Here is a 57671-nt window from a genome sequence, read left to right as displayed (position 1 = left end):
CCGGCATAGGAGAATGCATCTTACCTATGCTATAGGATAAAGCCTCACTCAACACGATTTTTCTGTTCTCCTCACGAAAGCAAGAAGGTCCGGGAAATTGCGCATACCCGTGAAGCTAACATACGAGTAATGCTAAGGAAGAGTTATTACTAATAAGAGTTTCAATATTTTTACAGTAATGAACGTAACTTCACCATTCGAAGTCAATAGTTCCAGGCTTAAGAGAATAACATTATATCACGGGTGGTATCTTTATCACTTTGAGTTTCTGTATGCATGTTAGAAGTCGGTACGTAGCTATTGATATAACAGCATGTTTATCCTCTGTTTTCTTTATGGAGGAAAGCCCCCCCTATTCGGGCCCTCCCAAACTCCATACGGCAAACGGATTTTCTTATTATTAAACAATCTGGGGCTTTCAGTTTAATAAGAAAAGTATAAAACTATCCAAGCCGTTGTCTTCACCAATTGTAATGTTATTTAGTGTGTTATATCAGTTCGATAATTCTGTTGCTGTTTTGCCTTCTAAATATGTTTTGGTACTCGAGAACCGAACCTGTTACGAAAAAAGCATCCGGCTTCTTTTTAAAAGGAGGTCGGATGTTTTTCGTTTAGACTTATAGTGATATAAACACTCTTGCCCAGTTTATTTTCCGAAAGATGATAAAAACTTTACTCGATCACCCATCGGAGGGGTGTGATCGTCGACGAGAGCAATCTCTAAAATAGCTGGGCCTTCTTCATTAAGTAAGGTTTCAATGGATTCAGCTTTTAATTCTTCCATACGGTCAACATGTATACTAGGAACCCCAAGAGTTTTAGCTAATGCTGCAATATCAACAGGTTCTTGAGCAAATCGTTCATGGACACGCTGGTATTGTAACGAATGCCCATGGTGTACCATGCCTAAACGAGCATTATTCATAACGATAAATAAAACAGGGATATTATACTCTTTCGCCGTCAATAATTCCATCCCATGCATAAAGAAACAACCATCCCCAGTTATGCTAACAGACGGTCGATTATCATCCGCTAATTTAGAACCTATTGCACTGCCAATTCCACTTCCCATTGCACCGAAGTGTACATTTATATCAAAGCTGTCCGACTCTAATACGTTCATGTAGTGAATTACATAAGCCATGAATTCTCCGATATCTATGCTGTAGCGCGTATCTTTTGGCAATAATTTTTGTAACCTCAGAAGAACATTTTTGGTGCTGTATTCATCGTTGATCGCATCTAATTGACGGTTAGCATAGGTTGGAAGGGTTTGTTCATACCCTAAGCGTTGTAATCCGTCATTGAGTGAGGAAAGAGTAATTTGTGTGTCTCCTAGTATCGGGAGGTTAACCGCGTATTTGCGATTAAATACGTTTTGATCAAAATCAATTTGGATCATCATTTTGTTTTTACTAATGTTTGGATTATAGTTATTTGTCGCTGTTTCACCAAGACTTGATCCAACAACGAGTACGGTGTCAAAATCGCCTTCATTAATCAAGTTAGAAGCAGAGTCATGTCCAGCAAAACCAAACACTCCCTTCAAAAGTGGATGATGATCAGGGACAAGTCCTTTGGCTTGAGGGGATGTAACAATCGGCCATTGCAACCGCTCGGCTAATTCCAGCAAATTTGGCACCGAATCCCGAATCCCCTGTCCTGCAAATATGTATCCCTTTTTCGTTGCTGATAGTGCTTCCACGGTTTCTTTAATTACAGTGTCCTCTGGAAGGAGGGGGGTATACTGAGGAAATGATGGCAAAGATTTTTCTTTGATTTCTGCTAATTGTATATCAATAGGCATGGCGATATGCACAGGTCCAGGAACTCCAGTTAAGGCATTCTCAACGGCTTTGTGAATCTCATCTAATAAATCTTCCGCATGATCAACCCTTTTACTATATTTAGTAACCGATTTATACATAGGGTGTGCATCAAGTTCTTGGGAAGCATTTAGTCCTACAGTATCTACTGGAACAGCTCCCGTTAAAAAAAGGATCGGTAGGTGCTCGCGCATCGCATTTGCCGCTCCTGTTAAAAGATTCGCACCCCCAGGGCCGCTACTGCCTATACAAACAGATAACTCTTTGGAATATTTAGTATAAGCAGCGGCCATATAAGCAGCTGCCCCTTCGTGTTTTGTTACAATAGGGGTGATTTCAGGAGTGTCATACAGTTCGTCAAAGAACGCGTTTACCGATCCTGCAGGTATGCCAAAGACATAGGATACGTTACCACTTTTTAAATAATCAACGACAGCTTTTACAGATTTCATTGTTTTCCCCATTTCATTTTATATTTATGATGTGTGCACTCTTTCAATCACATCTTCAGGTTTCAATGGACGGCAATAGTAAAAACCTTGGATTAAATGACAACCATGATCTGTTAAATAATTTAACTGCTCTTCCTTTTCCACACCTTCTGCAATCACTTCTAGTTGTAAACTATTGGCTAATGTAATAACCGTATTAGTTATCGCTGCATTGTTTGGATTATCAGGTAAGCCATCAATAAACGTTTTATCAATTTTTAACGTATCAACAGGAAAGTTCTTTAAATAAGCTAAGGAAGAATAACCTGTACCAAAGTCATCAATTGAGATTTTTACACCTAACTCTTTAAGATTATGAATAACAGCTAAGGTCTTTTCGGTGTTATGAATAATTAAGTTTTCTGTTAGCTCTAGTTCAAGGGATGCAGCGGGCAACTGTGTTTCGGTCAAGATCAATTGAACTTTGTTTACGAGATCTTCCTGATTAAACTGTTGTGGGGATAAATTCACAGAAACAGATAGATGTGGAAATCCCTGGTTATGCCAGAACTTCGTTTGTTCACAAGATTTCCTTAGTATCCATTCTCCTATTGGAATGATTAACCCAGTCTCTTCTGCTAAGGGGATAAATTCTTGTGGTCTTACTACTCCTTTGTTAGGGCGGTTCCATCGGAGGAGAGCTTCCAAACCTATGATCATGTTAGTTTTAGAGTTAAATTTTGGTTGGTAGACCACGTTCAGTTCATCATTTCTCAAAGCCTTATAGAGATCATTCTCAAGCTCAACATTTTCTATCCCTCGTTCTTCTTGACTAGGGCTATATAATTGAAAGCGATTTCCGGAAAGTTGTTTCGCTTTATACATAGCTGCATCTGCATGCTTTATGAGCTGTTCTGGATTCATTCCATTTTCCGGGAAAATACTAACTCCCAAACTTGTTTTTACAGCTACTTCTTGTTGATTAATATGAAAAGGATCTGCAAATACTTGTAATACCTCACGGGCCCAATCTGTTGCCTCTTGTTTAGACTGAATGCTAGGAAGAAGAATAATGAATTCATCCCCGCCTTGACGAGAAACTGTTGTTTCTTTTGGCAATTTGCGAATTAAGCGATCGGATATTTTTCTCAGAACCTGGTCGCCAAAAGTATGTCCGAATGTATCGTTAATTTTCTTGAATCGATCCAAGTCTAGAAAAAGTACACCTAGAGAACTACCGTAAGATTCGGAATAATTTAAGGCTTGGTGTAAACGGTCTTGGAAAAGCACCCGGTTAGGAAGGTTTGTTACGCTATCATAATAGGCATGATACTTTATTTTTTCTTCCATTTGTTTTCGAGTGGTAATATCTTTAAAGGTGACTACATATCCTATTGTTTCCCTGTTCTCAATTTGAGGAGTAATCACAAATTCGACAGGAAAACGACTACGATCTTTTTTATGAAAATACTCATCTTCTGCACCTTTGTCTTTTCCATCACGAAGGTTCGGCGAAAATAACCCAGATTGATCGGACAAGCAATCTTCAAAAATATTTTGACATGAATAACCGATGAGTTCACTTTCGTGTTCGTAGCCCAAAATATGGGTGGCCGAAGGATTGCAAAAGGTAATGGTTCCCTCAAGATCTAACCCAAATATTCCTTCTCCGGCTGAATTAAGAATAAGCTCCCTTTCATGTCCAATTTGTTTCACTTCTTTAATTACATGTTCAAGTTCACTGTTTTTTTCGGTGAGTTCAGACGTTCTTTCAGAAATGATTAATTCTTGTTTTTCAATAAATAGTAAATTGGATAAAACAGGTGCTGTAGCATCTGCAATTGATTCAGCTAATTGCATGGCTGACTTTGGATATTTTTGATCTCTTTCGTTCAAGTTGACAATGGCAATGGTTCCTAGCACATTACCAGTAGCAATCATCGGAATTATGTACATACCTTTAATGCCAAATCTACGGCAGGCTTCGTGATTTGGGCGTGGATCACTTAAAGTATCGGCGATAAAAATGGATTGTTTGGTCGAAATTACTTCTTGAAATACTAAATCCTTATTAAAATCCACGGCAAGGTGGCTATGTGTATTTTTCCACTCTTCCTCTGACCAATCACTATCCTTACTAAGGCTTGTAGGGTTAAAGTGGCGTTGTGCCACGGGATCAATAATGTGGGAACCAATATTTGGGTTATCTAGTACCTCTCCAATATACTGGAAACATTTATCCATCACTTCTTGTAGCGTAGAGCACATAGACAATTCCCTTGTGACATTAAGTAAAAGTTGCTTATCAGCAATTAGCGATTCTTTTCTCGTTAAATTTTTAGAATTACGGACAGCGACGGCGGCCATGTTCACGTAAGCTTTAATTGATTCGATTTCAGATTTTGTAAGATTCATAGGCTGACCATAATCAAATAAAAATACGAGACCGTACATTTCCTTCTCATATTCCATCGGGAGTACAAGTAATGACTTTATTCCAAAGGCTTCGATTGCCCTTGGGTCCGGCCTATTGTCCCTTGATGTATCGGGGATATAAATGGCTTTTTTCGATTCAATGACTTCCTTAGCTAAATGGTCATACTCTGTATCTACTACATGCATATCTAAAGACAAACCATTGATGAGTTCTGGTTTACCTACAAATCCTCGATAAGTGCCATCCTCTTGCGGGAGGTAGATACCGACAGAGTCACAACGTACAATTTCTTCGGATATTGCAGTGACTACATGCTCTAGAACTTCTTTTAACTCTAATTTCGTATTAATTAGCTTAGTTATCTGTGCTAACCGAGAGTATCGAGTTTGTTCGTTTGCGATATTCATTCACCCCAATAAACGTTATTTGTAAAGGTATAATGCTTATTTTCCTAAATTCCCGTATTGATATCTTCCTATTTCGGAAAAAATGAGAGTGAGCATGAAAGAATTTCCATGTTCACTCTCTAATTATAACTCTATCATATCAAATTTAAAATAAATCCTGCACCAACACCTATTAAAACGACAGCCCAAGCGGGGATTTTAAAGAAATGAAGGCAAGCAAAAAGAACTGTAGCTAGTGCAAAGTCTGCATTGCTTGTTATGGCACTAGTAATAACAGGATCATAGAAAGCCGCCAAAAGAATTCCTACAACACTCGCATTAACTCCCATTAATACTCCTTGGAATTTTGAACGTTTCCTCAACTCATTTAAGAAAGGGAGAGCGGCAATAAGAAATAGGAACGAAGGAAGGAAAATGCCTATAGTTGCGACGACTGCTCCAGTAACTCCTTCAATCATAGTTCCTAAATAACTGGCAAATGTAAATAATGGTCCAGGTACGGCTTGTGCCATACCATAACCTGCCAAAAATTCTCCTGAATCAATCCATCCAGTAGGCACGACTTCTCGTTCAATCATCGGTAATACCACATGACCTCCACCAAACACGAGCGAGCCTACTCGAAAGAAAGTATCAAATAGTTGAACGAGCATATGGTCTGTTGTTCTTGCGATTAATGGTAAGAAAGCAAGAAGACTTGCAAGGATTGCGAGCGAAGCAGCCCCTGCCTTTTTCGAAAATGTTACGGGGAAGGGCTCAACTTTTGTATTAGCAATCTTTGCGAATAGCTTTGATCCCAATAGTCCTGCGACCAAAATAATAGCTACCTGCATCCATGCGGAGGGAAATAGGAGCATTATAAATGCCGCAGCTAAGGCCAGTCCTATTCTGGTTAGGTCTGGGGTTAGTTTTTTACCTAGACCGATGAGTGCGTGTAAGACTACAGCGGCAGCTACAACTTTCAGACTTTGTATAAACCCGGCATCACTGAGGTCATACGTTTGATAAATTAATGCGAAAAAAATAAGAACAAGAATCGATGGAACCGTAAATCCTAAAAATGAAACAATTCCACCTAATAATCCTCCACGTAACATACCAATTGCAATTCCAACTTGGCTACTCGCGGGACCAGGTAAAAATTGACACAATGCAATAATATCAGCATAGGTCTTTTCATCAAGCCACTTCCGTCGATCAATATATTCGTCTTTAAAGTAAGCAAGATGGGCTACGGGGCCACCGAAAGAAGTAAACCCTAGCTTTGTTGAAGCTAATAGAATTTCCTTTAGTGTTCCTTTTGATTTGTTCATAGTCTAATCCCCCTTAGTTCAGTCATCATGTAACACTTCTTTAGCGAGTTCACGAACTTGTCGTTTCCCTTCCTCAAGCACACGCTTCCCGTCTTCTGTAATGGTGTAATATTTTCGAACCTTACCATTCACTAACTCCTCGTATTTATAGAGAAGTCCTCGTTCATGAAGCGATTTGAGTGTAGGGTAAAGGGTGCCTGGGCTAATATCATAGCCGTGTGAGGCAAGCTCCTGGATGAGAAATGCTCCGTAAATCGGTTCTACTTCAGCGTGAAATAATATATGAATTTTAATCGATCCTAGAAAAAAATCCCTCAACATAAGAATGCGCCTCCTATATCGTGATCCGATATCAATTTACAATATCAATCATAAAAAGGCAATAAAAAATACGTAAACTTTACAAAAGTTTACGTATTCTTAAAAATCTTTCTTATTTAGTTAACTCATCTGTTACGGCATCCAAAGTCATTTCATGAGCGATAACGCCATCAATTGTCCAGTGACTTGGATTGTTCATCGTATAAACTTGATCATTTTTAGCAGCTGGAGTACTCTGCCATACCGAACTGTTTTCAAGGATTTCAAATCCAGTTTCATTTTCTTCGCCTACGACAAACACGTGATCAGCATCAAGCTCTCCTAGTTTTTCTAAAGCAATAGGGTTCCACTGTTCTTCTTGCTCTAAATTTTGAATGAATTCAGGCTGAGTTAATCCTACTTCATTATATAAAACTTCAGCTCCATAACGTGACGATTCAAAAACGTAAAATTCTTCACCTAGCGTCCATATGAACGCAACGGATTCATCACCTATTGCTTCTTCTAGGCTTTCTTTCGTTTTTTCTACTTTTTCATCAAATTCAGCTAATACTTCATCTGCCACATCTTGTTTATTTAAAATTTCTCCCATTCTAGTAAGACGCTCTCGCCAAGAAGAATTGACCTCATCTTTATATATGTAAGTAGGAGCAATTTGCTCATATTCTTCATATGTCCCATTTTGCAATGATGATGGAGAGTTGAAAATGATCAAGTCAGGCTCTTGGCTTAACGTTTGTTCAAGTGGTAGATCCCAGCTAATTGTAGGCACGTCTCCTAACTGTGGTTGCAAGTAATCTAGCACGTCTTCTCCTATTGACCACTGAGCGACGGGTTCAACCCCCAAGGCAACTAAAGAATCTTCTAAGTAGGGAGCAAGGATTCGTTCAGGATTTCCAGGGATAGTTACCTCTCCTGAAGCATGTTCAAGTGTACGTCCTTCGTTAGTATTCTCTTGTTCAGTATTCCCAGAATTAGCGGATTCTTCTTCACTGTTGCTACAGGCAAACAATGTAAGCGTGAAAAGTAAACTAAGTATAGATAAAATGCTCTTTTTCATGACAATTTTCCTCCTGTGTTTGAATAATTAAAGACCTTCCTCTCGATAATGATAATCATTTTCACTAAACAAGTCAATCCTTTATTTTGTTTAATAGGTGTTTCTTGAACATTTAAAAAATCTACCATATACTTAATGGGTGATAATGATTATCAATTTTAATATTTTACATAAAAATTGTTGAATGGCAAAGGGAGGGTTGAGATAGAGTGGGGCAATTAAAACAAACTGAGAACGAGGGGGTTCCAAGACATCTAGGAAGAGCCTCTTTTATTTTTATAATGGCAACTCTTGCTCTAGTGGTTTCGCTGGGCTGGTCGATAGTCCTTGGAGCAGCGGATATTAATGTAGCTACCGTTTGGCAAGCGGTTTTTGCGTTTGATGCTAACGAGACGAAACATCAAGTAATCCAAGAGCTACGCTTACCACGGGCGATAGGAGCAGCGTTAGTTGGAGGATTTCTAGCTGTTTCTGGAGCTGTTATGCAAGGATTAACTAGAAACCCACTTGCTTCCCCTTCCATAATGGGAGTAACACATGGGGCCGCTTTTGCCCTTATCATAGCTCTCGTGTTTTTCCCTTCACTTACCAATGTAGGAATGACTGTTGCTTCCTTTTTAGGGGCTGGGTTAGCGGTGATACTTGTATTTGCAGTAGGTGCTTTTTCAACTAGTGGCTTAACACCAGTCAAGTTGGCACTGGCGGGAGTTGCAATCGGTGGTATGCTCAGTTCCCTTTCTACAGCAATTTCCTTGCACTTTCAAGTAGCCAAGCAGATGAGTTTTTGGTACGCAGGAGGACTGGCAAATACAGACTGGACATCTGTGCAAATTCTTCTTATTGCAGGGGTGATAGGGCTAGTTATTGCAATTGCTATTTCAAAAGCAATGACCGTGCTTAGTTTGGGTGAAGACGTATCAAAGGGTCTAGGGCAAAATACGTGGCTTGTGAAGACATTGGGAGTAATAGTCGTTTTCCTTTTATCAGGAGCAGCAGTTTCGGTAGCGGGGACGATTGGTTTTGTGGGTTTAGTCATTCCACACATTACACGTTTCTTGGTCGGAGCGGACTATCGATTAATCATTCCAGTATCGGCAGTGCTTGGTGGATTATTACTAGTAGTAGCTGATACGGGAGCACGTCTCGTTAATGCTCCTTACGAAACTCCTGTGGGGGCCATCACGGCATTCATTGGCGTCCCTTTCTTTCTATATTTAGCACGCGGTGATAGGAGGGGAATGTAGTGGAACGAGATAACAAACGTTTTATAGGATGGTTGATCAGTTTACCTATCCTTATTCTTGTCATATTACTTATTAGTTTGAATTTGGGACCTATACAAATTAGCCCAAGCGAAGTCTTTCACACGCTGCTAGGAGAAGGGGACAATAGACAAGAACTCGTGTTATTTAGCTATAGGTTACCGGGAATTGTTATTGCTTTGTTTGTTGGAATGGCTCTAAGTGTTTCCGGAGCTATTTTTCAGGGAGTCACTCAAAATGATTTAGCAGAGCCTGGAATATTAGGAATTAACACAGGAGCAGGGTTCGTTGTTGTACTTTATATCTTCTTTTTTCAGTCTTCGATGAGTGCTGTAAGTGGTTGGGGGGTATATCTTTTACCTCTCTTTGCTTTAATTGGAGCATTTATAGCTGCAATGATTGTGTATGCTTTGGCTTGGAAAAAAGGAGTCAATCCAATCCGGCTTATTCTCGTTGGAATTGGCGTAAATGCTGGCTTTAGTGCAGCTCTTATTCTGTTTCAAGTTCAGATGAATCCACAAGATTTCATGCAAGCTATGGTTTGGCTCTCGGGAGATATATGGAGTGCAAATTGGAGCTTTGTATGGGCTATCGTTCCATGGATTGTAGTCTTGGTCGCTTATGCTCTTTATAAAACTCCTGCACTTAATGTCCTGAATTTAGGCGAGGATCTGGCAATGGGGTTAGGGGCTCCTGTAGAAAGAGACAGAAGAATATTATTATTCATAGCTGTTGCTCTTGCTGGCCTCTCTGTTGCCGCGGCCGGCGGGATTGCCTTCTTAGGATTAGTCGCCCCCCATATTGCAAAACGCGTGGTTGGTCCAAAACATCAAAGGTTACTGCCTGTATCAGCTTTAATAGGTGCTGTGATTTTATTAACAGCTGATGCAATCGGAAGCAATATCATTGCGCCAGCTGAAATCCCTGTAGGCATTGTTGTGACAATTGTCAGTACCCCTTATTTTATCTATTTATTAATGAAAACGAATTAAGGAGAGACATTCAAATGAGCGATCTATACGACGTGACTATTATTGGTGGAGGAACAACCGGACTTTATACTGCTTTTTACAGTGGCATGCGTGGTCTCAAGACAAAAGTTATCGAGTACCAACCAGGACTTGGGGGGAAGGTCTCATTTTTCTATCCTGAAAAAGAAATTTATGATGTAGGTGGATTTCCGGGTGTGTCGGGCGACGACTTAGTGGCTAAAGTAGGGGAGCAAGCATTAAGCGTTGACCCAACAATTGTAATGGAAGAAAAAATTCAAGCGATTGAAAAGCTTGAAGATGGTAGTTTTGAATTAACCTCAACTAAGGGGGCAAAACATTATTCTAAAACGGTTATCATTGCTTCAGGGTTAGGAACTTTTGATATGCAGCCTTTGAACTTGAAAGGAAAAGAGAAGTACGAAGGGAAACAAATCCATTATACCATTCAACATTTAAAACAGTATGCTGGAAAGAAGACAGTTGTTATTTCTGATAGCCGTGTAGGGGTCGATTGGGCTTTAGCGCTTGAAAACATAGCATCAGAGGTTCATATCATTAATCGTGGCAGTGAATTTAAGTCAGTTTATGAACATGATGTGGAGAAATTAGAGCTGTCGAGTGTTCAGATTCATCGGGAGACGAAAGTTGCAGAGCTAACGGGAACTGCAAATGAATTAAAAGAGGTTGTCTTAGATAATGGTTTAAGTCTATCTATAGACGATGTTTTAGTTTATGAAGGGCTTAAAATTGAAAAAAGCTTGTATGACCAATGGGGGTTAACTACAGAAAAAGGCCGTATTCCTGTGGGTTCAAATATGAGTACAAATGTCGAAGGAATCTTTGCTGCCGGCGATGCAGCTATATATCCCCATAAAACGATGTTGATTGGATCCGGTTTCTCAGAAGCAATGAATGCTGTAAATGGGGCCAAATCTTGGATCGATCCAAAGGCGAAATCTCAGGTGTATAGTACGGTCATTTATAAGCATTCATAGAAAAAATGGGCATCTTCTTTAGCTGGATGGTTGTTAAACTAAAACATCCAATTTTTCAACAAACAGATGGTTCGCTTGCTTTATGTTGGGTTGGCAGGAAAAGTGTGTTTTCCTGGGCAGCCCTTCTTTATTGTGTGAAAGTACCAGAACATGAAGTATCAACATTCATGAAGAAGAGGCAACAAATAAAGTTATATGACGGATTACGAAGCATTTTCTGTTCTTCTGCTTGTTGAGTCTCTGATTCTTAAGGAAAGGAGCGCACGAAAATGGCGACGTTCATATAATCTCTCCACGTTTATTGCTGTTTTAAATAGCGCTGATCCTTTAGAAAGAGCTTCCAAAATAGAATGAAAGCAGGAATGAGAATGGAGAAACCAACTGCATAGACGATTAATAAGTGATAGAAAACGGTCGGATTCGTGAATCCATCGGCAACTGTTAGATCAGGATAGATCAAATATGGAAGATGAGCAGATCCATAGGCATAGATGGCAATGGCATATTGAATGATTATAAATATAACGGCCAGTCTTGCGAGTCCATGTCGGCCACTGCTTCTTTTAAAATAAAGGGAAGCATAGCCAAGTAGGAAAAAAAGAATTGATAAGCCAAACCAAAGAGGATTTGCCTCAATATTACTAACCAACCAGGAAGCTTCCTCAGGCATAGTGCCAATTGTTAGCATAGCAATAATAATGGAAACCGGCCCGAGCCATTTTGCATGTAGACGATAAGTATGATAAGCAGACCAATCTTCAGCTTCCTTAGCATAATCCATTAGAAATACAGCGGAAATAAAAAGCTCAGTAGAGAGTCCAAAAGCGATATGCATGTATAAAGTGGGATGTGTAAGTAGCTCTCCATATTGCAACTGCGGATAGTCATCGACAATCTTTATAAATCCACCGAGCGTAATTGGGAGTATACTAACGAGTAAAGCAGGTATGATCAATCCCGTGACTCCTGATGTAATGACTAAAACTCTTTTATATTTGTTTGCATGTTTAGCAAAAACCATAAATGTCGTTCGAATCGTAAGCAGTACGAGACCGAGTCCAACAGGTATCAAAAGTACACTGCCAAGCATTGTGGTTGCAAAAGGAAAGAAGCTGACTAGAGCGACAACAAAAATGACGAAAAAAACATTTGTTACCTCCCATGCAGGGGAAAGAAACCGATTGGCAATTTGTGATGCCCCGGTTTTGTTACTCTGTCCATAAATCATCCCCCAAAACCCTGCTCCAAAGTCTAAGGAGCCAAGTATGGAATAGATAAATAGTAAACTCCATAAAAGCGTAATGGCTATGATTGATGGTTCCAATTTGTTTCTCTCCTTTTATTGAACGGGTTTCACGGATATATCTATATTTGCGGATAAAACTAAAATTGTTATCTTTCAGCTAAATCTTTCTCAACAGGATTACGCTTAAAGTAGTACCTCATTATAAAGCCTGTAACAAATAGTAAAATCACATAAAGCGATAAGAACAATACAAACAAAACGCTGACACTGCTTGATTTCGTGGCGGCATCACTTGTGGGTAATACATCGGTGATTGTCCAAGGCTGCCTTCCTATACAGCTAAAACACCAGCCTGCCTCTATAGCAATTAGAGCTAATGGCCCGCTTACCACTAGGAGGGCAAGCATCCAATCAGGAAATTCCCGCTTTAGAACATGCCGCCAGAAAAGGGCGATAAACGATAGTGCAATCAAAAGTGTGCCAATCCCCACCATGACATTAAATAAAATATGAACGTAAAGAGGGGGCCATAGTTCTTCGGGGTACTCATTCAGTCCGATGACTTCTGTATCAAAACGATCGCCTGCTAAAAAACTAAGTGCATAGGGTATTTCAATGGCATATTTTACTTCCCGATCTTCTAATGATGTATATCCGCCAATCGAAAGTGGCGCATAACTAGTTGTTTCAAAAAGCCCTTCAGCTGCAGCTAATTTCCGTGGGTTGTAATCATGGAGCATTTGAGCTGCTTCGTGACCGTTAATGGCTGTAGCTAGTGACATAAAAGCACCGAAGTATAATGAAATCATTAGTGCTTTTTTATGATAAGCTCTTTCTGTGCTTGATATGTGCTTCTTCATTAAGCGAATCGCAGCAATTGACGCAATTAAAAAAGCAATCGTCATATAGGCGGAGAGCGTCACATGAATGGCTGTTACGCCAAAGCTCGGATTAAAAAAAGCCTCCCAAACATTTACATTAGTAATGACCCCAGACTCCGACATTTCAAAGCCAGCAGGGGTGTTCATCCAAGCATGTACATCTGTAATTAAGATTGCGGATGCCGTGGCTCCTATGGCTACAGACGTAATGCTCACTATTCTTAGCGCGCGCGGTAAGCGATCGGCCGCATATAAATAAATTGACATAAAGACAGCCTCGATTAGAAACGCAAAGATTTCTAATTGGAAAGGGAGGGAGATAACTTGTCCGACAATTTCCATGAAATTTGGAAAAAGCAAAGAAAGCAGGACGGCCACAATCGTTCCAGAAGCAATCGAGACAGCCAATAAGATAGCAAACCCCTTCGTCCAACGTTTTGCCATCAAGGAATAATCCTCATCTTTCTTTAACCAATACATAACTTCAGCTAAGATAATCATAATCGGTAGGCCAACACCTATTGTTGCGTATATAATATGGAAACCCATTGATGAGCCAAATAAAGTACGGGCCATGACTACTATATCCATTTTTTCACCTCATAGATTTAATCCCGTATTACGACGAGCAGTGAGGCCTTACCATCAAAAGATGGAAAGTTCACCTTATACAGTTAAACAGCCTATCCTTATAAGTGTGGAAATAAACATAAAAAAAGTCACTACCATAAAGGTAAGCAGATCGGTTTTGGAGTACAAAATAGCAATTTGTGCCCTTAATTGAACTGCTTTTTAATATGAAATTGCAGGCTAATTGCAATTGAAATCACACAACTAATTGTTGAAGTTAAAGGTTGCAGGTATTTTTAAGGTGAAATGAGTAAAAAAACTTTATTTAACTAACACAGCAGGATTGTTGAAGACTCGATTCCGAGATGATTGTGTGGAGAAAGGGGCGGTGGGGAAGGAGTCGCTTTCCGTGGGCGTGCGCTGAGCCTCCTCAGGCTGGCGCCTTCCGGGGTCTCATCTAACCCGCGTATCCCACTGGAGTTTCCCCCTTCCCCACCGCCCCTTGCCGTATGTTTTTATCGAAATCATGCTGTTCTACCGTTACTGTTAAAGTATGATGTATCTGCCTTTACTCCAAAACCATGAATTTCCGGATAGTCGGCATAATCATTCGGGAGACGAAAGGATCGAATCCATAAATCCTATGCGTGAAAATAATGGATTTCGTTCTCAATAAGATGAAATTCCTGCCTGTCTACTAGCTAGTTGACCCTACCCTTGTTTTAAAAAGGAAACAGCGTTGACATTGAAACGTTCATGCAGAGTTTGTTTGAAGATCGAGGTCTTGAATTGAAAGAATATAGCGCTCCATAAATGATGTAAGCTGTTTCTTTTAACAGTGTACAGAGACTCAAGAATTTCAGGCTGCAAATGGGGTTACATTTCTGTGTGCAAAAAACCACCCTAAACACCCATGAATATGGATTTATCAATGAAAAAGAGCATCAAATTGTGTTACAATTCAATGCTCAATTTATATTGCATTTTTAAAGTTTGTACTCCAAAACTGAACTACTTACCATAAAGGTAGTGACGGGAATTATTTTGTACATAGAACCATCCATTCATCAATTGAGAATTCTAGAACTTGCTCAGCTTCTAGTTTGATATGAAAGTATTTTGACTGTTCTTCTGAACTTTGTTTAAAATAGTTTTCTACTTTAGTGACACCTTTTGAATCTAGCGTTCGGTTTGCCCAATCGTCAAAGGGGAGCGTTTTCTTTCGAGTGAGTTCTCTTCGTAGTGAGAAGTGACTTTCATGTAATAAGTTTTTCCACTCCGAGATCTTTAATGCTCTACTGTGGCTAGTGTCTCGCATTTTCTCAAACGAATTATAAAAATGATCAAGTCCTTCATCTTGGGGTGCCACATTATCAATCATTAAAAAATAGCTTCCAGTTTTTAATACCCGATGGACTTCATTTACAAACTGCTTGGGGTTTGGAAAATGGTGTGGTGCAATTCGGCAAGTGACTGCATCGAATGATTGTTCAAGAAATGGAAGATCTTCCGCATCAGCTACTACATAATGAAGGTTCTGAAGGTTTTGCATATGTTTGGCTGTGTTTCCAAGCATATCTTTCGTCAGATCGTTCGCAAATACATTGTTAACATAAGGACTGAGTTGCTTGGCCACATGTCCTCCCCCTGTAGCTATATCGAGTATTGTCCATGAAGATTGAGGGCGTAACCAATCTGTTAAGGTGTCTAAGTCACTTTGATTACTGTGAGTGGAGCTCGTTACGTACGCTTCTTTACTTTTAGAAAAATTTTCTTGAACCACACGTTTAATGGAATCTGACATCAAATCGCCTGCTTTCATTTTTTAGGTTACTTATTAGTATAATCCGGTTCATGGGATTAGGGGAGTATCGGATTTCAATCGTTAGTGATAAGTTTAGGTTATATTCGAATGATGATTAGGTAATAGGCTAAACAATAAATGAATCATTCTATGTAAAAAGGCCGTTTCTCTACAGTAGAGAAACGGCCTTTCAGGTATATTAACAATGTTTTGTGTAAGCTCCTGTTAAATTTTCTGTGATTTCTTCTACCTCAAAGTCTTCTATTTCTTCACGAGGAATAAAGTGAACAACTTGTCCATCTTTTAGCAGGGCCATTGATGGAGAGGAGGGCTCATACCCTTCCAAATGATCTCGCATACGGCTGGTTGCTTCACGGTCTTGTCCTGCAAACACAGTAACGAGCTGATCTGGTTTTTTATCAAAAGCTAATGATTCACGTGCAGAGGGGCGTGCCAGTCCGGCAGCACATCCGCATACAGAGTTCACGAAAACAAGAGCTGTACCTTTTGTATTACTGATGAACTTATCCACCTCTTCGGATGTAGTAAGTTCGGAAAATCCTGCATTCGTTAATTCATCACGCATAGGTTGGGATATTTCTTTCATATAGGCTTCATATGGATTCATTGGAAAGACCTCCTGTTATTTTTGTTTAGTCGCCTGGGTCATCTGGTGCCAGACAGAACCTTTGGCTTCTTCTCCGCCTTCAATTCTTTCGATGGCCATATTAACTTGCAAGCGTACTTCAAATTCAGCATCACTCTTAGCTTCCTTTAAAGCTGGTAATGATGTTTCGTCTCCTAATTCATAAAGGAACATGGCAGCACGCCAGCGAACGAGACGATTAGAATCCTTAAGCGAATCAATAATTTTAGGCATGGCTTCTTTATAACCAAGGTCTGATAAACAATCACCTGCTGTTCTTCTAACGGTAACTGTTTTATCATCTAATGCTTTATACAAGTATGGTAATACTTCGGGCTCTTCAATCATACCGAGGTACGCGGTAGCTAATCGGCGTATGGATGCTTTTTGGTCGCTTAATGCTTTATCCAAAACAGGTAAGTCTTCCTGTGTTGGGTTCATACGGTCGAGGGAAGCGTACCGTATTTTCCAATCCGGATTATCTAAAGTTTCTAGTGAAACCTTGGAAGAGTCTGTCTTTTCTGGTTCTGGGCTATCTTGGTCAAACGCTTGTTTAACTAATCCCCCCAGCCTTTTCTCGTCATAGCTAGCGGATAATTCTTCTTTCACTTGTTCACCAATCTCTTCCGTATCTCCGTAGCGAGGGTTCTGTTCAACCCACTTTCGCTCCATAATCATGTTAGGAGAAGCGGGTGCAGCTTCCATGGCAGCTTCCATAAACCGATCAGGAAGACCTACACGTTTTTCTTCGTCCCCTTCTTCCAATTTGATTTGCATAGGAAGTCCTCGGAACATTTGAACGAAAACCTTCACTTCGCCAAATGCATCATCTGCGTTGACCTTTTCTTTTGATTCGGAAGACTCGACAACTTCTTCTGAACCGAAAACGGAACGAACTTGGGGTAGAATGTCTTCCCAAGGCACTTTAGCACTACGCTCCAATGCTATAAAATTAGTTACTTGATATAGTCCTTTTACTCCTTCAATATTAAAAAGGTTGGTAACGAAGTCAGGAGCTTCATCTAAATTGTCTCCTTGTTTATAATTACGGCTTTCTCCACTTGGGAGTTCTTCGTTTACATTAATTTTCATCGAGTTAGGGCTTGGTGTCGGTTCAATCGACACTATCTTCATTGGATGGTCCCCCTATATATTGACTTATGTTAATTTTACCAAAGAAAGCAGTTCACTTCCATTGATAGGCAAGTGCAAGTGATATGGAAAATAAAGGTTGTAAATCAATTTATACCTGTGTAATGTTACACGTAAAGTGTTTACATGATTGAAAGAATGGGGAGTGTTCTAATGAGTGAGCGATCTAATAGGGAGAGAGAGGAAAGTTTTCATAGAGAATTAGAGAATTTAAAAAACAATAAATACATAACCGAACAAGACTATATACGTTTATTTGAGGCTCATAAGAATTATCTAAATAACCAGCAGGAATCTGTAAATGTGAATAACCGTAACAGAAAGATATTGAATTCTAACGACGAGGTCATTAAAGATGATGACATACGGGAAAAACCTCAAAAAACCCCTGAATCTAAAAAAATGAAACCAAAAAAACAAGTTAGTAAGGAACAAGTGCGAGAGCGGAATATTACCTGGTCACTTATCCTCGGAGTTGTTCTTTTGCTTATTAGTGGTTTGTTTGTAGCAACAAGTCAATGGGATCAGATGGAATCAGGTTTAAAGGTGTTTTCTATATTCTTTGTTTCTTTATTCTTTTTAGGACTTAGTTTTCTTTCAAGAAAATATTTAAAGATCAACCAAACTTCCTTTGCGTTCTTGACTTTAGGTAGCTTATTGATACCAATAGCTATATTTGCTATCGGTTATTTTGAATTATGGGGTAGTTACTTATCCATCATAGGAGAAGGTAGGTATGTATTAGGATTAATGGGTGCTCTTATTCCCTTGCCGTTATATGTTAGAAATGCATTTCAGCATAAATCTAGGCTGTTTGTTTGGATTTCTTTCATCTTTTTATCTTTGTCGTTTGCTTTTGTACTAGGGTCGTTAAAGTTATCGGTTGATACAGACTATTTATTCCTTATGCTATATAATGCGGTTTTACTGTTCTTGTATGTTCGACTGAAGGAACATAAAAAGTTGATGCTATTTACGAAAGAAATGCCTTTATACGTCCAAGCTAATCTTATTTTATCAACATTGATGATGATGTTTTTATTTGAGGTAGAGATTTTTTATAGTTTCAATTTACTTTTGACAGCAAGTTTATATATGGCGATGGTGTTTGTCTATAAAACTAAAGAATATCAATTTGTCTTTTCTGCTTTATTCGCTTATAGCGTGTATCAATTGGTAGAACACACGACATTACAGTCTATTGATACGATTATATATGCGAGTGTAGGGATCATCTATTTAGGATTTGCATATGCAGGACGACAGCATGATTTTATAAAAACATCTTTCCTATACACAAGTGGAGTGATTTCGTTTTTTGCTTTTATTTATGTGAGTTATCAAGGAATTCTCATTCAATCAGAAGAGGGAAGTGTTCTTCTGATGTTAGCTTATCTTGTAGTAGCTTTGAATTATGGTGTGCTTGCCTTTCTTGTAAGACAACTGATATTTCAATATTTAACACCAGCTTTTATTTACGCAGCTTTTTGGCAGCTATGGCTAATGACTGAAATCCCTAATTTGCACCTGGAGATGTTTATGTTTGGTGTGGGAACAGGAATGCTGCTTTTTATAGGGGTTTTCTCAACCCACATTTGGCTTAAACCTATTAAGGATAGCAGTTTTTACACAGCAGTTATAGTTATGGTGCTATGTGTCTGGTTTGGAGCATATGTGTATAGATACGGTGAGACATCCTTAATGTTATTTGTGGTTGGAGTCTTAGCTTATATTGTAGCTAGACAGGCAGATAGAAAAGAAGTAATTGTATCATCTATTTGGCTTCAGCCTGTAAGTTGGTTTCTTGCTCATATTCTGTTATATGAGTTATTGGTTAGCAATGTACAAAATATGCAAATGTATTATGGTTCATCTCTTCACTTCGCTACTGGAGCCTTGATCTTAATTGGTGTTAGTGTTGGTTATCAAAAAATAAAGCAGCAAGATTTTTCAAATTCTAACTTTTACGTGGGACAGGGTGTTTATCTTTTTGCAATACTCCTCCTTCTAGACGGTGGAGTAGGAGGTGTTGACTCTTTACGGTCGCTTCTATTGTTTATAGGGGCGGGGCTGTTCACATGGCTCGTTCTTCGTACAAAGATTAAGCATTTATGGATGCTTCCATCCCTTACCATTTTAGCTTTATATATGTCCTTAATACCGGTTTTATCGCTCGACCTCTTTTCACATGTAGTCACTTTTATGATGTTTGCGCCAGTATTGCTAATAGTAATAAGTACGTACGGATCTAGGAAATGGCCAGAATTAAAATCGTACTTTTTCTGGACAGCCCATGTCACTCTTATTCCGTTAATTGGATTAATTCTAGTAAACCAAATTTATCAGCCTACTATATCTCCGATCATATTAATTGTACCAATGGCTGTATATGTTTATAGTACTATCTTCAGCGAGATAGAATGGAAAGTTAAATCTTTTTTATATTTAGGATTAGCAGTATTATTTGGTTTCGTGAAGACAGTTTCTCCGTTCTATAATTGGTTTACAACCATACCTACAGTTTATTCTTGGCTGGTTGCTAGTATTATTTTTAGTGTAATATGGTTTATCGTTCCCAGTGCTTGGAAAAAGCGAATTGAGTGGTTCATTATTCCCTTTTCAATTCTAGGATTATTTACGGTTATTTATCAGGGTGGACTATCTTACAATGAAATGTTCCTGGTGATTGGTTACCTTGTAATCAACTGTTTTTTTATAGAACGAAGAAAGTGGTCTATTGTGAACTTCATTCCTTTATCAGCGACACTCTTTATGTGGGATCAATATCGGGAATCGGTAACTTCAGGAATGCTCCTTCTTCTCCTTGTCCTGTCATTTGTTATATTAGTAGGGGTAGGACGTATTTTGTATGACCGTATAGTTATATATAGAGAAAAGCGCTTGGATATTGATAGTTATTCTTGGGTTGCCCTCACGTATACTGTTTTTATGGCAACGTTTATAGAATGGGGAGATCCTGTTTGGATTAAAATCACTCCTTTATTACTTTTAGGATTTTGGTTTATTTTAAATCGTCTCCGATGGGGTAATCTCAAAATGGAGCGTGTATTTGAAACGTTAGGGGTTGTAAGTTTTTACTCCACTTATCTGCTTATCGTTCATGAATATAAAGAGAATCTGCCAGATTTAATAATTGCTGAGCTACAATCATTGCCGCTAATAGGTGTATTGATTTTTATTCGTAATCATACGTGGAAGGATTACAGGGGAGTATTGAGTCATGTACAGCTTGGTCTTCTGTTATTTATCTCTGCCTATCTAGTGGTTGATGCTATTCAAAATCATACGATATGGGATGCATGGATCATTGGTGGTTTGTCATTACTTTCTATGATTGTAGGTATGCAGCTCCGCATTAAATCCTATTTTTTCGTAGGAATGGGTGTGCTTATATTTAATGTTATCTATCAAACTAAACCCTACTGGGGTAATATGCCGTGGTGGGCTTATCTTCTAATAACTGGTTTTCTATTGATTGGAATAGCGAGTTATAATGAATGGCAAAAGCAACAAAACCATAAGCCCATAGATACAAGATTGAAAAAAATATGGAATGCCTTAAAGAGATGGAATTGAGTAACGGGTTAGGTGCATGTATTTTTGAAAAGCCAATAATTAGTGAAACGTGTGACGCATTTAATCGTAGAATAGTTGATATGAAAAAAAGGAGGGGTTTCTGAAATGGCAGAACCCGTGATGCAGTTAAAGGGCTTGAAAAAGAATATAAAGGGTAAACCTATTATTAAAGGGTTGGATTTTTCTATTTACAGTGGAGAAGTATTTGGTTTTCTTGGTCCTAATGGAGCTGGAAAAACGACAACCATTCGGATGATGGTTGGTTTAATGAGCATGACTGAAGGAGATGTGCTGATAAAAGGACATAGTATAAAAAAGGATTATAAGCAAGCCATTCAATATGTAGGTGCTATTGTGGAGAATCCCGAAATGTATCCTTTTATGAGCGGTCGTAAGAACTTGATTCATTACTCACGAATGGTTCCAGGTGTAACAAAGGAACGAATAGAAGAAGTAGTTAAGCTAGTAGGCCTTGAAAAAAGGGTCGATGATAAAGTTTCTAAGTACTCACTTGGGATGAGGCAGCGATTAGGAATTGCTCAAGCTTTATTACATAATCCTTCCATTCTCATTTTGGATGAGCCTACAAACGGTTTGGATCCTTCTGGAATTCGTGAAATTCGTTCTTATATTCGACGGCTAGCTGCTGAAGAAGGAGTAGCTGTTATTGTATCCAGTCATATTCTATCGGAAATGGAAATGATGTGTGATCGAATCGGTATTATTAAAAATGGAGAATTGGTGTCAATCCAATCCGTAAGTGATGCTCTTCAGCAGTCTGATAAAAAAGAAATAAGTATTGAAGCTCAATCCACTAGTGAAGCGCAAGCTGTTTTAGAGGAGTTAGTTGAAGGAAGTATTAAACAACAACAAGGCGAGTTGATTTTCACGGCTAAACGGGAAGATATACCTGTTATCATCAATAAATTAGTAGAAAAAAACATCGATGTTTACAGTGTAACAGTGACTCGCTCGACTCTTGAAGATAAATTTTTGGATTTGATTGGAGAGGGAGCCATTGAGTAACTTTATTCAGTTAATTAAGAATGAACAGATGAAAATGTATTCACAAATAGCTACTTGGGTCATGCTTATTATTTTAGCTGTATTTGTAATCGGGTTTGGTGCTATTATGAAAGTAGATGGGGGAATGTCAGATAATAGTCAGCCAGCTGGGAGCGACTGGCGAGAAGAACTGCAGGCAGATAATGAGCGAATGGAAAATGAAATGGCGGAAGAGTCGGGATTTACGAGTATGAACGAAGAACAAATGACAATGAACGAATATCGGTTGGACAATGACATTGCTCCAGGTGGTTACGATGCATGGAACTTCGTCCAAGAAAACCGTTCGAACATACCTATTATTAGCTTGTTAACAATCATTGTTGCGGCAAGCATTATTGCAAATGAATATAGATGGGGTACAATTAAATTATTATTAATACGTCCGATTTCTCGTACAAAAATATTAGCAGCTAAATTTGTGTCAGTCTTAATTTATTCCGCAACCATGTTGTTATTGCTATACGTTTTGTCTTTTATTACGGGAGCTGCTTTATTTGGTTTTGCAAGCTTAGATCAACCTTACTTATTTATGCAAAATGGGGAAGTCCATCAAGCGCCGATTTTTCAGCATACTGTTTCTCAGTATTTGCTGAGCTCTGTGAATCTCTTGATGATGACTACATTTGCGTTCATGATATCAACGGTATTTAAAAATAGTGCATTAGCTATTGGTGTGGCTATTTTCCTTATGATGTCTGGGAACATGATTGTTGGTTTCTTTTCAGACAAGGAATGGGCAAAATTTATTTTATTTGCCAATACAGATTTGAATCAATTTTTTACAGGAACGCCCCTTATCCCTGATTTAACACTAGGATTCTCAATAACTGTACTTATCGTTTATCTCATTTTATTTCTTGGGCTGTCTTGGGTTTTCTTCACGAAGCGTGATGTAACGAATGCTTAATTTGAAAGGAAGTGTGTACAGTGAAACGAACACTTGAGATCGTTCTATCGGTCATTGGAGCAGTTATTTATGGCTTAGCTCTTGGTATTGGGGCAGTTTTTGTTAATTTTAAAGATAACCCCGAGGCCCGAGCAGAGTTAGAAAGTATTCTAAATCAAGACCCGAACGTTGATCCAAGTCAAATCTCCGTAGATCAGATTATGAATGGAATGGCAGCAGGCGCATGGACAGTAGTTGTTGCAGCTTTAATTGCCATTGCAATAGGCATATTGTCTATAGTATTCCTTAAAGGAAATAAAAGACCTAAAGCTGCGGGTATCATTCTTATTGTCGGGGGTGTACTAACCACGTTCGGTACGTTTGGATTAGGCTTATTTGGTGGAATAGCCTATCTAATTGGAGGGATTGTTGCCCTTGTGCGAAGACCGAAACAGCCGACAGCAGAAGAATCTCAGGAAACTTATTAGAAAAAAGCACGAGCTATTACTTAATAGCTCGTGCTTTTTTCATGTTACAATGTGCCTATATGTAACAAACAGAATACGGAGGGGAGAGCTTGGAGGATTTTAAACGATTTGAAAAACAAATACTATTGAACTACATCATTGGTTCATTAATTGCTGTCTTTGGTGTTGGAAGCACTTTTATTTTTCATACTCTCACCCTGACATTATCGGAAGTTTTCTACTTATTAGCTATAATGGTTCTGTCAGGTATCGTTATGTTAATTTGTGAATTCCTTGTATATCAGAAACACATTCAACCTATAAAGCTTATTTTTCACAAAGAGAAACCATCCCGAGGAGAGTTAGAGAAAGCTTATATTCGCTTGCACCGTTTCCCATTGCTTACTATAAAAAGAATTTTAGGACCTCATTTGTTTGGTCTAGCAATCCCTGCTTCCATTCTATCTATAGTTGGGATTACAAACGGTTGGATAGGTTTACCTACCTATTACATAGCACTCGCTTGGGCTGGCTCTATATTAATTGCGGTTATGCACGCTTTAATTGAATTTTTTTTAACCTACAGATCTATTCAATTTTTGTTAAGAAAGTTCTTGGGCAAGGCAAGGGCCTTTCAGCATGTTTTATCTTTAGAAGATAAGTATGCGGTTAGTCTTAAAAGTAAATTATTGATTAGCTCTTTATTCACAGCAGTTTTTCCTTTGCTACTATTTATCTTAGCATTACAAATTCGATTCTCAGAAAATGCGACGTCCGGTATTCAAAATTATTGGAATTGGGCTTCTCTGATTGTGGGGGTTATCCTTGTGATGGCCTTGCTTGGTACTCTTCTTCTTTATAAGAGTATAGAAGAGCCAATCGATCAACTTCTTACTAATTTTGATAAAGTGAGGGAAGGTCATTTTCACTCAATAGAAAATATTTACTCTGATGAGTTTGCTAACCTAGTTACAGGTTTTAACCATATGGTGTCGAGTATAAAAGCACGCGACGAAAAAAATCAGAAGTTATTAGAGAGCTTTTTCACCGTTTTTGCAGCAACGCTAGACGCACGTGATCCATATACAGCTGGTCATTCGAAACGAGTAGCAGAATATAGTGTAAGAATCGCTAGAAGAGCTAATTTTTCAAATGAAGAAGTTGATTTAATAAGAAAGTCAGCGCTTCTTCATGATATCGGGAAAATTGGAGTAAGAGACGACGTGCTTCTTAAAGATGGGAAGTTAACCGAAGAAGAGTTTGTCCAAATAAAGCAACATCCTGTTATTGGGTATTCTATATTAAAGCAGGTTCAGTTACCTGAAGAATTGATTCCGGTCCTATCTGGGGTGCGGCACCATCACGAACGGTACGATGGAAAGGGTTATCCTGACCAGCTAGCCGGGGATGAAATTCCAGTTTTTGGTCGATTGATGGCTGTGGCTGATGCATATGATGCCATGACTTCTGACCGACCTTATCGTGAGGGGATGTCAGATCAAAGGGCTCTTGCCATTATAGAATCTGGGAAAGGCAATCAATGGGATAGATACTTTGCGGATTTATTTTTAGAAGAAATGGATTATGCAAAAATTCAAAAAACAATTTGACTGGGTATGGACTAGTCTTTATGATAAATGCTGATCAGCTAGTGAAATAATAAAACATCTTATCAAGAGAGATGGAGGGATTGATCTGCGATATCTCGACAACCAGCGTACCAATTCATTATTTAAATAGCGCAGTTTAAATACTTATTTTGCGTGAATAAACAAAGAAAATCACCCATATTTATTACTCCTGACCAACATGGATGATCCTTTTCATTCAACATGAGGCTTGACCAAGGTAGAAAAACAGCGCTGGTTTATTCCAGCGCTGTTTTTTAGTCCAAAATGCGGTTAGTTTCATCCATGTTGGCTAATTGACGATTAGCTACACTTGCATGCTGCGGCATAAAACCATCACCGTTACAAATTTTGCATGTGTACTGCCACTCTTCATCATCCATTAAAAGTCCTCGTCCATCACAAGCTAAACAAGCTTTTTCTCTGCTAGCCATATCTTCACCCCTTTGAATCGGTTCATATTATGTAATTTCGCCTGATTTTGAAAAAATATACGCATGGTAGGACATATTAGATTATAGCTAGAGGAAAACGGGAATATGCCAAAATTGGAGGGATGTAAATGAGGAAGCAGGAAGAAACGGTTGAAGAAAACGAAGACAATGAAAATAAAGAGATAGATAATACTTCAAATTATAGTCAATTAGATCGGCCTGACCGGCAATTTTATATCCCCTCTCAAATAATAGATGAGTTTGGAGAAAAAGGACGTGACCACTTAAACCAAGCCATAGGTGGTCGTTTATTATTAGCTTTGACAGCAGGGTCTTTTATGACGTTTGGGGCGATTTTTTCTGTGCTTCTTGCTGAGGGAGTCGAAACGATGGGGGTTTATCATTTACTATCTGGCTTAGGATTTGCAGCTGGATATGCGATGGTTTTTATATCAGGAGCTCTGTTGTTTACTGAAATTAACGTGTTGCTCCCTTCTTATTTATTTAACAAGGCCAATTTGATGAAGGTAAACATTTATAAATTTTGGGCTTCAGCCTATATAGGGAATATTCTAGGTGCTTTTATGGTAGCTGTGCTTATCCAAATGTCAGGGTCACTGTCACCAGAATTCTATACTGAGTTTTCTTCTTATTTAGATAAAAAAATGAAATTCATGGATCATGGTGTGACAGGATGGTTTGAGGTCCTTGTATCAGGTATTTTAGCCAATTGGCTTATTGGTATGGCAGCCTTTCTTACAACTGCAGCACGTGACATTACAGGGAAAATTCTCGGGACAACTCTCCCTGTCATCTTATTTGTTGCAGGAAATTTTCAACATAGTGCTGCCAACATGGGTTATTTTAGTTTAGGTGTTTTAGCCTCTGACAAATATACGTGGTATGAGTATATTCTATTCAATCTTATCCCGGCTAGTATTGGTAACTTAATTGGTGGAGGTATTTTAGTATCCTTGCTTTTTTCCTATGCTTATAAAGAAGAAATTCAAACCTCTTTAGGACAAAATAATAATAAAAAATAAATAATATTGGGAAGGTCATCTATAATAAAAGGGTGACCTTTTCAATTTCAAAATCCATCCTTAATAGAAGGGAGAATGCTGTATGAAACAGATTATTGCCATGGGTGGAGGAGGTTTTTCCATGGAGCCTGACAATCACTTATTAGATACATATGTACTTGAACAAGCGTCTGTTCATATACCGAAAATTTGTTTTTTACCTACAGCTAGTGGTGACGCAGAAGGTTATATTGAAAGATTTTATAACTTTTTTGAAGATCAACCATGTGTTCCAAATCACTTTTCTTTGTTCAAACCAGCAACGCGTGATGTAAGAGGTTTTTTATTAGAGCAAGACATTATATACGTAGGTGGAGGAAATACAAAGAACATGCTTGCTCTTTGGAGGGAGTGGGGATTGGATAACATTCTTCGTGAAGCCTGGGAGCGAGACATTATTCTAGCCGGATTAAGTGCTGGGGCAATTTGTTGGTTTGAGCAAGGGTTGACTGACTCCTATGGTGGTGTCTTTGAACCGATAGATTGCTTAGGATTACTAAAAGGAAGCGGATGTCCTCACTATGACGGGGAAACGAAGCGGAGGCGAGATTACCATAAACTTATAGAATCTGGTCAACTGTTAGAAGGGTATGCTTTAGATGATGGGGCTGCTATTCATTTCGTAGGGAATTCTATAAAACAGGTTATAAGTTCGAGACCACATGCTAATGCTCGCTACGTTCACATGCAAAGGGGACAAATATCTGAAAAGACATTATCCATGGAATTCTTAGGTGAATAAGATATAAACCCCTTAGCCGCTTTTTTGATAAAGGCTAAGGGGTTTATAATGCTTATAATACTTTTTCGGGAACTTTTAATCCTAGACCATCTGCTACACGTTGACCATATTCAGGGTCAGCTTTATAGAAATGCTCGATTTGACGCAGTTTAATTTCATCCTTCTCTACAGGATTCATAGAACCTACGATGTTTTTAATTAGACGGGATTGTTCCTCTTCATTTAGCATGCGGTACAAATCCCCCGCTTGAGTATAGTGATCGTGCTCGTTATAACTTACACTATCCGCCATACCGGATACTTCAAAGGAGGCTTGTTTACTATTCTCATCCTCAACAGGTCCCTCGTAACTATTTGGTTCATAGTTCGGTTGTCCCCCACCGTTATCATCAAAACGCATAAAACCGTCACGCTGATAATTATTGACTTGAGCTCTAGGGCGATTAATCGGTAATGCCTCATGATTGGCCCCTACACGGTAGCGGTGAGCATCAGAGTAGGCGAATAGACGCCCTTGTAGCATTTTGTCTGGTGAAGTATCAATACCAGGAACGAGTGTACCTGGTGAGAATGTCGCTTGTTCGACTTCAGCAAAGTAATTTTTTGGATTTTGATCAAGAACCATACGTCCTACTTCGATGAGAGGGTAGTCTTTGTGTGACCAAATCTTTGTTACATCAAACGGGTCGAAGCGATACGTATTTGCATCTTCAATCGGCATAATTTGAACATATACTTTCCAAGCCGGGTAGTCACCTTTTTCAATAGATTCAAATAGATCACCTGTTTTGTAATCAGGGCTTTCTCCTGCAATTCGGTTTCCTGTTTCCTCATCAAGGTTCTTAATGCCTTGCTCTGTTCGGAAGTGATATTTAATCCAAACAGATTCTCCATCAGCATTGGTCCATTTAAATGTATGGCTTCCATACCCGTGCATGTGTCGATATGTTGCTGGAATACCACGATCAGTGTGAAGAATCGTTACTTGGTGAAGGGATTCAGGTGATAATGAAAAGAAATCCCATACGGCATTTGGATCCTTCATGTTTGTAGCAGGATTACGTTTTTGTGTATGAATAAAGTCAGGGAATTTAATTGCATCTTTTAGGAAGAAGACAGGAGTATTATTGCCTACTAAGTCATAATTTCCCTCTTCTGTATAAAATTTAAGAGCAAATCCACGTGGATCACGAACGGTATCTGCTGAACCTTTTTCTCCAGCTACTGTAGAAAAACGGGCAAACAACGGAGTACGTTTACCAACTTCGTCTAAGAATTTAGCTTTGGTATATTTTGTTATATCATTGGTGACTTCAAAATAACCATGAGCACCGGCTCCCTTAGCGTGGACTACTCGTTCAGGTACTCGTTCACGATTAAAGTGTGCAAGTTTTTCTAGCAAATGAACATCTTGTAAAAGAGTAGGTCCTCTTGAACCTGCTGTCATGGAATTTTGGTTATCGCCGACAGGTACTCCGGCATTGTTTGTTAGATGAGATTTAGATTGATATTCTGACATGATAGATTCACCTCTTCAAAATTTTATCTGCAATATTCATTATAATGTAAGTTTTATAAAAAACAATATCTATTTAAAATTATTATAAATAAATAGTAGTTATTTTTCAGGGTGTGTTCACTCTGTTAGGTGCTATTACAGATTTTGAAATGTTAGGCTATGTGAAATGTTGAAAGAGTTGAGGAAGAAGTTTATTCCACCATAAGAAGCCTAATATCATTTGATGTGCCATTTTATCAATTGTTAGGTGTGAAGGTTTAATTTACATAAAAAACACGACGGACAAGTCGTGTTTAAATTAAAAAGACGGGACTCCTTGTTACTCAAATAACATAATTTCAGGGTCACGATTATACGTATGAACAAGCATAGCGTGAAGTTGACCTCTGTGGTGATACATGTGGGCTACAATTTCTAACAACCATTCGTAGCGACTATAGGTAACATTCCACCAAGAGGTGATTTCGGTAAACAAATGATCCTCACTATAGTGTTCATATTGAAATTTAAGTTGGGCAAAATGTTCAAAAAGTGTTGTTGATATGTCATGTACGGTAGTTAAAGACACTGAATCATAAAAACTTTGCATTTCCTCCTCAGTAGCACCTGCAGCTACTTTTCCATCCGCTGCAGGGATGGTTGCTAAATGCTCTAATATTTCTCCAACTGAAAATTTATCTGAAGTCGGCCGATATTTTAAATCTTCATCATTTAACTGACCGAGTATTTCAGATAGAGAAGCAACTACTATTTCTAACTGGTGGAATGCGCTTTGGCAGTACATATTCATAAGATATACCCTCATTTATAAGAAGTGTTATAAATACATTCTTCATAAGATTATAAATCCCTTTAAGAAATGAAATTCTCTAAAAAAACGACAATATTCCCCGGGAAATACGATTAACTATTACGGCGTTGCTGGTATTCTCATCAAGAAAGCAGAAAATGGGTCATGATAATTTAGTGATATTGATTTCATTGTACGCCAACTATTACTATTTTTTAAGGAAATGGACTTCAAATACGAAAGAATTAAAAAATTTACAGGACACGAACTTTAATCATAGTGATTACTTTAATAGAAGAAGATACTATTGGATGAAAAATCAGGGTGACGATAAATCATTGATATTTTGAAATGAAATATTGAAATGTATCAAGAGAAGAATGAGAAAGAAGTAGAAGAGGAGGAAGTATTCAAAAGAGGAAGGAATGAAAAAAAATTCTTATTCAAACGCAGAATGGAACAATGTGCTATCTAGGAGGTTTGTAAGAACGTTGTCCACCTAACCACCTTTTGCAAAATATAATTCGCGATGCTACGAACTCCATTTAATAATTAAAAGTTTTCCATACATTCTTTACCCATTTTTAGAGTCGGGTTAAGAATGTATGCAATTAGCCTGTTTCCAACTAGCACGCAGATTGTTTGAGTTAACTATAAGCGATTTCTTTTTGAATGTTTACAAAAGGAACAAATTGTTCAACTACATTATCAATAAAGTCAATGGTTTGTTTATCCGTTAATTTGCCGTTTTCATTCATTTTTGATTGAATGGCTCCAATTAGAATTTCATTTCCAGGTAGTATGTTTGCCCCCATACCAGGAGCATTTAGAATTTGACGAAGCTGCATTTGAGCGCGGACGGTTCCAAGGGCCCCCATCGTAGCTCCAGCGATAAAGGTTGCTTTATTTGCCATTTCTCGATCGCCACGAGATAACCAGTCCAATGCGTTTTTAAGTACTCCAGGAATCGAATGGTTAAACTCAGGAGTTACAATTAAAAATGCGTCAGCATCGGCTACTTCGGCCTTGAAGTGCTGGACGGAAGCGGGTGCATCATTTTCGATATCTTGATCATAGAAAGCTAAATCACGAATGGTTACTACGTTGATATCCAATTCGTCTCTATATCTTTCTTTCATAAAGTTGGTTAATTTCATGTTATATGAATCTTTGCGGATGCTCCCAACGAGAGCAGCTACCTTAATCATAAAAACCCTCCTTTAATTCACTTATTATATTTATTATAAAGACCACCATACTAAGATTCGAGTGATCTGCTTAGTGATTCAAAAGATTCAGTAAAAAAAGCACCGAATTTTGTCAAAATAATTGTCAAAAAAACTATTGCGTTACACCCTATATAGGGAGTAAAATTTCCTTACATTCCTCAGTTTCACTAATCGGTGCATCGGGAATTGTTTTATATACTATTAGAAAGGAGGTCACCACGATGACAATGCTGTATTCCAAGGCTCGCGAGCTTTTTGACCAGGATTACAAAAATAGCTCAGAAGCTAAGGAATCCCATGTGGCCGCTTCCACTAAAGTGAAGCGAACTCGAAGCGGTAAACTTCTCATGCCTTTCCGTAAGCAAAAACGGAAGTAAAGACACAAAGAAGTGGTGACTAAAGCTATGCGAACTTATAAAAAGCTAATAACGGGGAACGTTCCAAAAGACGTTCCATGGATCAACGTCTTAATGACTAGCTAAGTCAGAAGTCGTTGATTTTTTTATGGTTGATTATATTAAATGTAAATGATCTGTAATATTAGAGATATTATAAAGCATTGGGGTAATACATGTGTAAGTAAGATGATTGTAGATAGCCTCCTGTTATCAACAGAATGACCAAGCGGCATGGCACTATTCACACAGGACCCGATTTTCATTAAAGGGCCCATCCTTCATTCGCATTTTTTAAAATAGAGAATCATGGTGGGAGATTCAATACTCTCCACCGCCTGGACGAGGTCGTCTCACTAGAAAGTAAGCGATTGTTTAATAAGAGTTAACTCTTTCTAATTACGAGAAGTCTGGGTAATTGATGTACATACTATTAAAGAGTCCATGAAACCTCTAGAAAGCCCAGTGGGGTAGTTTCATGATAAAATTGGAATACGATGATTTATAGGGAAGATTGGAGGATCTATCTATGTCTCAAGACCGCTATTCACGGCAACGGCTTTTTGTACCCATAGGAAAAGAAGGACAAAATAAAATAAAACAAAAGCATGTGCTTCTAATCGGAGTTGGTGCTCTTGGGACAAGCAATGCAGAACAGCTTGTCCGTGCTGGAATTGGAAAGCTAACGATTGTCGATCGAGACTATGTAGAATGGAGTAATCTTCAGAGACAACAGCTTTTCACCGAAGACGATGCACATTCTCGTATACCAAAAGTCGTTGCGGCTGAACGGAAACTTCGAGAAATAAATTCTGAAGTTACTATTGAAGCGCATATAATGGATGTCCAACGTGAAGAAATAGAATCGCTTATTCCGGGGACGGATCTTGTTCTTGATGCGACTGATAACTTTGATGTTCGATTACTTGTTAATGATGCCTGTCAAAAGTACCGTGTACCATGGATTTATGGAGGTTGTGTAGGTAGTCATGGGATGAGCTATACAATTATTCCTGGGAAGACACCTTGTTTACATTGTTTATTGGAATCGGTTCCTTTAGGTGGAGCTACTTGTGATACGGTAGGAGTTATTGGTCCTGCTGTTCAAATGGTTACAGCTCACCAAGGGGCGGAAGCCTTAAAGATTCTTGTCGAGGACCAAGAGGCCTTATTTGGTAAATTAATTACTTTTGATGTCTGGAACCACCAATATACTGGGATGAAAGTGAATCGTATACAACGAGCTGATTGCCCTTCGTGTGGAATGGAACGTACGTATCCTTTTTTATCACCTGAGAACCAGGCGAAAAGTGCAGTTCTATGTGGGAGAGATACTGTACAAATTAGGCCTTCTAGAAAAATGGACCGTGACTTAGATGACTTAAGAGCATCAATACATGAAGGGCAAGTAGAACAAAACCCATTCCTGCTTTCTTTTGAAATAGGTGATCATCGAATGGTGTTCTTTAAGGATGGGCGGGTACTTGTCCACGGCACTAAAGACATTACTGAAGCCAGGCGTATGTATCATAAAGTGTTGGGATAAGCTATTCGTTTTAGAAAGGGCATAGTAGGGAAAAGTAGATATATCAAACCATTTCAGGTAGGAGGTTATTAAGGTGGGAAGATTGATTAAACGTTTGATTAAATATGGTCCGATGATTTATCCGATTATAAGAAAGTTCATGCGTAAACGCAGGGCTAAAAGATATTAATAAAGGCATGCCTCTCAATAGAAACGGGTTTACTTGTAAGGTGCAAAATGCTAAATAACAGGGGAAATTACAGAATTTTTCCCAGGATTGTCGCAAATACGTTTCACATTCTAAATCACAGTTAAAAAGGCTTGGAGAAATTTTATCTCTAAGCTTTTGTTTTTATGAAATTTCTTGTTCAACTAAATCCTCATTATATAAGTGGGAAGGATCACCGTACATCCAAGGAAAGCGAAACTTTTCCTTGATCCCATTCCTCTGTCTTTACTACGGAACTATTTTTTCCTTCTGTTCTTATGACAATTCACATAAGAGGTTTGTGAATTGCTTGTTTGCACCGCTGAAGTAACCCCCTCTATAGTCGCGTTTTTTGTAGATAGAATGATAAGATCTTGCATATAATTTTCATAACAGTGGATTCTTTCCAAGCTTAATTGTAGGGTGTATGAGCTTGTATTCAGGGATTATGCTAAAATACATAGTAGACTATTAAGGTAATTACAAGGGGGGAGATGTATGGAAAAATGGGAATCAACACCATTGATTAGGTTTTTTGGTGGTCGAAGCCTACTATACATATTAGCTGTTATTTTATTCATGGGTTTAAACGTTTTGGTCTATACGCAAGTTTCCTTTATTTTTCATCCAATTGTAATTTTCTTGGAAACGATTGCTTTGCCTGTGTTATTTACTGTCGTTGTGTACTACCTACTTCGTCCTTTTACTGGTTTATTAGAGCGTTTTGGATTGAAGCGAATTTGGGGAATATTGATTACGTTAGCCTTAGTCTCGGGTTTAATCACTTTGCTAATATTTCTAATCATTCCATTTCTGGAAAAACAGTTTATGAGCCTGGCCGACGAGTTACCTCAATATTTAATGGAATTAGCAAATTCCATTGATCAATGGTTAAGAAACTCTATGTTTGCTGGCTATTATAATAACTTGTTTCAAGATATAGAAGGAACACTTGGACAAGTATCGGATAATTTCTCATCTTATGCTGGTAGTACTGTAGAAGGTTTAACTAATTTTATCTCTACTGTTACAAATGTCATTATAGCTATTGTTACATTGCCATTTATTCTCTTTTACTTATTGAAAGATGGAGAGAAGCTTCCAAATATGGTTTTGAAAATTTTTCCTCCAAAGATGCGTCCCGAGTTATCTAGTGTGTTTAAAGGAATAGACCATCAATTGAGCGCTTATATTCAAGGGCAGATTATTGTAAGCTTTTGTATTGGAGTCATGATGTATATTGGATTTTTAATCATTGGACTGGATTATGCTTTATTACTTGCTGCGATTGCTAGTGTCACAAGCGTTGTACCTTATTTGGGACCTATGATTGCTATTCTCCCAGCGCTAATCATTTCAATTGTAACCTCGCCGTTTATGTTGTTAAAACTGGCTGTTGTTTGGACTGTAGTACAGCTATTAGAAGGGAAGTTTATTTCTCCGCAAATTATGGGGAAAAGGTTACATGTACACCCGGTTACTATAATATTTGTCCTACTTACAGCTGGCCACTTATTTGGGGTGGTTGGTGTAATTGTAGCTATCCCGGGCTATGCGATTATAAAAGTGATAGTAACTCATATATTTTACTGGTTTCAACGTAGATTTAATAAGCATTCAGAATCTGATAATCAATATGGAATATCAAAATCATAGAAAAAGTCTCCTAATTAATATTAAGTAGTTCTGTTTCGGTGGAGAAACTTACGAAGTAGCAGACCAAATCGCATATGATTTGGTCTCTTATTTTTCTGATTCAAGTGTTATGGGATGATAACACTTGAATTATCATACAAAATCACAATAGCTGTGGTCAACGTGCTAATTACTATGTTAATTGGTAAAAAATAATTGAAGAGTCGATTCCGAAATAAATGTGTGGAGAAAGAGGCGGTGGGGAAGGAGTCGCTTTCCGTGGGCGTGTGCTGAGCCTCCTCAGGCTGGCGCCTTCCGGGGTCTCATCTAACCCGCGTATCCCACAGGAGTCTCCCCCTTCCCCACCGCCCCTTGCCGTATGTTTCTATCGGAATCATACTGTTCTCCATTTTTGATAAAGTATGAGATATCTGTTATATCTATTGAGCCACTTAGAAAGTTGTTAAAAAACGGTGTGATGGTCTATTTAAATAAAGCCCACCTATTAAGGGCTTTGATATAAAGCCACTATGGTAATAATTTCAGTCCATAAACAGCGGTTAGGAACTTACCTGGTGTGTATGCCTACCATCACCAGCTCTTCTGAATTTATAGTACAGATCAATAGTACAGGATCTATTAATCGCACAAGTAGATCATTTCAATGGCAATATTCACAGCACCCCCGCTTTTCAAAAAAAGGGTTGCGTTCCATCCCCCATTCTTCGATGAAAAGCAACGGAACCGCCATTCTCTTTTATTAAACAATCTGGAGCTTAGTTTAACAAGAAAATATAAAAAAGAACGCTTGGGCATTTAAAAATCCAAGCGTTTTTGATTGTTATTTGTACTGATATTTATGGTGCTAAACATAGTGTGTTTTAGTATGTTATTTCACCTGTTATTTTAGAATTTTAGTTTTTCAGTGGCCTCTCGCTGTGAGCTTAAATTAATATCGGACACTATTTTCTATGGTTAAAAGTGTGACACCATCTAGGGGAAATTATTCTGGTTTGCTACTCGTATGAATGTATAAACCTCTAGCTGCCTAGTTATACAATAAAAGAGGTTGCGATTGCTAATAGAATTGATGTTAAGACTACAGCAATCACAGGTTTGAATGCCCGTTGACGTAAATCATGAAGACTGACATTAAGTCCTAGTCCAACCATAGCCATTGTTAAAATATAAGAGGTTACTATTGAAACCCCATCCATTACCGAATTAGAAACGGAGATGTACGTTCCTAATACAAAACTGCCTATAATACTCATTATTAAAAACCCAACTAAAAACCAAGGGAATGGAATCTTGTGGTCTGTCGTATTCTGTTTTTTTCGATTCATAATCCAAATTAAAATAATACTAAGAGGGATGAGGAGAAAGACGCGGCCTAGTTTTGCGAGTAAGGCCATTGCTAAAGCATTCTCACCCGCAGGTTTTCCCGCCAAAACAACATGAGCAACTTCGTGCAAGCTTAAGCCTGACCACATTCCATAGGCCACTGCTTCCATTGGAAGGATAGGGCGGATGATCGTATACCCAATGGCGAAGATGGTTCCTATTAACGATATAATTCCGGCACTTAAGGCTGTATCTTCTTCTTTTGCTTTTAAAATCGGTGAAACAGCAGCGATCGCAGAAGCTCCACATACACCAGTTCCAATTCCAAGTAATATCGAAAGTGATTGGTCAGCTTTTAACCACTTAGCGAGTAGCATCATGACCCCGATACTGAAAGCAACGACTAGAAGGTCACGTAGCATTAAAGGAAACCCCTCATCTAAAATCACGTTTATGTTTAGTTTTAAACCGAACAATATAATAGCCAACCGCAGTAAACGCTTTGCTGAAAATTGAATGCCTGCTCTGATTCTTTCGGGAAACCCAAGAAAATGTCTATATAATATAGCAAGAACAATAGCAACGGAAAGAGACCCAATTTGCTGAAATCCGGGTAAGGAAGCAAGTGAAAATCCAATACTCGCTATAATAAAAGTGAAAGCCACTCCAAGTAGAAGGGAGTAGTACTTACCTACTTTCTTTGTATGAGTCATGTTTAGCCTGCCTTTTTATTCTTCTATATCACACTATACGAGTGAGTCTAATATTAGTAAAATAAAAGTTTATAATAACAATCATTAATAATATTAATCAGGAGGTGGGTAAATGGACATAGAATCCTTGCAAACCTATGTAACAGTAATTGAACTGAAAAGCTTTACAAAAGCTGCCAAACAATTGAACTTATCACAACCAACAGTGAGTTTTCATATTAAAAGCCTGGAAAGTGAATTTCAAACTACTTTAATTGATCGTTCGCCAAAAAGGTTTCAAGTGACAAACACAGGGGACATTGTATATCGGCGTGCTCGACAAATGTTAGGTTTACTCAACAAGGCACAAACTGAAGTTCATGAATATCACCATCAACTAAGAGGAACGTTACGAATTGGTGCCAGTTATACGGTAGGAGAATATATACTCCCTGAAATGTTGAAATCTTTTGATGATTACTATCCTGAAATTGAACTAAAAGTAACAATTAATAACACTGAACAAATTAATCGAGGTGTTCAACTGCATGAGTACGACATTGGACTTGTAGAGGGGCAAGTAAATAAAAAGGAGTTAAGATCATTTCCTTTTATGGAGGATGAGATGGTTGTTGTGGTTCCGCTTCATCATTCTATTCGACGTCACAAGGAAATTGATTTTAATAATCTCCAGGATAAAACTTGGATATGTAGAGAACATGGATCTGGAACTCGGGCTGTCATGGAGTCTTTATTAGACAGTTATAATATTCGACCGGGAAAGATGGTTACAATAGGTAGCAATCATGGGGTTGTCCAGGGTGTAAAGCAAGGGCTCGGGCTATCGATTATTTCTAAAACGGTAGTAATACAATCAAATGCCGACGAACTTATGTATCCACTTCCTTATCTAAAGCCAGCCACGCGTTTTTTTTCATACGTTATTCCGGCAGATGAGAAAGAAATATCTAAAAATGTTTCGGTGTTTATTGATTTAGTTAAAGAGCTTCATCCTTTCTCATGAACAAATGTAAAATTTCTGTGTAAATATAACTAAAATTGAATATTACGAACAAATCTAGGGTATGGTTAGGTTAGAGAAAATGAAACAAACGAGGGTGGTCACTCGTAAATAATGAAATAAGTCACTTGAAGTTTCTAGTCCAATCTAAATTTATAATGAGGTGAAATCATGAAAAGCCTAGATCAGATTGTCGATTACTTTAAGGCGTTAGGGGTTGAAGTAGAGAAGGTTTATAAAGAAGCACCGGAAGAAGAAACAAGATAAATTGATATTTTTTAAATGAATAGAAAGTCACAAGGTATGTAAAGCACACATACCTTGTTGTTATGCAGTTTTTGAATGGGTTATTTTAATGTAAAGCGGATGTTTTGATTGGAAGAACGACCAAGCAATACCTAGACATATCGGTGCGAGTAGAGAGAGAAATACAAAATTAGCACCATTTGATTCGGCAACAAACCCAAATAAAGGTCCAGATAGGACGACAGCAGTTTGGTTACATAACATTCTGAAACTCGCCATTCTCCCATGATACTCCTTGGATGTAGCCATTTGTTGTACTGATTGTAATAATGCTCGCACGAACGAAGTTCCTAAACCGATAAGAAGAACACCGATAAAGGCAGAAATTACATGATGAGTAATTCCTAAAAGAAGAAGCCCTAGAGCTACTGCTGATAGTGAGTAGGTTGCCAGGTGGTTTTTCATGCGTTTCCACCACCAAGCACCTAAAATTCCGGCCGTAATTCCACCAATAGAAAAAGTCACGTCTAAAGCACCATACATAATAGCTGGCTTATTTAAATAATCACTTGTATAGACAGATAAAAACCCGAGGGTTGTATGAAATGTCAGTTGTCCAAGCATCATCATGACAAAAATACCATAAAGCATTCTATGGGAGTTTAAATAGGTGAAACCTGATCGTAATTCTGAAAAGAACGATGGTTTAGCAGATTGATGGTGAGTTATGGAAGGCTCATAAATTAAAGCTACTATGGCAAAAAATGCACCTATATATAGAAACATGACTAGAAAGATAGATAATTGAATAGATAGAAAACTGGAAAACACCCCTCCAAGCCCTGCACCCACAAGACTTCCAGAAATTGTAGCTGAACCTGAAAGCGAAAAGATCCTAGGAAGTTCCTCTTCTTTAAAAACTTCAGCTACAAGTGCTTGCAATGATGGTCGAAATAGTGAACCAGTTGTTTGTAGTACCATATGGGTGATAATCACCCACCAAGGATTAATCGATCCAAAAGCAAAGAAACTCCATAATACACCTAATACAAGAACACTTATTCCTCCAGCTATGTTGGCTAGTATTTTTCGGTTATATCGGTCCACGAGAACTCCGAAAATGACATTGGAAAACAAACCAGGCAAGAATCCAAAACTGATAAGAAACCCTGTATACATAGCGTCATTAGTCCACTTATATAAGAACCATGTGATGAGCACAAAATACATAGCTCTTCCGCATTCATATAAAAAATAGCCTGATAGTAACTTATTTGTATTCTTTTTATTCATTCGTGCCATCCTCCTAACTTGTTTCTGGGTCCCTATAAATAGCATACTCTTTTTCATGCACTTAAAATAATAGTGATTTATAATGGAAGGTGATAAGTATACTTTATCGGGGTGGTGGAACTATGAAAGTAGAAGATTATCGTCTAATCATTCAGCTTCAGCAATATAAAACGATTCGATCAACTGCCAAAAACGTATTAATTTCTCAGCCGGCTATTACTCAACGGTTAAAATACATAGAAGAATATTTCGGCGTTGAAATTTTTATACGTACACCGAAGCAGTTGGTGGTTACAGCCCAAGGAGAAACGATTTTACAACATGCTAAATCTTTGCTTTCTCAAGAAGAGGATTTATACAATGAACTGTCACGGACAAAAGGTGAGGTGTCTGGGACGTTATCGTTGGGAGTTTCCTCCTTGATCAGTCATCACTATTTACCGTTAATTTTACAAGAATATATAGAATTATATCCTCGTGTTAAGATCGACTTAGTGACAGGGGTAAGTGCGGAAATCAAACATGCGGCTGGGGAATACCACCTTGTTATTGTTCGGGGTGAATTGCTGCAAGGTTATGAAAACATTCACTTATTTAGTGACCCATTGTATTTGTTTGATACTGAACCGTTAGAAGGGGATAAGGAGCGTCCTTTTATAGAGTTCAAGACAGATGCAGATTATCAAAAGGTTGTAGAGAGTTGGATGATTCAACAAAATGATTTGAATGTTCGGCGAACAATAAAAGTGGACCATTTTGAGACGGCCAAACAACTAATGAAAACTGGACTAGGAATGACGGTTTTACCGAAGAGTCTTATAACTAAAGATTTACTAACATTACCGAATGTGCCCTTACAAATAAATGGGCAGCCTTTGAGCAGAGAAACATGGGCATGTATGAAGCGTGAAATCCGTACGTTGCCGCAAGTTGAAGCTTTTACTCAACTACTTGAGAGTAAGCTTTGGAAGGGGTGACCTTATGCAGGAACAGCATTTGATCAGAATCATGGAACAAACTAGTTTTCTTCAAGAAGTATTTCACACATGTGAAGGATATTTTGAACATTATTATGTTGGGGCGGGTTGTATTACTCAATCCGTATGGAATGTTTTATGTGGATATGAGCTGGGTTACGGTATTGGTGATATTGATATTGTATATTTTGATGATAGAGATCATCATGGAAGTGAAGAATCCCTTATAGAGAAAAACCTTGAGAAAGAACTTAAGCACTTGAATTTTTCGATTGATGTTACAAATGAAGCACGAGTACATCAATGGTATAAAGGAAAGTTCGGTAAAGAGATTTCGCCATATAGATCTGCTGAAGAAGCTATTGATACATGGCCTACCACTGCATCAGCTGTTGGAGTTAAAAAGAAAAATGGTGTGTACGAAGTTTATGCTCCTTATGGTTTAGATGACCTTTTTAAGATGATTGTTCGTCCTAACAAAAAGCTTATTCCAAAGGAAGTTTACGATCAGAAGTCTCTTAAATGGAAGAGAAGATGGCCGAAGTTGTCTATCGAACCGTGGTAAGTTGTTCTGTTAGTTTATAAAGATCCTGTATTATTATTTTTCTCTGAAAGGAGATCTTACATAATGGATAATAAATCCTTAGATAAACTAGAAGAGATACACCAAGATGAATTTATAAAAGCAGCGATCGATCATGTAGGAGCCGGGGTGGTTATATCTGACCCTGCACAAGATGATATGCCCATTATTTATGCTAATAAAGGGTTTGAAGAGATAACTGGATATGAGGCAAGTGAAATTATCGGACAAAATTGTCGTTTTTTACAAGGGGAAGATACGGATCCTCAATCAATTGAAAAAATTCGTGAAGCCTTACATCGAGTGCAATTTGTGCAGGTGGAATTATTAAATTACAAAAAGAATGGTATATCCTTTTGGAATGAATTACTAATTTATCCTGTATATATGGAAAAGATGAATCAAACGTTTTTTGTTGGTGTACAAAAAGACGTAACTCAAAGACGGGATGCAGAAAATCTTGTGGGTCATTATTCTTCTGAGATTAAGCGTTTGTCTACACCAATCGTACCAGTAGCAGATAATATTTCGGTGCTTCCATTGATTGGAACAGTTGATGAAGGGCGCATACAGCAGATGCTTGATGTTGTTAGCTTTCACGTTCAGGAAACGAAGGAAGATTTCTTAATACTTGATCTTTCCGCTGTTCACACATTTAATGAAAATATTCATATGGGTATTTATCAATTAAATCAACTGCTTAACTTAATGGGGACAACCCTTCTTCTTACAGGGGTGAAACCAAACTTTGCTATTCAAAGTGCATCTTATGCAGACTTCGGAAAATTATCTTTAAAAAGTTATTCATCTGTCAAGCAAGCTTTGCAAGATATTCGCTAACTGTTTACCTAGTGTATCGAAAGGCTGCCAGAGTCGTATGCTATTTACCTAGGGTAGGGAGGCGAAACAAACGAATCATTCGCTTAATCCCAACAGCTTTTGTATGATTTAAATGAAGGTTCCAAAGGGAGTGAATGTTATGAGTGATATGATACGTTCATGGTCAAGAAACGAGAGGCAGGAACGTCTGTTTGAAAAAGCATCGGTTATCGCAACAGAAGCTCGTGCTCATATAAAGGAAACGGACCGTGAGGCAGAATTCTCTCATCAAACGTTGAAAGTGATAAAACAAGAGGGGTATCCTTCTTTAAGTTTACCTGTACATTTTGGTGGAGAAGGCTTGTCTTTATATGAATTTTTACTATTACAAGAAAAAATTGCAGAAGGCGATGGGGCTGTTGCTTTATCAATCGGATGGCATATTGGAATAGTAATGGAATTAAGTGATGATAAGCCTTGGAGTAAGGATCACTTTGAACACTTAGCAAAAGAGATAGCTACCAAGCAAACCATTGTTAACCGTGCGGCTACCGAAGCTGCTACAGGAAGTCCAACTAGAGGTGGTATTCCCGAAACTAAGGCTGTAAGACAGAAAGATACTTATATAATTAACGGAAGGAAAACTTTTACATCAATGGCTGAGCATTTAGATTATTACATTGTTTCAGCTTACATCGATGACCTTAAAGACATCGGTTGGTTTTTAATTGATCGTCATCAACCAGGTATTCGTGTCGATAAGACTTGGGATACATTAGGCATGCGAGGCACAGCTAGTGATGACTTAGTTTTAGAGAATGTTGAGCTAAGTGTTAATGACTTAGTTGAAGTAAAAGGAAGAGAAAAGCCGTCGCCTAAAGGTTGGCTGTTGCATATCCCTGCTTGCTATTTAGGGATCGCTGTAGCCGCTCGGAATGATGCGATTGATTTTGCGAAATCATTTCAACCTAATAGTCTTGATACTCCAATATCAGAAGTCAATCATATTAGAGATAAAATCGGTGAAATGGAATGGAAACTGATGCAAGCTCATAACTTCTTGTATGCCACAGCGCGAAGATGGGATGAAGAGCCTGAGCTTCGCGAGAAAATGGGGCCAGAGTTAGCTGCGGTTAAATTGGCTGTTACAAACACTGCAGCTGAGGTTGTGGATCTTGCTATGCGAATTGCAGGAGGCCGTGGTTTATCCAAATCTTACTCTTTTGAAAAATATTACCGTGATGTTCGCGCAGGATTGCATAATCCACCGATGGACGATGCTGTGTTGAGGATGTTGGCAGGTAAAGCTTTGAACACATAAATGAAGCTTAGATCATACCTCGTATGATCTAAGCTTTTTTAAAATTAGTTATTGTGCTAATAAATCGGCAAAAGCTTTTGCGTATGGCGGAAGGTCAGGAGGACGACGAGCTGACACAATGTGACCGTCTAGTACAACAGCTTCATCTTGCCAAGTAGCTCCAGCATTCGTCATGTCATCTTTAATTCCAGGGGTGCTTGTGACTTGACGACCTTCCAAAATACCCGCAGAAATAAGTACCCAGCCGGCATGGCAAATTTGGCCAATAGGCTTTTTATTATCGTTCATATGACGAACCATATTCAGAACGCTGTCGTAACGACGTAGTTTATCAGGTGACCAGCCTCCTGGAACAAGAATGCCATCATAATCTTCAGGACTAATGTCATCGAAAGAATAATCAGCTGTAGCTGGAACACCATATTTACCAGGGTATTCTTTTCCTGCTTCTTCTCCAACTAAATGTACCGTTGCACCCTCTTCTTGTAGACGTAGAAGCGGGTACCATAATTCTAAATCCTCGAAATCCTTACTCACGAGGGCAATCACTTTTTTATTTTGTAAGCGCATATACAACCTCCTTAAATTCTTCATTAACTCTAGTGTATCAAATAGAAAGGAACTGATGCATTATTTTGATACTACAAGTACCCACCAAATAAGGAATGGCTGAAGAAGAGGTCTCAACCATAATACTAAGAAGTTAGTTTCTTCTGACCAAGGAGCAGGAGCCCCGATGATCGCAGCATAAATATTAGCAGGTAGGACAGCTGCCAAGAATATTGCAATAGCGATACCGGCAAGACGCCTTGTTTGGGGGAAAACAAGGAAAAGCGAGAGCATCCATTCAGTAATTCCGGTAATATAGACGATTTCAAGCTGTAAGGGAACGAAATCTGGAATCATGGTTGCATATCCTGCTTCATAGATAAAATGACTAACCCCCGCTAAGAAAAAGATGACGGCGAATAGATATAGTGCTACTGTTTTGATCGTATGCATAATGGAACTCCTTTGTTTGCTAAAAGTGAAACGTTTGGATCAACTTAAGCGTATATAGTTTTGTATGGAAAAATAATTTAGAGAGATGATGCCAAAGTAAATTAAACAGGTATAATAATAATTAAGTTTAACATAATCGTACATCAGTTTTGAATCTATTATAAGGGGTCGAAAATAATGAAAAAACAAGTTAATTTTCTATTACTTGCGTTATTACTAGTTGTTGGTTCTCTTCTTCCGCACGGTGTCCAAGCATCAACTGGCAATGAAGGAATCAATGAGAAATTAGGTTTACCGATTGTAGTATATGGAGAAGCTTTATCAGATTCTCAAAAGTCGAAAGTAACTGACCTGTTGGAAGTGGACCAACATGCAGAGGTTGATGAATTTACGGTTACAGGCGAGGATATCGCCAATTATATTGGGGGTAATCCAAATTCAAATATGTATTCTTCTGTGAAAATCCTCCACAAAGACAGTGAAGAAGGTTTAAATATCGAAATTGTCACACCAGATAATATAACAAAGGTTACTAAGGAAATGTACAGCAATGCGTTATTAACGGCTGGGGTGGAAAATGCTGATGTATTTGTTGCTTCTTCAGTCCAAGTAAGTGGACACTCTGCTTTAACTGGAATTTATAAAGCATATGATGCTAAGGGTGTGAAGTTAGATAATGAACGAATGGAAGTTGCTAGTGAAGAGTTAGATGTAGCCACTTCTCTTGCTGATAATGGGGTAGATGAAGCAGAGGTTAGTGAGCTTTTGACTGAAATTAAAAAATCTATAGCAGAACAAAACCCTGCTACCAAAGAAGAAGTTCAGCAAATTGTTGAAGAACAATTAAACAATTTGAATATTGAACTTAGTGAGGAAGACCGCCAACGGTTAATTGATTTGTTTGATCAAATGCGCGACTTGAATATTAATTTTGATGCTGTGAAAAATCAACTGGATGAATTGACTGGCGGTATTCAAGATATTATTAATGATGAAGGCTTTTGGAATAAAGTATCAAACGCTATGCAAAAGTTTTTTGACGGCTTAACTGATTTCTTCCGTTCTATTCTAAATTAAAAAGAACATCTCAGTATCCTTAAATTTCTAGGATCTGAGGTGTTCTTTTTATTAAACCGTATTGATTCTTTTAATATGAGCTATATAACAGTCTGCAGCTCGCTTATATTTACCGGTTTCATATAAATGATTCGCTAATTTTAAATACAAGGTTTCTAAGGGTTCTTGATCTGCGTCTTGTTCAAAGAAATAAATGCATTTTTCTAAGCTGGCTTTGTACATTTCATCATTATTTGTTTTTTTGTAATAGTCGAGAAAAGCTTCAAGTAAATAATAGGAATCAGCAGGATGGCTTACTTCAGTCTTTGCTTTCCTAAATAAATGGAGTGAATCTTCTAAGCGATCTAAACTTAGATAAGCCTTGCATAACGAATGATAGGTGATTTGCCTGCTGGCTAGGAGCCCCTCTGCTATCTTAAGATCAATAGCTTTTTCCAGGTACTTACATGCAGGTTCATCACAACCCGTTTTTCGCATGACCACTCCTTTATTATGAAAAATTTGAGTGAGCAAGCGTTGGTTTGGTAAACTTTCTGATCGATTTTCAGCTTCGGATAGATAGTCCATGGCTTGTTCGAATTTTTCCTGATTTAAGAAAATGACACCAATCAGGTTGTAGACCATTGTTACTTCATTTAGCTGGTGTAAGTTTTCATAATAAGTTAATGCTTCATGACTAAATGTAACCGCTTGGCTATAATGTTCCACCGCATTGGAAAGGACCGCAATGTTATAAGTTAAAGCTGCCTTGACAGACAGGGATTGATCATTTAGAGAAAATTGTTTGTAGTGCTCTAAACTGATTCGATAATCAGACATTTGGTAATGTCTAATTCCCTCACAATAATGGTAAGCATTTCTAATATAAGAGGGGGCTATTTTGATTTCTTTTTCATCTAAAAAAGGTTGAAGATAAGTTTGATATGTAGTTAATGCTTTTGCGTGGTCCTTATGTTTAAAGTAGTATGCACATTTTAATAAAAGATAGTAAATTTCTTGATGTACGTTCGATAAATAATGAAAGTAATTATCTTCTAAGGTTTCCACAAGAGATGTTGCTTTCTCTATATTTGTAATAATAAATTGTTCCAGCAGGGTGAGAACATGGTGGACCTCGGGGTCTTCATTTTCAAAGTCCTCAAAGAAAGTGGCTGGTAAATTTAGTGCGTTAGAAATTGATTGAAGTGTTGCTTTTCCAGGATTGCGATAGCCGTTCTCGATTTTACTAAGGTGTGCAAGCGAAATGGTATCACCCGAAAGATCTCTTAGTGTCATATTATTTAATTTCCGATAAAGATTAATTCTTCTTCCGATATTCAAGCCCATCTCCCCCATATTTTCTCATGTCTCCATCATACAGAACTTGTCTTCGGCTGAATAGTTCAAAAGAATCAGTTTAATGGATGTTTTGTTAAAAATTAGTCAAGTCATGCCTTAACACCTTTATTTTTCTGGAAAATTGCTAAAATTCATTCTCATAATAGTACAAAAACAAGATTTATATATACAGGGAATATTGTACGATAAATGAAAGCCTGAAAAACTAGGGATATATTGTAATGGAGTGGGCCGTGTGAGTGATATGAGTAGAGATCAAAGTATAAATAAAATTGTAGAAAATCATTACGCCTCCTTACTGCGAACAGCCCGTTGTTACGTAAAGGAAACAATGACAGCTGAAGATATGGTACAAGAGGCTTTGTTAAAAGCTTATGAAAGATTTGACTCTTTTAAAAAAGGCAATAGTATGAAGGCGTGGGTGTTCAGGATTATGATTAATCATTGCAAAGACTACTTGCGAAGTTACTCAAATCGCAATGTTACACCTTGGGAGGATCAGTGGCTTTTTAATACAGAGTCAAATGTTCAAAATCCTTTAGAGATTATAGTGGAAAAAGAGGAGTATGATCATATTCATGAAGCGATTGATCACTTAAAGCCTGATTATCATGAAGCTGTACATCTATACTATTTTAACGATTTATCTGTTAAACAAATGTCTCATGTGCTGCATATGAATGAAAACACTCTAAAAACAAGAATGAAACGGGCGCGTGATTATTTAGGAAATGAAATGAGAGAAACTGTTGTGGCTAACAGTTAATAAAAGGAGTACTTACCATTATAAGTAGTTCAGTTAAGGAAGACAAAAACGTAACTTGTACCTTTTAATAGAACAACTTTATATATATGAGCATGTAACAAAGTTGTTCTGTAAAGGATATATTGCATTAGAAAAAGCGAGCAAAGGTGCTCGCTTTTTCTGTATTGCGGGGACAAAGCCTGCTTATTGATTAGCCAAAATTTCGGCATGTTCAATGACCTTTTCATAGGGTACATTAGTGTCCCCTTTATAATGTTTCATGACTTCATTATTCTTATCCATAAGGAAAAAGGAAGAACCATGAGATACTTGGTCTGCTCCTTCAGGTTTTTGAGCTACGGTCTTGAAACTCTCTTGAGCGTACGTTTCAATCTCATCTTGAGAATATCCCGTTACAAAAGACCAGTTATCAAAGCTGGCGTCCTGTGCGGCGGCAAATTCCTCCAGTTTAGCTGGTGTATCAACTTCTGGGTCAACACTAAAAGAGACAATCTCTGCATTAATGCCTTCGTCTTCTAGTCTGTCCTGGATTTCTGCCATGTTTCTTGTCATCGGAGGACAAACAGTTTCACATGAAGTGAATATGAAATTAGCAAGCCATACCTCACCTTCCATATCATCAACTGAAAAGCTTTCTTCAGATTGTGTCGTGCCACTCAAATTATCAATTTCCCACTCTAAAGGATCCTCAAGCTCTTTTTCTCCACAAGCCGCTAAAAGCAGAGTAGTTGTAACAAATAAAAATAGTATAAGAAAACGATTGTATAACATGTGATACTCCCTCACTTTTAAGTATTTTAATTACAGTTTACGGCTGTGATAATCAAGGTGTCAATCTTGTAGCGGTTTCTGACTATTGTTCTTCACTTTTACATAAAACGTATGCTGGACTCTAAGAAGGAAATACTAAACGTCTAGAAGCAGAAAGTAGGGGATATTTATGCCTTTTTATACAAATGTGGATGGACAGCGAATATTTTATGAAGATCACGGAGTCGGTAATGTCATATTATTTATTCATCCGCCTGGTATGGGGCGGAAAGTCTTTGAACAGCAGCAAGAATTGGCTGAACATTACCGGATTATATTGCCCGATTTAAGTGGCCATGGGGATTCAGATACAGTGAAGTTATCGCCTGAAATTAGTGATTACACTCTTGAAATTCTTTCCTTAATTGACCACCTTCAGCTTGATCAGATTATATTGTTTGGATATTCAGCAGGAGGGGCTGTCGCTCAAGACTTCACCCTAAGTAATCCTAATAGGGTGAAGGGATTAATATTGTCAGGGGCTTTTCCTAAAGTCGATACTAAAATTTTAGCATTTCAATTCGAAATTGGTATGCAATGGGTGAGAGAAAACCCTGATTCTTTAGCTCAAGTACTCAGTCAGACCCACTTTCAAGATACGGTAACTAGAGAAGAACAAAGACATCATATGTTGAAATCAGACCCTATTGTTTGGTATGAGTTTTATAAACATTCCTCCCAATATGACTGTAGTAAGCAGCTAGAAAAGATTCAAGTGCCTATCTTGCTTTTATATGGTAAACGTTCATTTTGGGTTTACCACCATGCCCGCTTCTACAGAAGGTGTTCAAAAGCTTCACTCACTGTAGTCGACAATGCATTTCACCAATTGCCTGCTACCCAAGGACCAACTGTAAATCTGGCAGTAAGAGACTTTTTTAGTCGAACATTTGTTAAAAGAAAATAAGCAAGGGATACTAGCCCCTTGCTTATTTGGTCAATTCAATCTCTTCTTCAAGTTCGATCTCTTGTGATATGGATGTTTTGTCAAATTCAAACAATAGGCTTTCAGAATCCTCAATCAATCTAGGAGAAAGTGATATAATTGAATTTTCTTCATCAAATACCATTGATGGAGGGTGAGGAGCTTCTTCTCCATCAGAGAAGACCTTCAAATTTCGTCGGTAATCTTGGTTTGGAATGTGAATTGGTTCTGAACTTAAATGGATTGTATTATCTGAATGAGGTTCAAATGATAAACGCATTTCAGAGTTACCTGAAGGATCATAGACCTTTTCTTCTAAATAAACATCAGTGTTATAAAGTTCCGCTACTTTTTCGTCTACCTCGACTCTTTCGCGGCTCCAATCATCATCAATTACCTCTTCATAATCGCTCACGTCTACTTCAAATGAATACCCCTCTTCCGTTAGCATCGTTACTCTATCAATATCCAATTGTAAGGATTCTGGATTTTCAAAAAAAGGAAAGAATGAGGATTCGTACAATGCAGGGTTCTCCCTATTTTGAATAATAAACGCAATATCCCTGCTTGAGTCACCTTCGCTGATGGTTCCATGAAGGTTTGCAACTTCATACTCATCATGGGTGATTTCAAAAGTGATCCTATTATTTGTAATCCCTAGTTCAATTTGTTTAGGCTCAATTGACAGTCCATCTTTTTTGTACGTACTTTGTAGTTCAGCTGACTGCAGGATTTCTTGCCCTGATTCATATGTATATTTTATTGGTTGTTCCTCTGTTTTTTGAGTTTCACCAGCCATTTCTATCTGAAAAGAGGTTAAGGCTGTTTCGTTGATTTCAGTATCTTGATTCTGTTGACCTAATGGAGGCATCATAGTCAAACCGTAAAGTTTACCATCGTAGGTAATAAGGTGTTCCGAAGACTGTCCGGAATTAAATCCTGAATGGGACTGCGTTGGTAAGTCACCTTCTGAAGCAGTTAGGTTGATGTTGGAAATGTTAAATAACGACCTTGTTGAAAGATTGTCTTTTCCTTCAAATACGTGAAGGTCTACACTGTAATACATGAATACTTGATGTTGAGAATACCAAACTTCATCAATTGTAAGCTCTCCCTCATGTTCTGGGATCTCAAATGACTGGTTCGGGTTTATGATGAGTTCCATTTCCTTAGCCTTGGTATATCCTCGTGATCGACTTTCGAAAAACTTGTCAACATCTTCACGAGTTTCAGCTTGTTTAATATTGTCGGGCAGTCCTACTTCCTCTGCTGTAGGATTTTGAAACACTTCAAGTTTTTTTGTCGCATTATCTTCTTCTCCCATACTCCACTGAACAGCTAGGGTGAATCCTATAAGAATGACTGCTATTACCATCCACTTCACTTTCTTCATCTATAAGCGTCCCTTCTGAAAAAGATGAATTACTATGGTTAATGATAGCAGATTTTTGTTATTTTTAAAAAATTAAAACGCACAATCCCACTCTGGAGATTGTGCGTTTTATTGAGAGTCTCTATCTGAATAGTGACCTAAAATAGCATCAGACTCTTTCTCTTTATCTGGGTCCTTCTCTTGCTCAACATTAGTAAATGCTTTATTTACTTCAGAAGAGTGTGAGAAAAACTCGGCCGTTTGATTAGATGTGTCGGTTTTATTATGATTAGATTTTTTCTTCCTCATTTTATCTACCTCCTCAACTTTTAGTTTACCGTAAGATCAATTTTTTAAACGAGATTTTTATTAATTTCCTCGATTATTGTCGTTCTATGATAGACTAAGTATAATACTAAATTCGATGAGGAGAAATGAGTGAACGTATGGGAGAAATGCTGAAGATATTTAGCGATTGGTTGACGCCTATAGGGGAAAAAGACAGAGATGAAGTACATCGTGACGGAGATTGGCATGAGAGTTTTCATTGTTGGTTTTATAAACATAAAGAAAATCGAACGGCTATTTATTTTCAAAAGCGCTCAGGTATTAAAAAGGATTTCCCTTATCTTTACGATATAACGGCTGCGGGGCATATTGGCCTCTATGAAAGTCGCATTGAAGGCGGATTGAGGGAAATTGAGGAAGAGTTGGGACTTAAGCTTAGGGAGGAGAATATTATCTACTCTGGCTTTCATAAAGAACAACTAAAGATGAAGACTCTAAATGACAAAGAAATTTGCCATATTTACTTATACCCTTATAATAACGAATTAGAGTTTGCGATTAACGAAGAAGTGACGGACGTAGTAGAAATCGACTTAGAAGATTTCTTAAGTATGATATCGAAAAATCGTCAACACCTAATAGCGACCTCGGTATTAAGCGGGGATGAAATTACTTTATTACGCCATCACTTCTGTCCTCATGACTTTAATTATTACCAGCATGTTGTACAAGCGATTTTGAATGAGAGAGAATTATAATTCTTTGACAATAAGGGAGAATGTTATTATATACTATGAGGAATTAGAGTCTAAAAGGAGAGATCTCGATGTCAAAACGATCATTTAGTACACGTGTTGTACATAATAAGTTAAATCAAGATACAGCATTAAATAGCAAAGCTACTCCAATTTATCAAACATCTGCTTTCACCTTTCGTGATTTGGATCACTTGGAAAGCTATTATGCAGGAGAGGTGCCGTATTCCTATACGAGAGAGAATAACCCGAACACAGATGAATTAGGACAGACGGTTGCTAATTTGGAGGGTGCACCTTCAGGGGTAGCAGCTTCATCTGGCATTTCAGCAATTATGGCTGGAATTCTTTCGGTTGTTGAAGCAGGAGATCATATATTAGCTGCTGAAGACTTGTATGGTGGAACACATCAATTGATTACTAAGCAATTAGCGAGTTTTGGTATTGAATATACAATGGTTTCTTTTGCTGATGAACAGTCCATAGAAGCTGCAATTCGTCCGAATACGAAGTTGTTGTACACAGAATCCATTTCCAATCCTTTTCTACGAGTAGAAAATATTGAAAATCTTGTTAAATTGGGCAAACAACACGATTTGAGGACAATGGTGGATAATACATTTGCTACACCTTACTTACTACAGCCTTATACAAAGGGAATAGACATTGTGGCTCATAGCGCGACAAAGTATATCGGTGGCCATAGTGATGTTACTTCTGGCGTAGTAGTAGGGCATGAAGAACTGATTACAAAAGCAAAGCAGAGAATTATTGGTTTAGGCACAAACTTAAGTCCTTTTGAGGCATGGCTTACGCAGCGCGGCTCAAAAACTCTTGCATTACGAGTGAAACAGCAATCACATAACGCAGACCAGGTAGCTCAAATGTTAAACGAAGACGATGGAGTGGAACGCGTCTATTATCCGGAATATGTCTCTGAACGAGGAAAAGGAGCCATTGTAACGATTGAGTTAGCTGAAAAGGTTGATGTAGAAGCGTTTTTCAAATCATTAGGATGGATTAAGCTAGCACCGACGTTAGCAGGAGTTGAAACAACCGTATCCTATCCTGTACGTACTTCTCATCGGGCTTTAACTGTGGAAGAACGAAATAAAATTGGAATCAATGATTATGTGATTCGACTGTCTATTGGAATTGAAGAAGCGGAAGATATTGCTGCCCAGTTCAAGCAGGCAATCCATCAATCTATTAAATAAATATTCAAAAAATTATTGACTATAGTTAGTAAAGTGCCTATAATTGATAAGCATAGACAATTTAAATAATGCAAACTCTTATTAAGAGCGGCAGAGGGAATAGGCCCTGTGATGCCCGGCAACCTACAAATATTCAGTTTGAGAAGGTGCCAAATCCTACAGATCATTGATCTGAGAGATAAGAGGAGGACCCGTTTATAACAAACCCCTCTTCTTATCGAAGAGGGGTTTTTTGCATCTTTTTATCTCAGATTTGAAAAGTGAGGAATAAGTTTATTCAACAATCGGCCAATAACACGCTTGGGATAGCTGGCCGTTCCGTCACCAACACGAAAGGAAGGTGGTCGGGGAAATAGCTCGCTTTTCGGACCACCTTTCTTTAAATGCAGTAACCGAATCGTCTTCCCGCAATCGGAAGCTTTAACGGACTAAGATAAGCAACTTGCCTAATAAAGAAATCAATAGTTTTTGTAACAAAAATCAAGAACTAGATTTAAAACAGCCTAAAAGTAAACAATAAATTTTATTTATTCTAAGGGAGGATTTTATTATGACAAATTCATTTGAAAGCTATGATTTAGATACAATTTCTTTACACGGTGGACAGTCACCAGATCCGACGACAGGTTCTCGAGCCGTTCCAATCTATCAAACGACATCTTATGTTTTCCATGACACAGATCATGCACAAAGCCTATTTGCTCTAGATGAGCCTGGGAATATTTATTCACGAATTGGTAATCCAACGGTAGATGTTTTTGAAAAGAGAATGGCCTTACTTGAAAATGGGGTAGCTTCTGTGGCTACAGCTTCTGGAATGTCAGCTATTTCTCTATCCATTTTGAATATTGCTGGAGCAGGAGATGAGATTGTTGCTGCAGCAAACTTATATGGTGGTACTTATAACTTATTTGCTAATACTTTGCCGCGATATGGTATTAACGTAGTATTTGTTGATCCAGAAGATCCTGAAAACTTCCGAAAAGCGATTACTGATAAAACAAAAGCGGTTTTTGCTGAAACGATTGGAAATCCCAGCTTGCATGTACTAGATTTTGAGAAAGTATCCGGAATTGCTCATGATAATGGGGTTCCACTTATCGTTGATAATACATTCGCTACTCCTTACTCTTGTAAACCAATTGAATGGGGTGCAGATATTGTTGTTCACTCGGCGACGAAGTGGATAGGAGGTCATGGTACAACGATTGGTGGAGTTGTTGTTGACGGTGGCCGTTTTGACTGGACTAACGGTAAGTTCCCTGTCTTCACAGAGCCAGATCCAAGTTACAATGGCATTAAATATGCGGCTGATTTTGGAACATTAGCCTTTATTACAAAGCTGCGTGTTCAACTGCTTAGAGACATTGGGGCATGCTTAAGTCCGCAAAGTGCTTTTCAACTTATTCAAGGTCTAGAAACGTTACATCTACGTGTTGAGCGTCACAATGATAATGCTCTTGAATTAGCAGAATACTTGAAAGGACATCCAGATGTAGAGTGGGTCTCTTATCCAGGTTTAACAGAGCATCCAGCACATGACCTTGCCGGCAAGTACTTAGAAGGTGGATATGGTTCCATTGTGAACTTTGGAATTAAAGGTGGTCGTGATGCTGGCCGTGAAGTAATTAACAATATTTCACTATGGTCTCACGTTGCAAACGTAGGAGATGCGAAATCACTAATTATTCACCCAGCATCAACAACTCACCAACAGTTATCAGCAGAAGACTTAGTTGCAAGTGGGGTAACAGAAGAGCTAATTCGTTTATCTGTAGGTATTGAATCAGTGAAAGATTTAATTAATGACTTAAATCGCGCTATTGGTAAAGCTACTGGTCGCGAAGTAGCTTCTACGATTACAGAAAATGATGAAGGTGTTATTAAGTGGGCTTTAAGTTCAGCTCAAGTGAAGGAAGAAGTAGATGGTAAGGAAGTGACTCGACCGAAGAGGCTGGCTGTGGTTGGCTTAAGTGGAAAACCATCCCGTCCAAGTCACCGTTTAGCGCGTAAGATGCAGCGTTTAGGTTATCAAATTGTTCCTGTCAATCCTCGAGAAGATGAAGTGTTAGGTGAGAAAGCCTATCCAGACTTAAGTTCTATTCCGTTTAAAATAGATGTGGCACAAATTTTCCGCAGCCCTGAAGCCGCGGTGGAAATTGCGAAAGAGGCAGCTAATGTTCAGCCTGACGTTTTCTGGTTACAAGAAGGTGTTATTGCACCTGAGGCTGCGAAGATTGCCAGTGAGGCAGGACTTCAAGTTATTCACAATCGTTGCACGTACAAAGAAGCACAGCGGTTAAGAGGAACAATCGAAACTTATGCATGTGAAATTTAAATAGTTGGCATGATGTTTCAAGAACTAGGATTAATATTGTGATGGCACAGCGAAAAAACAGAAGCCTTTAAGCATCCTTTTTTAGCTGATCTTAAACAGAAGACTTTAAAGACAGATATTATGAAAGAGTAAGGAGGCTCATCGTATGACTACGAGAACCCTTCCACCTAAATGTGGAGCTTACAATGTAGCGGAAGAGTGGATGGAAGGCGAACCATTTAGTTGGGAACGTGTTCATCCGGTGTTTAGCTGGTATCAAACAGGAAATGTGAATATGGCTTATGAATGTGTAGATCGTCACGTGGAAGAAGGCAAGGGCGATAAGATCGCCCTTCACTATTTCACTGAAAGTGAGGAAGAAACGTACACGTATAAAGAACTTCAACAGGAAGTGAACCGCTGGAGCAATGTACTTAAGGCTCATGGAGTGAAAAAAGGGGACTTTGTTTTTGTCTTCTTACCTAAGCATCCGTATTGTCATATAGCAATGTTAGCTGCCATAAAAATTGGAGCCGTTGTGGGACCGCTGTTTGAAGCATTTATGGAAGAGGCGGTAAAGGATAGAATCAATGACTGTGATGGAGAATATCTCATTACAGACTTGAAATTTCTGGATCGTGTAAACAGAGATGAAATTCCAAGCTTGAAAACGGTATTTACAACAGACTTTGAACTAGCAGGGTCAGATGTTTCTATTACAAAAGAAGCAGCAGAAGCTGATGATACAGCAGATACTGTTTGGGTTGATCTTGATGATGGTTTGAATATCCATTACACAAGTGGATCAACGGGTAAGCCAAAAGGAATCATCCATGCCCACCGTAATATGATTCAACAGTACCAAACAGGCCGTTGGGTGCTTGATTTAAAAGAGGGTGACGTTTATTGGTGCACAGCTCACCCTGGATGGGTAACAGGTACAGTCTATGGTGTATTTGCGCCATTACTTAATGGCGTAACTACGGTTATCCATGGAAGCCGCTTTTCTGCAAAGTCCTGGTATCAAGTGCTGGAACAAGCTAAGGTTTCCGTATGGTATAGTGCTCCTACTGCCTATCGTATGTTAATGGCTGAAGGGGATAAAACGTTAAATAAATATAACTTGTATTCACTTCGTCACATCTTAAGTGTAGGAGAGCCTCTGAATCCAGAGGTTATTCACTGGGGGGAGAGAACACTTAATCTCCGCATCCATGATACGTGGTGGATGACAGAGACAGGAGCTCAACTTGTTGCAAATTTACCAACTAGAACAATTAAACCAGGCTCTATGGGGCGTCCTATCCCAGGAATTGAAGTTGCAGTTCTAGATGATAATGGTGAAATTCTACCTGCAGGGAAAACGGGGCATTTGGCGATTAAGTCGTCCTGGCCATCTTTAATGAAAGAAGTATGGAAAAATCAAGAAAAGTTCAATTCCTATTTTCCTTATGGTCCTGAGTGGTATATTGCTGGTGACCTTGCTTATCTAGATGAAGATGGTTATGTATTTTTCCAAGGTCGAAGTGATGACATGATTAATTCTTCAGGCGAGAGAATCGGACCATTTGAAGTCGAAAGCAAACTCATAGAGCATGAAGCCGTAAAGGAAGTTGGGGTTATAGGTAAGCCTGACCCGGTTCGAGGAGAGATCGTTAAAGCATTTATTGCTTTAAACCCTGGTTATGATGGAAGTGAAGAACTGTTAGAAGAGATTCGCTTATTTGTTCGGAAAGGGCTTGCTGCCCACGTAGCTCCTAAAGAGATCGAAGTTGTTGAAGAACTTCCTAAAACTCAAATCAGCGGAAAGGTTTTACGAAGAGAATTGAAAAAAAGAGACACTGAAAAAGCTGGATAGATAGTATTAATTAATTCAATTTTGAAATGCATTTGTAAAGGGAGCACTGAATTGCAGAACGATTCAGTGCTCCCTTTTTATTGTGTCTTATCAAGGTGTGACCGCTTGTAAGAGTTGACACAGTTTTTGCTTATTAAATGAAACATTTCTTTTATCGATATGATGCTCACGAAAAATGTAACATACTAATAGTTATGCACATTGACGAAGTTGTGCTTGTTGCGGTAACTGGCAGGATTGTTGAAGACTCGATTCTGAGATGATTGTGTGGAGAAAGGGGCGGTGGGGAAGGAGTCGCTTTCCGTGGGCGTGCGCTGAGCCTCCTCAGGCTGGCGCCTTCCGGGGTCTCATCTAACCCGCGTATCCCACAGGAGTCTCCACCTTCCCCACCGCCCCTTGCCGTATGTTTCTAGCGGACTCATGCCGTTCTACCGTTACTGTTAAAGTATGATGTATCTGCCTTTACTCCAAAACCATGAATTTCCGGATAGTCGGCATAATCATTCGGGAGTCGAAAGGATCGAATCCATAAATCCTAATGCGTGAAAATAATGGATTTCGTTCTCAAAAAGATGAAATTCCTGCCTGTACTAGCTAATTGACCATACCCTTGTTTTAAAAAGGAAACAACTTTCATGCATAGCTTGTTTGAAGATCGAGGTCTTGAATTGTAAGAATATAGCGCTCCATAAATGATGTAAGCTGTTTCTTTCAACAGTGTACATAGACTCAAGAATTTCAGGCTTGAATGTACTGGAACGATTCAAAAAGCCGGTTTCTTTAGCTGTTTGTCTTTCAGAATCCCGGCCAAGTGTGTTTCTTTTGATTCATAAAATCATCTTTATCTGGAAATTTATTCTTTCAGGGAAAGATGACGTTTATAAAAGGGATTACGAAAACGTAGCCATTGATATAACAGCATGTTTATCCTCTGATTTCATTATGGAGGAAGCCCACTATTCGGGTCCGTTTATGAAAAAGAAAGCAGGGAGGGCAGGGAAAACAGGGAGACTCCTGCGGGAAAAGCGGACTAGACGGATGACGTACAATAGTCTGTGTAAGTAAGTTTTAGGCTTAAAAAAACAAGGTGGGGTATCCT

At 38.4% G+C, this 57671-nt stretch carries 47 protein-coding genes and 1 riboswitch; of the genes, 25 read left to right on the top strand and 22 right to left on the bottom strand.

Annotated elements, in window-relative coordinates:
• Window positions 1–646 precede the first annotated feature (646 nt).
• The 5 genes from ACFQIC_RS13740 to ACFQIC_RS13720 all read right to left on the bottom strand — a co-directional run bounded on the left by ACFQIC_RS13740 (window position 647) and on the right by ACFQIC_RS13720 (window position 7798).
• Complete coding sequence (locus tag ACFQIC_RS13740; protein WP_204709230.1) at window positions 647–2281, bottom strand: thiamine pyrophosphate-binding protein; 1635 nt, start codon at window positions 2279–2281, stop codon at window positions 647–649.
• A gap of 24 nt (window positions 2282–2305) precedes the next feature.
• Entirely contained in the window at window positions 2306–5104 is a 2799-nt protein-coding gene (locus ACFQIC_RS13735) for an EAL domain-containing protein (RefSeq protein WP_390217234.1), read from the bottom strand.
• A gap of 134 nt (window positions 5105–5238) precedes the next feature.
• Window positions 5239–6417: a chromate efflux transporter gene (gene chrA, locus ACFQIC_RS13730; RefSeq protein WP_204709232.1), complete on the bottom strand. Its 1179-nt coding sequence runs from the start codon at window positions 6415–6417 to the stop codon at window positions 5239–5241.
• Window positions 6418–6435: 18 nt separating this feature from the next.
• Complete coding sequence (locus tag ACFQIC_RS13725) at window positions 6436–6738, bottom strand: PadR family transcriptional regulator (RefSeq protein ID WP_204709233.1); 303 nt, start codon at window positions 6736–6738, stop codon at window positions 6436–6438.
• Between the two features lie 112 nt (window positions 6739–6850).
• Window positions 6851–7798, bottom strand: coding sequence for an iron-hydroxamate ABC transporter substrate-binding protein (locus tag ACFQIC_RS13720; RefSeq protein WP_204709234.1), 948 nt, complete (start codon window positions 7796–7798; stop codon window positions 6851–6853).
• A 281-nt stretch (window positions 7799–8079) separates the two neighbouring features.
• Here ACFQIC_RS13720 and ACFQIC_RS13715 point away from each other — a divergent pair, with 281 nt between their 5' ends.
• Genes ACFQIC_RS13715 through ACFQIC_RS13705 form a run of 3 tightly spaced genes read left to right on the top strand, consistent with a single transcriptional unit; the run spans window position 8080 to window position 11047 of the window.
• Window positions 8080–9042: a FecCD family ABC transporter permease gene (locus tag ACFQIC_RS13715; RefSeq protein ID WP_204709301.1), complete on the top strand. Its 963-nt coding sequence runs from the start codon at window positions 8080–8082 to the stop codon at window positions 9040–9042.
• Window positions 9042–10052 carry a FecCD family ABC transporter permease gene (locus tag ACFQIC_RS13710; RefSeq protein ID WP_204709235.1) on the top strand — a complete coding sequence of 337 codons (1011 nt, stop codon included), beginning with the start codon at window positions 9042–9044 and terminating at the stop codon, window positions 10050–10052. The genes ACFQIC_RS13715 and ACFQIC_RS13710 overlap by 1 nt, the downstream gene beginning before the upstream one ends.
• 14 nt (window positions 10053–10066) lie before the next feature.
• On the top strand, window positions 10067–11047 hold the full coding sequence (locus tag ACFQIC_RS13705; protein ID WP_204709236.1) for an NAD(P)/FAD-dependent oxidoreductase: 981 nt from the start codon (window positions 10067–10069) through the stop codon (window positions 11045–11047).
• 298 nt (window positions 11048–11345) lie between these two features.
• Here the strand turns inward: ACFQIC_RS13705 and ACFQIC_RS13700 are convergent, their stop codons facing one another.
• The 5 genes from ACFQIC_RS13700 to ACFQIC_RS13680 form a co-directional block, all read right to left on the bottom strand.
• Window positions 11346–12371, bottom strand: coding sequence for a cytochrome d ubiquinol oxidase subunit II (locus ACFQIC_RS13700; RefSeq protein WP_204709240.1), 1026 nt, complete (start codon window positions 12369–12371; stop codon window positions 11346–11348).
• Between the two features lie 68 nt (window positions 12372–12439).
• Window positions 12440–13765 (bottom strand): cytochrome ubiquinol oxidase subunit I, encoded by a 1326-nt coding sequence (locus tag ACFQIC_RS13695; RefSeq protein WP_204709241.1) that lies wholly within the window; start codon window positions 13763–13765, stop codon window positions 12440–12442.
• A gap of 1018 nt (window positions 13766–14783) precedes the next feature.
• The gene (locus ACFQIC_RS13690; RefSeq protein WP_204709242.1) at window positions 14784–15548 is read right to left on the bottom strand and encodes a class I SAM-dependent methyltransferase; all 765 of its coding nucleotides are present in this window, start codon (window positions 15546–15548) and stop codon (window positions 14784–14786) included.
• 199 nt (window positions 15549–15747) lie between these two features.
• The gene (locus tag ACFQIC_RS13685; protein ID WP_204709243.1) at window positions 15748–16176 is read right to left on the bottom strand and encodes a BrxA/BrxB family bacilliredoxin; all 429 of its coding nucleotides are present in this window, start codon (window positions 16174–16176) and stop codon (window positions 15748–15750) included.
• A 15-nt stretch (window positions 16177–16191) separates the two neighbouring features.
• The gene (locus ACFQIC_RS13680; RefSeq protein ID WP_204709245.1) at window positions 16192–17328 is read right to left on the bottom strand and encodes a conserved virulence factor C family protein; all 1137 of its coding nucleotides are present in this window, start codon (window positions 17326–17328) and stop codon (window positions 16192–16194) included.
• 171 nt (window positions 17329–17499) lie between these two features.
• Here ACFQIC_RS13680 and ACFQIC_RS13675 point away from each other — a divergent pair, with 171 nt between their 5' ends.
• From ACFQIC_RS13675 to ACFQIC_RS13655, 5 genes are all read left to right on the top strand, one after another.
• Window positions 17500–20943 (top strand): hypothetical protein, encoded by a 3444-nt coding sequence (locus ACFQIC_RS13675; protein ID WP_204709246.1) that lies wholly within the window; start codon window positions 17500–17502, stop codon window positions 20941–20943.
• Window positions 20944–21048: 105 nt separating this feature from the next.
• Window positions 21049–21969, top strand: coding sequence for an ABC transporter ATP-binding protein (locus tag ACFQIC_RS13670; protein ID WP_204709247.1), 921 nt, complete (start codon window positions 21049–21051; stop codon window positions 21967–21969).
• Entirely contained in the window at window positions 21962–22918 is a 957-nt protein-coding gene (locus ACFQIC_RS13665; RefSeq protein ID WP_204709248.1) for an ABC transporter permease, read from the top strand. The genes ACFQIC_RS13670 and ACFQIC_RS13665 overlap by 8 nt, the downstream gene beginning before the upstream one ends.
• Window positions 22919–22938: 20 nt before the next feature.
• The gene (locus tag ACFQIC_RS13660; protein WP_204709249.1) at window positions 22939–23385 is read left to right on the top strand and encodes a DUF4064 domain-containing protein; all 447 of its coding nucleotides are present in this window, start codon (window positions 22939–22941) and stop codon (window positions 23383–23385) included.
• Window positions 23386–23474: 89 nt separating this feature from the next.
• A complete protein-coding gene (locus ACFQIC_RS13655) occupies window positions 23475–24974 on the top strand; it encodes an HD-GYP domain-containing protein (RefSeq protein ID WP_204709250.1) in 1500 nt (499 codons plus the stop codon).
• Window positions 24975–25249: 275 nt separating this feature from the next.
• Here ACFQIC_RS13655 and ACFQIC_RS13650 read toward each other — a convergent pair whose 3' ends face one another.
• Window positions 25250–25426 (bottom strand): hypothetical protein, encoded by a 177-nt coding sequence (locus tag ACFQIC_RS13650; RefSeq protein WP_204709251.1) that lies wholly within the window; start codon window positions 25424–25426, stop codon window positions 25250–25252.
• A 128-nt stretch (window positions 25427–25554) separates the two neighbouring features.
• Here ACFQIC_RS13650 and ACFQIC_RS13645 point away from each other — a divergent pair, with 128 nt between their 5' ends.
• Both ACFQIC_RS13645 and ACFQIC_RS13640 read left to right on the top strand, forming a co-directional pair.
• Window positions 25555–26469 carry a formate/nitrite transporter family protein gene (locus tag ACFQIC_RS13645; protein ID WP_204709252.1) on the top strand — a complete coding sequence of 305 codons (915 nt, stop codon included), beginning with the start codon at window positions 25555–25557 and terminating at the stop codon, window positions 26467–26469.
• Between the two features lie 82 nt (window positions 26470–26551).
• A complete protein-coding gene (locus ACFQIC_RS13640; protein WP_204709253.1) occupies window positions 26552–27250 on the top strand; it encodes a Type 1 glutamine amidotransferase-like domain-containing protein in 699 nt (232 codons plus the stop codon).
• A gap of 52 nt (window positions 27251–27302) precedes the next feature.
• On the opposite strand, the gene katA is transcribed toward ACFQIC_RS13640, so the two are convergent.
• From katA to ACFQIC_RS13625, 3 genes are all read right to left on the bottom strand, one after another.
• Complete coding sequence (gene katA, locus ACFQIC_RS13635) at window positions 27303–28769, bottom strand: catalase (protein ID WP_204709255.1); 1467 nt, start codon at window positions 28767–28769, stop codon at window positions 27303–27305.
• Window positions 28770–29088: 319 nt separating this feature from the next.
• Window positions 29089–29559: a DinB family protein gene (locus tag ACFQIC_RS13630; protein ID WP_204709256.1), complete on the bottom strand. Its 471-nt coding sequence runs from the start codon at window positions 29557–29559 to the stop codon at window positions 29089–29091.
• 647 nt (window positions 29560–30206) lie between these two features.
• Window positions 30207–30764: an NADPH-dependent FMN reductase gene (locus tag ACFQIC_RS13625; protein ID WP_204709303.1), complete on the bottom strand. Its 558-nt coding sequence runs from the start codon at window positions 30762–30764 to the stop codon at window positions 30207–30209.
• 245 nt (window positions 30765–31009) lie between these two features.
• Here ACFQIC_RS13625 and ACFQIC_RS13620 point away from each other — a divergent pair, with 245 nt between their 5' ends.
• The 3 genes from ACFQIC_RS13620 to ACFQIC_RS13610 all read left to right on the top strand — a co-directional run bounded on the left by ACFQIC_RS13620 (window position 31010) and on the right by ACFQIC_RS13610 (window position 34572).
• Entirely contained in the window at window positions 31010–31165 is a 156-nt protein-coding gene (locus tag ACFQIC_RS13620) for a hypothetical protein (protein ID WP_204709257.1), read from the top strand.
• Window positions 31166–31712: 547 nt separating this feature from the next.
• Entirely contained in the window at window positions 31713–32729 is a 1017-nt protein-coding gene (locus ACFQIC_RS13615; protein ID WP_204709258.1) for a thiazole biosynthesis adenylyltransferase ThiF, read from the top strand.
• Window positions 32730–33414: 685 nt separating this feature from the next.
• Window positions 33415–34572 (top strand): AI-2E family transporter, encoded by a 1158-nt coding sequence (locus tag ACFQIC_RS13610; protein WP_204709259.1) that lies wholly within the window; start codon window positions 33415–33417, stop codon window positions 34570–34572.
• 1031 nt (window positions 34573–35603) lie between these two features.
• Here the strand turns inward: ACFQIC_RS13610 and ACFQIC_RS13605 are convergent.
• Entirely contained in the window at window positions 35604–36608 is a 1005-nt protein-coding gene (locus ACFQIC_RS13605; protein ID WP_204709260.1) for a YeiH family protein, read from the bottom strand.
• 112 nt (window positions 36609–36720) lie between these two features.
• Here ACFQIC_RS13605 and ACFQIC_RS13600 point away from each other — a divergent pair, with 112 nt between their 5' ends.
• On the top strand, window positions 36721–37611 hold the full coding sequence (locus ACFQIC_RS13600) for a selenium metabolism-associated LysR family transcriptional regulator (protein ID WP_204709261.1): 891 nt from the start codon (window positions 36721–36723) through the stop codon (window positions 37609–37611).
• A gap of 324 nt (window positions 37612–37935) precedes the next feature.
• On the opposite strand, the gene ACFQIC_RS13595 is transcribed toward ACFQIC_RS13600, so the two are convergent.
• A complete protein-coding gene (locus ACFQIC_RS13595) occupies window positions 37936–39147 on the bottom strand; it encodes an MFS transporter (protein ID WP_204709262.1) in 1212 nt (403 codons plus the stop codon).
• A 122-nt stretch (window positions 39148–39269) separates the two neighbouring features.
• Between ACFQIC_RS13595 and ACFQIC_RS13590 the strand changes: the two genes are divergently transcribed.
• From ACFQIC_RS13590 to ACFQIC_RS13575, 4 genes are all read left to right on the top strand, one after another.
• On the top strand, window positions 39270–40124 hold the full coding sequence (locus ACFQIC_RS13590) for a LysR family transcriptional regulator (RefSeq protein WP_204709264.1): 855 nt from the start codon (window positions 39270–39272) through the stop codon (window positions 40122–40124).
• Between the two features lie 31 nt (window positions 40125–40155).
• Window positions 40156–40689, top strand: a complete 534-nt coding sequence (locus ACFQIC_RS13585) for a nucleotidyltransferase family protein (protein WP_390217225.1) — start codon at window positions 40156–40158, stop codon at window positions 40687–40689.
• Window positions 40690–40752: 63 nt separating this feature from the next.
• The gene (gene ytvA, locus ACFQIC_RS13580; protein WP_204709266.1) at window positions 40753–41547 is read left to right on the top strand and encodes a YtvA family blue-light photoreceptor; all 795 of its coding nucleotides are present in this window, start codon (window positions 40753–40755) and stop codon (window positions 41545–41547) included.
• A gap of 139 nt (window positions 41548–41686) precedes the next feature.
• Window positions 41687–42847, top strand: a complete 1161-nt coding sequence (locus ACFQIC_RS13575; protein WP_204709267.1) for an acyl-CoA dehydrogenase family protein — start codon at window positions 41687–41689, stop codon at window positions 42845–42847.
• Window positions 42848–42895: 48 nt separating this feature from the next.
• Here ACFQIC_RS13575 and ACFQIC_RS13570 read toward each other — a convergent pair whose 3' ends face one another.
• Window positions 42896–43417: a type 1 glutamine amidotransferase domain-containing protein gene (locus ACFQIC_RS13570; protein ID WP_204709268.1), complete on the bottom strand. Its 522-nt coding sequence runs from the start codon at window positions 43415–43417 to the stop codon at window positions 42896–42898.
• A gap of 60 nt (window positions 43418–43477) precedes the next feature.
• Window positions 43478–43849, bottom strand: a complete 372-nt coding sequence (locus tag ACFQIC_RS13565; RefSeq protein WP_204709269.1) for a DoxX family protein — start codon at window positions 43847–43849, stop codon at window positions 43478–43480.
• Between the two features lie 177 nt (window positions 43850–44026).
• Here ACFQIC_RS13565 and ACFQIC_RS13560 point away from each other — a divergent pair, with 177 nt between their 5' ends.
• A complete protein-coding gene (locus ACFQIC_RS13560; protein ID WP_204709270.1) occupies window positions 44027–44926 on the top strand; it encodes a DUF1002 domain-containing protein in 900 nt (299 codons plus the stop codon).
• A 51-nt stretch (window positions 44927–44977) separates the two neighbouring features.
• Here ACFQIC_RS13560 and ACFQIC_RS13555 read toward each other — a convergent pair whose 3' ends face one another.
• Window positions 44978–46246 carry a helix-turn-helix domain-containing protein gene (locus ACFQIC_RS13555; RefSeq protein ID WP_204709271.1) on the bottom strand — a complete coding sequence of 423 codons (1269 nt, stop codon included), beginning with the start codon at window positions 46244–46246 and terminating at the stop codon, window positions 44978–44980.
• A gap of 262 nt (window positions 46247–46508) precedes the next feature.
• Between ACFQIC_RS13555 and ACFQIC_RS13550 the strand changes: the two genes are divergently transcribed.
• A complete protein-coding gene (locus tag ACFQIC_RS13550; protein ID WP_390217258.1) occupies window positions 46509–47030 on the top strand; it encodes a sigma-70 family RNA polymerase sigma factor in 522 nt (173 codons plus the stop codon).
• 183 nt (window positions 47031–47213) lie between these two features.
• On the opposite strand, the gene ACFQIC_RS13545 is transcribed toward ACFQIC_RS13550, so the two are convergent.
• A complete protein-coding gene (locus ACFQIC_RS13545; RefSeq protein ID WP_204709273.1) occupies window positions 47214–47801 on the bottom strand; it encodes an SCO family protein in 588 nt (195 codons plus the stop codon).
• A 169-nt stretch (window positions 47802–47970) separates the two neighbouring features.
• Between ACFQIC_RS13545 and ACFQIC_RS13540 the strand changes: the two genes are divergently transcribed.
• The gene (locus ACFQIC_RS13540) at window positions 47971–48747 is read left to right on the top strand and encodes an alpha/beta fold hydrolase (protein WP_204709274.1); all 777 of its coding nucleotides are present in this window, start codon (window positions 47971–47973) and stop codon (window positions 48745–48747) included.
• 22 nt (window positions 48748–48769) lie between these two features.
• Here the strand turns inward: ACFQIC_RS13540 and ACFQIC_RS13535 are convergent, their stop codons facing one another.
• A complete protein-coding gene (locus ACFQIC_RS13535) occupies window positions 48770–50158 on the bottom strand; it encodes a hypothetical protein (protein WP_204709275.1) in 1389 nt (462 codons plus the stop codon).
• Between the two features lie 108 nt (window positions 50159–50266).
• The gene (locus ACFQIC_RS13530; protein ID WP_204709276.1) at window positions 50267–50446 is read right to left on the bottom strand and encodes a hypothetical protein; all 180 of its coding nucleotides are present in this window, start codon (window positions 50444–50446) and stop codon (window positions 50267–50269) included.
• A 125-nt stretch (window positions 50447–50571) separates the two neighbouring features.
• Here ACFQIC_RS13530 and ACFQIC_RS13525 point away from each other — a divergent pair, with 125 nt between their 5' ends.
• The 4 genes from ACFQIC_RS13525 to acsA all read left to right on the top strand — a co-directional run bounded on the left by ACFQIC_RS13525 (window position 50572) and on the right by acsA (window position 56572).
• On the top strand, window positions 50572–51183 hold the full coding sequence (locus ACFQIC_RS13525; RefSeq protein WP_204709277.1) for an NUDIX hydrolase: 612 nt from the start codon (window positions 50572–50574) through the stop codon (window positions 51181–51183).
• Window positions 51184–51251: 68 nt separating this feature from the next.
• The gene (locus ACFQIC_RS13520) at window positions 51252–52397 is read left to right on the top strand and encodes a trans-sulfuration enzyme family protein (protein WP_204709279.1); all 1146 of its coding nucleotides are present in this window, start codon (window positions 51252–51254) and stop codon (window positions 52395–52397) included.
• A gap of 75 nt (window positions 52398–52472) precedes the next feature.
• A riboswitch (SAM riboswitch) is annotated at window positions 52473–52582 on the top strand.
• Window positions 52583–52947: 365 nt separating this feature from the next.
• Complete coding sequence (locus tag ACFQIC_RS13515) at window positions 52948–54735, top strand: PLP-dependent aspartate aminotransferase family protein (protein ID WP_204709281.1); 1788 nt, start codon at window positions 52948–52950, stop codon at window positions 54733–54735.
• Window positions 54736–54880: 145 nt separating this feature from the next.
• The gene (acsA, locus tag ACFQIC_RS13510; RefSeq protein ID WP_204709283.1) at window positions 54881–56572 is read left to right on the top strand and encodes an acetate--CoA ligase; all 1692 of its coding nucleotides are present in this window, start codon (window positions 54881–54883) and stop codon (window positions 56570–56572) included.
• The last annotated feature ends 1099 nt before the right edge of the window (window positions 56573–57671 follow it).

Source organism: Halobacillus seohaensis (genome assembly GCF_042663045.1).
Lineage (GTDB): Bacteria > Bacillota > Bacilli > Bacillales > Halobacillaceae > Halobacillus_A > Halobacillus_A seohaensis.
Note: the sequence above shows the minus strand (reverse complement) of the source record. Positions and strands in the feature narration are given on the sequence as shown.

Coding starts and splice junctions, on each gene's coding strand:
- ACFQIC_RS13740 (WP_204709230.1), bottom strand. CDS start 2,281: ATGAAATCTGTAAAAGCTGTCGTTGATTATTTAAAAAGTGGTAACGTA.
- ACFQIC_RS13735 (WP_390217234.1), bottom strand. CDS start 5,104: ATGAATATCGCAAACGAACAAACTCGATACTCTCGGTTAGCACAGATA.
- chrA (WP_204709232.1), bottom strand. CDS start 6,417: ATGAACAAATCAAAAGGAACACTAAAGGAAATTCTATTAGCTTCAACA.
- ACFQIC_RS13725 (WP_204709233.1), bottom strand. CDS start 6,738: ATGTTGAGGGATTTTTTTCTAGGATCGATTAAAATTCATATATTATTT.
- ACFQIC_RS13720 (WP_204709234.1), bottom strand. CDS start 7,798: ATGAAAAAGAGCATTTTATCTATACTTAGTTTACTTTTCACGCTTACA.
- ACFQIC_RS13715 (WP_204709301.1), top strand. CDS start 8,080: ATGGCAACTCTTGCTCTAGTGGTTTCGCTGGGCTGGTCGATAGTCCTT.
- ACFQIC_RS13705 (WP_204709236.1), top strand. CDS start 10,067: ATGAGCGATCTATACGACGTGACTATTATTGGTGGAGGAACAACCGGA.
- ACFQIC_RS13695 (WP_204709241.1), bottom strand. CDS start 13,765: ATGGATATAGTAGTCATGGCCCGTACTTTATTTGGCTCATCAATGGGT.
- ACFQIC_RS13690 (WP_204709242.1), bottom strand. CDS start 15,548: ATGTCAGATTCCATTAAACGTGTGGTTCAAGAAAATTTTTCTAAAAGT.
- ACFQIC_RS13685 (WP_204709243.1), bottom strand. CDS start 16,176: ATGAATCCATATGAAGCCTATATGAAAGAAATATCCCAACCTATGCGT.
- ACFQIC_RS13680 (WP_204709245.1), bottom strand. CDS start 17,328: ATGAAGATAGTGTCGATTGAACCGACACCAAGCCCTAACTCGATGAAA.
- ACFQIC_RS13675 (WP_204709246.1), top strand. CDS start 17,500: ATGAGTGAGCGATCTAATAGGGAGAGAGAGGAAAGTTTTCATAGAGAA.
- ACFQIC_RS13670 (WP_204709247.1), top strand. CDS start 21,049: ATGGCAGAACCCGTGATGCAGTTAAAGGGCTTGAAAAAGAATATAAAG.
- ACFQIC_RS13650 (WP_204709251.1), bottom strand. CDS start 25,426: ATGGCTAGCAGAGAAAAAGCTTGTTTAGCTTGTGATGGACGAGGACTT.
- ACFQIC_RS13645 (WP_204709252.1), top strand. CDS start 25,555: ATGAGGAAGCAGGAAGAAACGGTTGAAGAAAACGAAGACAATGAAAAT.
- ACFQIC_RS13640 (WP_204709253.1), top strand. CDS start 26,552: ATGAAACAGATTATTGCCATGGGTGGAGGAGGTTTTTCCATGGAGCCT.
- katA (WP_204709255.1), bottom strand. CDS start 28,769: ATGTCAGAATATCAATCTAAATCTCATCTAACAAACAATGCCGGAGTA.
- ACFQIC_RS13630 (WP_204709256.1), bottom strand. CDS start 29,559: ATGAATATGTACTGCCAAAGCGCATTCCACCAGTTAGAAATAGTAGTT.
- ACFQIC_RS13620 (WP_204709257.1), top strand. CDS start 31,010: ATGACAATGCTGTATTCCAAGGCTCGCGAGCTTTTTGACCAGGATTAC.
- ACFQIC_RS13615 (WP_204709258.1), top strand. CDS start 31,713: ATGTCTCAAGACCGCTATTCACGGCAACGGCTTTTTGTACCCATAGGA.
- ACFQIC_RS13610 (WP_204709259.1), top strand. CDS start 33,415: ATGGAAAAATGGGAATCAACACCATTGATTAGGTTTTTTGGTGGTCGA.
- ACFQIC_RS13605 (WP_204709260.1), bottom strand. CDS start 36,608: ATGACTCATACAAAGAAAGTAGGTAAGTACTACTCCCTTCTACTTGGA.
- ACFQIC_RS13600 (WP_204709261.1), top strand. CDS start 36,721: ATGGACATAGAATCCTTGCAAACCTATGTAACAGTAATTGAACTGAAA.
- ACFQIC_RS13595 (WP_204709262.1), bottom strand. CDS start 39,147: ATGAATAAAAAGAATACAAATAAGTTACTATCAGGCTATTTTTTATAT.
- ACFQIC_RS13590 (WP_204709264.1), top strand. CDS start 39,270: ATGAAAGTAGAAGATTATCGTCTAATCATTCAGCTTCAGCAATATAAA.
- ACFQIC_RS13585 (WP_390217225.1), top strand. CDS start 40,156: ATGGAACAAACTAGTTTTCTTCAAGAAGTATTTCACACATGTGAAGGA.
- ytvA (WP_204709266.1), top strand. CDS start 40,753: ATGGATAATAAATCCTTAGATAAACTAGAAGAGATACACCAAGATGAA.
- ACFQIC_RS13575 (WP_204709267.1), top strand. CDS start 41,687: ATGAGTGATATGATACGTTCATGGTCAAGAAACGAGAGGCAGGAACGT.
- ACFQIC_RS13570 (WP_204709268.1), bottom strand. CDS start 43,417: ATGCGCTTACAAAATAAAAAAGTGATTGCCCTCGTGAGTAAGGATTTC.
- ACFQIC_RS13565 (WP_204709269.1), bottom strand. CDS start 43,849: ATGCATACGATCAAAACAGTAGCACTATATCTATTCGCCGTCATCTTT.
- ACFQIC_RS13560 (WP_204709270.1), top strand. CDS start 44,027: ATGAAAAAACAAGTTAATTTTCTATTACTTGCGTTATTACTAGTTGTT.
- ACFQIC_RS13550 (WP_390217258.1), top strand. CDS start 46,509: ATGAGTAGAGATCAAAGTATAAATAAAATTGTAGAAAATCATTACGCC.
- ACFQIC_RS13545 (WP_204709273.1), bottom strand. CDS start 47,801: ATGTTATACAATCGTTTTCTTATACTATTTTTATTTGTTACAACTACT.
- ACFQIC_RS13540 (WP_204709274.1), top strand. CDS start 47,971: ATGCCTTTTTATACAAATGTGGATGGACAGCGAATATTTTATGAAGAT.
- ACFQIC_RS13535 (WP_204709275.1), bottom strand. CDS start 50,158: ATGAAGAAAGTGAAGTGGATGGTAATAGCAGTCATTCTTATAGGATTC.
- ACFQIC_RS13530 (WP_204709276.1), bottom strand. CDS start 50,446: ATGAGGAAGAAAAAATCTAATCATAATAAAACCGACACATCTAATCAA.
- ACFQIC_RS13525 (WP_204709277.1), top strand. CDS start 50,572: ATGAGTGAACGTATGGGAGAAATGCTGAAGATATTTAGCGATTGGTTG.
- ACFQIC_RS13520 (WP_204709279.1), top strand. CDS start 51,252: ATGTCAAAACGATCATTTAGTACACGTGTTGTACATAATAAGTTAAAT.
- ACFQIC_RS13515 (WP_204709281.1), top strand. CDS start 52,948: ATGACAAATTCATTTGAAAGCTATGATTTAGATACAATTTCTTTACAC.
- acsA (WP_204709283.1), top strand. CDS start 54,881: ATGACTACGAGAACCCTTCCACCTAAATGTGGAGCTTACAATGTAGCG.